Below are 42,662 nucleotides of genomic sequence, written 5' to 3'. Positions count from 1 at the left end.
CCTCTCGGGCTTTCCTCCGGGCGCTTCCCTTCGGTCTTGCGTTTCCGACTCTATCAGATCTTTCCGATCCGATTTCCTCGGTGCTTTCCAGGTTCCCGCTTCCGCGTTTCCCTTTCCGGCGGTTCCGACTCTATCAGATCCTTTCGGGCCTGACTCCCAGTCAGAGGGGATTGTCTTTGCGGCTGTTGGGCCGTTCCGACGAGTGAGACTTTAGCGGATTCCCCGGCTCCCGAGCGAATCGGGGGCCGCGTCCTTTCGAACGAGGATTCCTCATTCCGTAAATACGCATACCAATGAAACGACGACAGCTGTGCTGCGCATCGAAGAGTGGTGGGTACTTCCGGAGTGGCTGCCCGGGGACCGACCGGAGTCGGCGCTCACGTCGGGCAACTCGGAGAACACTACGGATCGGGTCTGGGCGTGTCAACTCAAGGGCGGGCGGCACTCCAGGGGCGTAGTCTCAGGTGCATGACGACGCGTACGTGCACCCAGCTGTGGTGGGCCGCCTGACGGCGGCCGTTCGCACGTATGCACTCAACGGCCGCCGCTTCGGCGGCCGTTCTTGTTTCTCCCTCCGGAACCACCGAGGGACGGCCGCCCGGGGCGGCGGTCCTGGCCAGGAGGTGGAGGAGAGATGACACGGGTCTTCAGCGGGGTCAAGCCGACGGGGCATCTGACGCTGGGGAACTACCTGGGAGCCATGCGGCGGTGGGCCGCCGTCGACCAGTACGAGGCCGATGCCTTGTTCTGCGTCGTCGATCTGCATGCGCTGACCGTGGAGCACGATCCGGCGCGGGTGCGCCGGCTGAGTCGGCAGGCGGCGACGTTGCTGCTGGCGTCCGGGCTGGATCCGGACGCGTGCACGGTGTTCGTGCAGAGCCATGTGGACGAGCACGCTCGGCTGTCGTACGTGCTGGAGTGCGTGGCCACCGACGGTGAGATGCGGCGGATGATCCAGTACAAGGAGAAGGCCGCGCGGGAGCAGCGGCGGGGTGGGAGTGTGCGGCTGTCGTTGCTGACCTACCCCGTGCTGATGGCGGCGGACATCCTGGCCTACGGGGCCGGTGAGGTGCCGGTCGGGGACGATCAGCGCCAGCATGTGGAGCTCGCGCGGGACATCGCCGTGCGGTTCAACCAGCGGTACGGGCACACGTTCGTGGTGCCTCGGGCCACGCGTCCCGAGGTCGCGGCCCGGGTGATGAATCTGCAGGATCCGATGTCGAAGATGGGCAAGAGCGACGACGTCGGGCCGGGGATCGTCTATCTGCTCGACGAGCCGGACGTGATGCGGAAGAAGGTCATGCGGGCGGTGACCGACAGCGGGCGGGAGGTCGTCTACGACCGGGAGGCCCGGCCGGGGCTCGCGAACCTGCTGGAGATTCTCGCCGCCTGCTCGGATGGGAGTCCTGAGGAGCTGGCGGGTGCGTATCAGTCGTACGGGGCGCTGAAGAAGGACACCGCCGAGGCCGTGGTCGAGGAGCTTCGGCCGGTGCGGGAGCGGCACAAGGAGTTGTGCGCGGATCCCAGGTATGTGGAGCGCGTGCTGCGGGACGGGGCGGAGCGGGCTCGGGGGATGGCCCGGCCGACCGTGGATGCCGCCTACAGCGCGATCGGGTTGCTGCCGGCCGTGTCGGAGGTGGCCGTTGCCGGTGCTGGTGCCGGGGTGACCGTGTGAGGTGACGAGGGCGGTGGGGGCGGGTGGATCGGCCCGCCCCCGGTCGCTCAGCTGTTGTTGCCGGAGGCCAGGGCGCGGCTGCGGTCGCGGGCGGCTTCGAGGGCGGCGATGAGGGCGGCTCGTACGCCGTGGCTCTCGAGTTCGCGGATGGCGTTGATCGTCGTCCCGGCGGGGGACGTGACGTTCTCGCGGAGCTTGACCGGGTGCTCGCCGCTGTCGCGGAGCATCGTCGCGGCGCCGATGGCGGACTGGACGATCAGGTCGTGGGCCTTGTCGCGGGGCAGGCCGAGGAGGATGCCGGCGTCGGTCATGGCTTCGACCAGGTAGAAGAAGTAGGCCGGGCCGGAGCCGGAGAGGGCGGTGCAGGCGTCCTGCTGGGACTCGGGGACGCGGAGGGTCTTGCCGACGGCGCCGAAGATCTCCTCGGTGTGGGCGAGGTGGCCTGCGGTGGCGTGGGTGCCGGCGGAGATGACGGACATCGCCTCGTCGACGAGGGCGGGGGTGTTCGTCATGACGCGGACGACCGGGGTGTCGGGAGCGAGGCGCTCCTCGAAGTACGCCGTGGGGATGCCCGCGGCGCCGCTGATGACCAGGCGGTCGGCGGGGACGTGGGGGGCGAGTTCGTCGAGGAGCGTGCCCATGTCCTGCGGTTTGACCGTGAGGATCAGGGTGTCGGCGGTCTTCGCGGCTTCCGGGTTGGTGACCGGGATGACGCCGTAGCGGGTGCGGAGTTCGTCGGCTCGTTCCTGGCGGCGGGAGGTGACCAGGAGGTCGGCCGGGTTCCAGCCGGCGCGGATCATTCCGCTGAGCAGGGCTTCGCCGATCTTGCCGGTGCCGAGGACTGCGACTTTCTGGGTCATGGCGCGGGGTGCCTCCGGGGGTGCGTCGTCCGGTGTCCATCGTCGCATCGGGGAGGGCGGGGTGGCTCGCGTGTCCGGTGGGCGGGATGTCGGGCGGCGGCCCGGCTCACGCCGTCCTGCGTCGTAGCGTCGCCGCGCCCAGGGCCAGGACGAGGAGGGCGCAGCCCGCCACGATCAGGGCGTCGCGTACGAAGGTGGCCGTCATGTCGGTGTGGTGGAGGACCTCGTTCATGCCGTCCACGGCGTAGGACATGGGGAGCACGTCGGAGAGGGTCTCCAGGACCGGGTGCATGGTGTCGCGCGGGGTGAACAGGCCGCAGAGCAGGAGCTGGGGGAAGATCACCGCCGGCATGAACTGGACCGCCTGGAATTCCGAGGCCGCGAAGGCCGAGACGAAGAGGCCCAGGGCCGTGCCGAGGAGGGCGTCGAGGAGGGCCACCAGGAGCAGGAGCCAGGGGCTGCCGGTGACGTCGAGGCCGAGGAACCAGACCGCGAGGCCCGTGGCCAGGGCGGACTGGATGATCGCGAGGGTGCCGAAGGCGAGGGCGTAGCCGGCGATCAGGTCGCCCTTGCCGAGGGGCATGGCGAGGAGGCGTTCGAGGGTGCCGGAGGTGCGTTCGCGCAGGGTGGCGATGGAGGTCACCAGGAACATCGTGATCAGCGGGAAGATCCCGAGGAGGGACGCGCCGATGCTGTCGAAGGTGCGGGGGGTGCCGTCGAAGACGTAGCGGAGCAGGAGCAGCATCACGCAGGGGATGAGGAGCAGGAGCGCGATGGTGCGCGGGTCGTGGGTGAGCTGGCGCAGGACGCGGGTGGTGGTGGCGGTGGTGCGGGCCGCGCTCAGGGCTTTCGGTGGGGTGTTCGGTGAGGTGTTCGATGTGGTGGGGGTGAGCGTGGTCGTCATCGCGTTGTCTCCTTCGGGCGGGCTGCCGCCTTCGCTTCGTCCACCAGGTGCAGGAAGGCCTCCTCGACCGTTTCGGCGCCGGTGGTGGTGCGCAGGGCTTCGGGGGTGTCGTCGGCGAGGAGTTCGCCCTCGCGCATGAGGAGGAGGCGGTGGCAGCGCTCGGCCTCGTCCATGACGTGGGAGGAGACGAGGAGGGTCGCGCCGCGGCTTGCCGCGATGTCGTGGAAGAGGTTCCAGAGGTCGCGGCGCAGGACCGGGTCGAGGCCGACGGTCGGTTCGTCGAGGACCAGGAGTTCGGGGGTACCGAGGAGGGCGACGGCCAGGGAGACGCGGTTGCGCTGGCCGCCGGAGAGGTTGCCGGCCAGGGCGTCGGTGTGGGTGGTGAGGTCGACGTCGGCGATCGCGCGGGTGACGTTCTGCCGGCGGCGGTCGGCTGCGGATCGGCCGGGGTCGAGGATCGCGGCGAAGTAGTCGAGGTTCTGGCGGACGGTCAGGTCGTCGTAGACGGACGGGGCCTGGGTGACGTAGCCGATGCGGGTGCGCAGGGTGGGGTGGCCTGCGGGGCGGCCGAGGACGTCGAGGGTGCCGGTGACCTTGGCCTGGGTGCCGACGATGGAGCGCATGAGGGTCGACTTGCCGCAGCCGGAGGGGCCGAGGAGGCCGGTGATCTGGCCTCGGGGGACGGTGAAGGCGAGGTTGTCGAGGACCTTGCGGGGGCCGCGGGTGACGGTGAGGTTCTCGGCGTGTACGGCCGTGGGGTTCGTGTTCGGGCCGGGGCGTGGTGAGCCGGGAGCATTATTCATCATGTGATGAATAATGCTCCCGGCGGTGGGGTGCGTCAAGCAGGGGGCCGGGGTGGAGTCAGCCTTTGGTCTTGGCGAGCAGGAGGACGACCTCGTAGACCTCCTCGACGAAATCGTCCGGGAAGGCCCTGAGCAGGTGCTCGCGTTCCGCGGCGAGGAAGGACGCGGTGTGTTCCTCGCCGTGGACCAGGAAGACCGAGTGGCTGGCGATGTTGGCCAGGTGGGTGTCGACCGGGACGCGGCGGCTCCAGCGGACCGTGCGGCGGGTGAAGTCGAGGCGGCCGGTGGGGTCGGCGGCCTGGGCGTTGACGTTCCGCTTCTCGGCGGAGATGTCGATGCTGAAGTGGCGTGCGGTGCGGGCGGCGGCCTCGGCGATCCAGGGGACGTCGAGGGCGTCGGTGTTCCACCAGAGGGCGAGTGCGCCGCCGGGGCGCAGGACGCGGAGGGCCTCCGGGACGGCTCGGGCGGGGTCGGTCCAGTGCCAGGCCTGGGCGTAGGTGACGAAGTCGAGGGAGGCGGTGGCGAGGGGGAGGTCGTCGCCGGTGCCGCGGACGAGGGGGATGGCGGGGAGGGTGCGGCGGAATTGCGCTGCCATGCCGTCGCCGGGTTCCACCGCGATGACGTCCGCGCCTCGGGCGTTCAGGAGGGCGGTCGCTATGCCGGTGCCCGCGCCGATGTCTGCGACGCGGGAGCCGGGGAGGGGGTGGCCGGCCAGGTCTTCTATCGCGTCGAAGAGGGCTGGGGGGTAGGAGGGGCGGTTGGCCGCGTATTGGGCTGCGGCGGTGTTGAAGGAGTGGGCTCGGGCGGATCGGGTGGGTTCGGGGGTGGGGGGTTCGGTGAGCTTGGGTTCGGTGGTGGGGCGGGCTCCGGGGGTGGGGTGGTGGGCGGTGGGAGGTGTGGTCATACGGCCATGGTGGCCGGGGGTGGGGTGGGGTGCGGTGAGATTTCGGTGAGAGGGGGCGGGCTATGCGCGGCGGCGTTTCTTGCCCGGGCGGCGGGTGGTCTTCTTCTCGTGTCGCTTGCGGGCTGCCTCGTACTCCTCGCGGTGGAGCTTCTCGCCGGGGGCCTCGGTGAGGGAGCGGAAGAAGTACGCGAGGAGGGAGCCGACGAAGCCGATGGCCAGGAGGCCGCGGAGGGATGCCTGGCGTTCGGGGTCGGGGCGGCGGGTGAAGCCGTCCCAGGTGTGGCGGAAGGCCATCGCGCTGCAGATCGCGAACATCACGATCATGAGGAGTGAGACGAAGCCGCCGATCGCGGCGATCTGGAGGCCCTGGTAGGCGAGGCGGAGGACCAGGCAGGCGGCGGCCGCGGTGGCCAGTGAGCCGATGGCTACGGCTATGCGGCGGGGGGTGTAGCCGTTGTCGTGGTTCAGCCAGGTCGTGCCGAAGAAGCGGAGGGGTTCGGGGGTCGGGCCGGGGGGCGGGGTGCCGGTTTCTGCGCTCACGGGCTGATTATCGCGCGGGGGTGTGGGGTGCCTGCGGCGGCCTGTGCGGGTTTGGTGGGGGTGCGCGTCGCGCCTGCGCGGTGGGGGTGGGTCGGGGCCGTGTCGGGGGGTGTCCGTCCTCGGAACGGCGCGATGGGGTTGCGTACCGACTCGCTGTTCGTTGACGCGCCAACCGCTGCGGGCGGACAGCCCCCGACACGTCCCCTTCTCGCCGTACGCGGGTGCGGGCTCGTCCCGGCTGAGCTGCCGCACGCCGCGGGCGGCCCGCAGTGGGGGCGGGCCGCTCGCGGTGGGGTGGTGCGGGTCAGGAGCAGCGGGGGCGGATGTAGCCGTCGCTGCCGGTGTTCACGTAGGCGTCCGAGATGTACTGGCCGCTCGCGATGTTGTCCCAGATGGTGGTCGTGCCGTACGGGCCCGTGACGCGGGTGCCGGGTGTCTGGCAGTGGATGGCCACCCGGGCGCCTTCCGGCAGGGTCCTGACGACCGGGTAGCCGGTGCCGGGGCCGCTGCGGACGTTGAGGCTGACGCCGGGTGCGATCGAGTAGTACGTGGCCGCGGCGGCCAGTGTGGTGACCACCGGCATGCCGGTACTGGGACTGACCTGTTCTACAGACATGAAAATCCTCCCCCGTTGAACCCCATGGCAGCCATGGGGTCCCGTTGATTCCCCTGAATCACGCCATCAAACGCTTGTGCGTGATTCGCCAGCGGAGGCTAGCAAGCCGCCTCTGTCCCGTACGAGTCATCGACTAGGCTCCGTGCGTCGCGCGCGCGCGTACGAACAGCACGGGGGTGGTTCCATGGCGGCGCAGGGAAACGCCGGAGCGGGCCCGGAAGCGGAACTTCCTGAATTTGCCGGTCACTACCGACTCGAAGAGTGTCTGGGTTCGGGCGGCATGGGGGTCGTGCATCTGGCCCGGAGCACCTCCGGGATGAAGGTGGCCGTGAAGGTCGTGCACGCGCAGTTCGCCGAGGACCCCGAGTTCAGGGGGCGTTTCCGGCAAGAGGTGGCTGCGGCCCGGCGAGTCAGCGGGGCCTTCACCGCGCCCGTTGTGGATGCCGATCCCGAGGCCGGGCGGCCCTGGATGGCCACGCTGTTCATCCCGGGGCCGACGCTGGCCCAGGAGGTGAAGCGGAACGGGCCCTTGGCCCCTGCGCAGTTGCGGCAGGTGATGGCCGGGCTCGCGGAGGCGCTGCGCGACATCCACCGGGTCGGGGTCGTGCACCGGGACCTGAAGCCGAGCAACGTCCTGCTCGCCGAGGACGGGCCGAAGGTCATCGACTTCGGCATATCCCGGCCAAAGGACAGCGAGTTGCGCACCGAGACCGGGAAGCTCATCGGCACGCCGCCCTTCATGGCGCCCGAGCAGTTCCGGCGGCCCAGGGAAGTGGGGCCCGCCGCCGATGTCTTCGCCCTCGGGTCAGTGATGGTGCACGCGGCCACCGGGCGGGGGCCGTTCGACTCCGACAGTCCCTACGTCGTCGCGTACCAGGTGGTGCATGACGAGCCCGAGCTGACCGGCGTACCGGAACAGCTGGCGCCGCTCGTGCTGCGGTGTCTCGCCAAGGAGCCCGAGGACCGGCCCTCGCCCGACGAGTTGATGCGGGAACTGCGGTCGGTGGCGGCCTCGTACGACACGCAGGTGTTCATACCGGCGCAGCGCTTGGACGAGACGCCGGATGCGGGTGAGGCGCCGGGTGCGGGTGAGCCGCCGGCCGTCGCGGGCCCGCGTCGGTCCAGGCTGCGCCTCAGCAGGCGGGCCGCTCTCGGGGCCGGTGCCCTCGGGCTGGCCGTCGTCGGCGCGATCGCGGCGGTGCCCTTGCTCGGGGGCGGTTCCGCACCGGCTCCCGCGGTCAGCGCACCGCGGACCACGGCTGCCGCCTTCACGGCGTGGACGGCGACGCCGTTGTCCCGGACGGGTGGCACTCCTTTGTGCTCCTACGCGGCCGGGAAGTTGCTGTGCGCGCAGAGTGGGCTGATCTTCGCTCTGGATCCGGCCGACGGGCGTCTGCTGTGGAAGTACCCGCTGGAGGGAATCGCCGCCGAGGGGCCGGCGAGTGAGGCCCCGGTCGTGTCGGGTGATCGGGTGCTGGCCGGGCTCGGCCATGGGCAACTGCTGACCCTGCTCGACCCGGACTCGGGTGATGTGGTGCGGCGGCAGGCCATGACCATGAACGGTGGGGTGCAGTCGGTGGGAGGGATGGTGCTCCTCACCGCGGCCGACGGCACGGTGACGGGTGTGGACAGTGCCTCCGGGGACGTGAAGTGGCGTCAGCCGATTCCGGGGCAGGAGGTGCCGTACTTCACGGCGTTCCCCGGGGATCCGCTGGCGTACGCGGCGACCGTGTCCGGTGACGGGGCCACGACGAAGGTGACGGCGGTGGATCCCCGTACGGGCGAGGTGCGGTGGGACGCGCGGCTTGAAGGGGCGTTGGAGCCGATCGGGACGGTGGATGGGCGAGTTGTGTTCGTCTCCGTCGACGCCGTGCGCGGGGAGGCGCGGGCCGTGGTGCGGTACAGCCCGGAGGGGCGTACGACCGAGCGGGTGCCGTTGCGTATCCCGTTGCAGGGAGTTCAGGGCAGTGTGCGTGGGGACGTCGTCCATCTGATGGCGGACGGCGGGGGGCTGGTCGCCGTCGACCTGGAGGCGCGCGAGCAGCTGTGGAGTCTGCAGACCGGGGTGGCCCGGGGGTCCGTGCCCGTCGCCGACGATCGGCACGTGTACGTCACCACGCCGGACGGGCGGCTGCTCGCCGTCGACGGGCGGCGCGGGAAGCTCGTCGGGCAGACGTCTCCCCGGCTGGCGGACCAGTCGGACCGGGTTCCGGCCACGCTGCCCACGCCCGTGGTCGTGGACGACCATGTCTACGTCGGTGCACCGGACGGCACCGTCTTCGCCGTGGACGGACGTGATCCGGCCGGCTGGTAGGGGCCGCCGCCTTGCGGGGCGGCCCCCGGGGGCTCAGCCGAGCTTCGACACGTCCCGGACGGCGCCCTTGTCCGCGCTGGTCGCCATCGCGGCGTAGGCGCGCAGGGCGGCGGAGACCTTGCGGTCGCGGTTCTTCGGGGCGTAGACGCCGTTGAGCGCCTGCTCGCGGCGGGCCAGTTCGGCGTCGTCGACGAGGAGTTCGATGGTGCGGTTGGGGATGTCGATGCGGATGCGGTCGCCGTCCTCGACGAGGGCGATGGTGCCGCCGCCGGCCGCCTCGGGCGAGGCGTGGCCGATGGAGAGGCCGGAGGTGCCGCCGGAGAAGCGGCCGTCGGTGATGAGGGCGCAGGCCTTGCCGAGGCCGCGGCCCTTCAGGTACGAGGTCGGGTAGAGCATCTCCTGCATGCCGGGGCCGCCCTTGGGGCCCTCGTAGCGGATGACGACGACGTCGCCCTCCGTGATCTGTTTCAGCAGGATCTTCTCGACGGCCTCCTCCTGCGACTCGCAGACGACCGCCGGGCCCTCGAAGGTCCAGATCGACTCGTCGACGCCGGCCGTCTTCACCACGCAGCCGTCGACCGCGAGGTTGCCCTTGAGGACCGCGAGGCCGCCGTCCTTGGAGTACGCGTGCTCGACGGAGCGGATGCAGCCGCCCTCGGCGTCCTCGTCGAGGGACGCCCAGCGCTCGGACTGGGAGAAGGCCTCGGCGGAGCGGACGCAGCCGGGGGCCGCGTGCCACAGTTCGAGGGCCTTGGGGGACGGGGAGCCGCCGCGCACGTCCCAGGTCTTCAGCCAGTCGGCGAGGGTGGGGCTGTGGACCGAGTGCACGTCCTCGTTGAGGAGGCCGCCGCGGTGCAGTTCGCCGAGGAGGGCGGGGATGCCGCCGGCGCGGTGCACGTCCTCCATGTAGTACGTGCGGTCCTTGGCGACGTTCGGGGCGACCTTGGCGAGGCAGGGGACGCGGCGGGAGACCGCGTCGATCTCCGTGAGGCCGAAGGGGACGTCCGCCTCCTGGGCCGCGGCCAGCAGGTGCAGGATCGTGTTGGTGGAGCCGCCCATGGCGATGTCGAGGGCCATCGCGTTCTCGAACGCCGCGAAGGTGGCGACGTTGCGCGGCAGGACCGTGTCGTCGTCCTGCTCGTAGTAGCGGCGGGTGATGTCCATGACCGTGTTCGCCGCGTCGACGTAGAGCTGCTTGCGCGCGGTGTGCGTGGCCAGGACCGAGCCGTTGCCGGGGAGGGAGAGGCCGATGGCCTCGGTGAGGCAGTTCATCGAGTTGGCGGTGAACATGCCGGAACACGAGCCGCAGGTCGGACAGGCGTTCTCCTCGATACGGAGGATGTCCTCGTCCGAGATCTTGTCGTTCACGGCGTCGGAGATCGCGTCGACCAGGTCCAGCGTGCGGACCGTGCCGTCGACCAGCGTGGCGCGGCCGGACTCCATCGGGCCGCCGGAGACGAACACCGTCGGGATGTTCAGGCGCAGGGCCGCGTTGAGCATGCCCGGCGTGATCTTGTCGCAGTTGGAGATGCAGATCAGGGCGTCGGCGCAGTGGGCCTCGACCATGTACTCGACCGAGTCCGCGATGAGGTCCCGGGAGGGCAGGCTGTAGAGCATGCCGCCGTGGCCCATGGCGATGCCGTCGTCCACCGCGATGGTGTTGAACTCGCGCGGGATGCCGCCGGCCTCGACGATCGCCTCGCTGACGATCCGGCCGACCGGCTGGAGGTGGGTGTGACCCGGCACGAACTCGGTGAAGCTGTTGGCGACCGCGATGATCGGCTTGCGGCCGATGTCCGCACCCGGTACACCGGAGGCCCGCATAAGGGCGCGGGCGCCCGCCATGTTGCGGCCGTGGGTGACTGTGCGGGACCTCAGCTCGGGCATCGTCGCTCGCTCCTTCAGAGACTGCGTCAGAGGATTCGGAGATTTCTGACTGCTATCGAGCGTACGCCCGTCATCCAGAGGGCGGGACGGCGTGTCCGAAATGCGGGATGAGTATCTCGGCCGACGGCTGCCCTCGGCGGGTCAGGGTCCGGTGAGGTGGCCCTGGACGACCGGGGCCAGGCGCTCGATGATCTGTTCCGGGTCCGCCGAGGCCAGGGGTTCGACCTTGATGACGTAGCGCAGCATGGCCGTGCCCACGAGCTGGGCGGCGGCGAGTTCGGCCCGCAGTTGGGCGTCCGGCAGGTCCAGGCGGCCGGCGATGCGGCTCAGCACCTGGGTGGCGACGATCCGGCGGAAGACTGCGGCGGCGGTCTCGTTGGTGACGGCCGAGCGGACGATGGCGAGCAGGGGCGCGCGGGTCGCTGGGTTCTCCCAGATGCCGAAGAAGAAGCGGACCAGGCGCTCCCCCACGCTGTCGAGCGGGCCCTCCTCGATGGCCTTCGGGGCCTCGATGGCGGGGGCGAAGGACTGGGTGATCGCCGCCTCGAAGACCTGCTCCTTCGTGCCGAAGTAGTGGTGCACGAGCGCCGAGTCGACCTCGGCGGCCTTGGCGATGCCGCGCACGGACGTCTTCTCGAAGCCGCGCTCGGAGAACTCGTCCCGGGCGGCGGTGAGGATGCGGTCGCGGGTGTCGGCGGACTCCGTGCGCGGGGGGCGGCCCCGGCGGCGGGCGGTGGTGCCGGTTCCAGTGCCGGTTCCGGTGCCGCCGGTTCCGGTGCCGCCCGGGGGCTCGTGCGAGGGCCGGTCGCTCATCGTCGCGGCACCTTCACCGCCGAGGCCAGGTGCAGGCGCGTGAAGGCCAGCGCCTCCGCCAGGTCGGCCTCCCGCTCCGCGCTCGACATGGCGCGGCGGGTGTTGACCTCGATGACGACGTGCCCGTCGAAGCCGGTCAGGGCGAGCCGCTCCAGCACCTCGGCGCAGGGCTGGGTGCCGCGGCCCGGCACCAGGTGCTCGTCCTTGGCCGATCCCCTGCCGTCGGCGAGGTGGACGTGGCCGAGGCGGTCTCCCATGCGGTCGACCATGGCGAGCGCGTCGGAGCGAGCCGTGGCCGTGTGGCTGAGGTCGATCGTGAAGTGCCGGTAGTCGTCCTTCGTCACGTCCCAGTCGGGGGCGTACGCGAGCATCTCGCGGTCGCGGTAGCGCCAGGGGTACATGTTCTCGACGGCGAACCGTACGTCCGTCTCGTTGGCCATGCGCCAGATCCCGGTGACGAAGTCCCTGGCGTACTGGCGCTGCCAGCGGAAGGGCGGGTGTACGACGACGGTGCTCGCGCCGAGCTTCTCGGCCGCCGCGCGGGCCCGCTGGAGCTTGGTCCAGGGGTCGGTGGACCAGACGCGCTGCGTGATGAGCAGGCAGGGGGCGTGGACGGCCAGGATCGGGATCTGGTGGTAGTCGCTGAGTCTGCGCAGGGCCTCGACGTCCTGGCTCACGGGATCCGTCCAGACCATGACCTCGACTCCGTCGTAGCCGAGGCGTGCGGCGATCTCGAAGGCCGTGGCCGTCGACTCCGGGTAGACCGAGGCCGTCGACAGGGCGACCTTCGCGTCCGGGATCTTCACGGCTGGCTCTGCCATGCAGGACAGATTACGGGGTGTGGTCGGGGCGGGGCGGGGGGCCTCTTCGCCGTTGTGGTGTTTGCCACGGCGGGGGTGCATGTCCTTCGCAGCTCTCTTACGCGGACTCCCATGCTCTCTTACGCGGACTCCATGTGGTCCAGGCGTCGCAGGATCACGCCCTCCCGCAGCGCCCACGGGCAGATCTCCACGCGCTCGACGCCGAACAGGTCCATCGCGGCCTCGGCGACCAGGGCACCGGCCAGGAGCTGGTTCGCCCTGCCCTCGGAGACGCCCGGCAGCTCGGCCCGTTCCGCCTCCGTCATGCCGGCCAGCCTCGGGACCCAGGCCTCCAGGGACTCCCGCTTCAGCTCGCGCTGGACATAGGGGCCCTCGGCGGAGCGGGCGGCGCCGGCGATGCGGGCCAGCTGCTTGAAGGTCTTGGACGTGGCCACGACATGGTCGGGCGAACCGATACGGCTGAACTCGCCGACCGTGCGGGCGATCTCGGCGCGTACATGGCGGCGCAGGGCGCGGACGGCGTCCGGGCCGGGCGGGTCGCCGGGCAGCCAGCCGGAGGTGAGGCGGCCGGCGCCCAGCGGCAGCGAGACGGCCGCGTCGGGCTCCTCGTCGATGCCGTAGGCGACCTCGAGGGAGCCGCCGCCGATGTCCAGGACCAGCAGTTTCCCGGCCGACCAGCCGAACCAGCGGCGGGCGGCGAGGAAGGTGAGGCGGGCCTCCTCCTCGCCGGTGAGGACCTGGAGCTCGACGCCGGTCTCGGCGCGCACGCGCGCGAGGACGTCATCGGCGTTGCGGGCCTCGCGCACGGCGGAGGTGGCAAAGGGCAGCACATCCTCGACGCCCTTGTCCTCGGCGGCCTGGAGCGCCTCGTGGATGACCGAGACCAGCTGGTCGACGCCGTGCGGGCCGATCGCGCCGTCGTCGTCGAGGAGCTGGGCGAGGCGCAGTTCCGCCTTGTGCGAGTGCGCGGGCAACGGGCACGCGCCGGGATGCGCGTCCACCACGAGCAGATGCACCGTGTTCGATCCCACGTCGAGGACACCGAGTCTCATGTACGGAACGCTACTGCCAGCCGGGCCGTCCGCCGTCCTCGGTAGGGGGATGAGGCCCGTACCCTGGACATGTGCCAAAGACGAAAAAGGCGAAGCGCGACAAATCATCGGGTGCCGCGGTGTCCGACGAGAAGGGCCTCGACTTCGCCCGCGCGTGGGTGGAGTTTCCTGATCCGGCGGACGACGAGCAGGTCTTCCGCTGCGATCTGACATGGCTGACCTCTCGCTGGAACTGCATCTTCGGCAGCGGCTGCCAGGGCATCCAGGCCGGCCGCGCGGACGACGGGTGCTGCACGCTGGGTGCCCACTTCTCCGACGAGGACGACGAGAAGCGGGTCGCCGAGCATGTGGCGAGGCTCACGCCGGACATCTGGCAGAACCACGCCGAGGGCACGAGCAGCGGCTGGATCTCCGAGGACGAGGACGGCGACCGGCAGACGCGCCCCTTCCAGGGCTCGTGCATCTTCCAGAACCGGCCCGGCTTCGAGGGCGGCGCGGGCTGCTCGCTGCACATCCTCGCCCTGAAGGAGGGCCGCGAGCCGCTGGAGACCAAGCCGGACGTGTGCTGGCAGCTGCCGGTGCGGCGGACGTACGAGTGGATCGACCGGCCCGACGACACGCGCGTGCTGCAGGTGTCGATCGGTGAGTACGACCGCCGCGGCTGGGGTCCGGGCGGCCATGACCTGCACTGGTGGTGCACCTCGGCGACCTCGGCGCACGGCGCGGGCGACCCGGTGTACGTGTCCTACCGGCCGGAGCTGATCGAGCTGATGGGCAAGGCCGGCTACGACCGGCTGGTCGAGCTGTGCGAGGAGCGGCTGGCCTCGCAGCTGCCGTTGCTGGCTCCGCATCCGGCGGATCCGGTCGACTGATCTGCACTGACGGCGGCTGACCTGCGTCGATGTCGGCTGAGCCGCGTTGACGTCGGCTGAGCCGCCTCGTTGTCGGCCGACGTGTGTCTATGACGTGGACGGGCCGGGGTCGTCGCCCTCCGGGGGCGGGGGCGTCGGGTCCGTCGGGTCGCTCGGGCCCGGGTCGGTGGGCGTGGGGTCCGGGTCGGGCGACGGGGGCGGAGTCGTCGGCGTCGGGTCGGGGTCCGGTGCCGAGGCCGTGGGCGTCGGGTCGGGCTGGTGCGGTGGCGGGTCGCTGGGGTGAGGGGCCGGGCCGGGGCCGGGATCGGTGGGGGTGGGCGCGGTGCCGAAGCCCTCGATGTGGACGACGGCGCCGACGGGTGCGATCGCCACCCGCGCCTGCCAGGGGCCGGAGGGCTCCCGCAGGTGGTCGACGTACACCTTGATCGTCAACGACTCGCCGGGCCGGAGCGTTCCCGAGGACTGGCTGAGGTAGAGCCAGTCGGCTCCCGTGGAGGCGGACCAGCGGACCGGGGCCGGGCCCGTGGCGGCGAGGGTGATCAGGGTGGTGTCGCCGGTGTTGTCCGCCGTGACGTCCAGGGCGCTCTCACGGTCTGCGACGGCGACGCCGATGACCTCCACGGACACGTCGGCCTTGCCGTTCTTGCCGAAGCGGGGGCCGGGTCTGGTGCTCGCGTTGCCGGTGTTCTCGTAGCCGCCGCCCGCCATCTCGCCGTCCAGGCCGAGCGGGTCGTCCACCTCGAGCGCGGAGGCGGAGCGGCCGTCCTGGCCCTCGCCCACGGGGGTGCCCCGGTAGGCGGCCCACAGGGCGAGCACGGGGGCGGCCACGACGGTGGCGACGACGGTCGTGGTGACGGCACGCGCGCGGAGACGGTCCCTTCGGGCGGCGCGGTCCTTGGGGTCCATCGGATAGCCGCGCCGGTCGAAGCGGGGGGCGGCGCCACGCGCGCGTGGGTGGTGGGCCATGGCGACGTGCAGGGCCGCGAGGGGCGCGGGCAGGACGGGCAGCGCGGCGGGCGTGACGCTGGTGCCGGGCCAGCGGCCGGGCATGGCGCGCTCGGCGGTGCGGCGGCAGCGCGGGCAGTCGTCGACGTGCCGGACGAGCTCGCGGCGCAGGGCCGTGCCGAGCACGAGCCGGTCGTCGCCGACGAGGTGGGCGACGCTCGGACACGCCCCGGTCTCGACCACGGCGAGGGCCGCACGCGTGCGTTCGACCTCGCAGGCGGCGGAGGCGAGCAGGTCGCGGGTGGTGGCCAGGTCCATGCCGAGGACGGCGGCGACCTCGTGGGCGGCGAGGTGATGGCGCACGGCCAGTTCGAGCGCCTCCCGCTGCTCCGGGGTGGTGCCGGCGGCCTCCGGCCAGGCCAGCAGGGCCAGTTCGCCGCGACGCCGCTCCTGGACCTCCTCGGAGAGGGCCGGGGCGGCCGGCCGGTCGACGCGCTGTGCGCGGCCCGCCGCATGGCTGCTCGTACGTTTCTGCTTGGCCTCGGCCAGCCCCCGCAGGCACGCCCAGCGGGCCAGCGCGTACAGCCAGGCCCTGCGGTCCGCGGGTGCCTCGGGGACGTGCCGGCCGCGGCGTTCGGCGAGCGCGAGGACGTCGCCCAGGGCGGCGGTCGCGGCGTCGTGGTCGCACAGCACGGACAGGCAGTAGGTGAACAGGCCGTCCAGGTAGGGCTCGTAGCGCGCGGGCGGCCGCTGCACCAGCGTGCGCGCCGCACCGCGGTCACGCGCTTCCCGGTGCGCCCGGTGGGCGCCGGCCGAGCGGGTCGAGATCTCCGGCGTACTGCTCGTCATTCGGCGACCGTAGGGGGCCGGGAGTGTTACCTTCCGGCGGCTTGAGCACATTTAATCCGTACGGGTGAAACGATCCCTCAATAGGGGACAGGAACCAGTTGTTCCGCCGCCGGCGCGGGGTGGCGGGGTCCTGGCGCGCGGGTGGCCGCGCCCTCCGGTCCCCGCGGTGTCAGTGCCTGCGGCTACGGTTCGTCCATGGCTGCCCGTACGAAGACCACCAAGGACCGCCCGTCCTACCGCTGCACGGAATGCGGGTGGCAGACGGCGAAGTGGCTCGGCCGCTGCCCCGAGTGCCAGGCCTGGGGGACGGTCGAGGAGTACGGCACGCCCGCGGTCCGTACGACGACACCGGGCCGGGTCACCACCTCCGCCCTGCCCATCGGCCAGGTGGACGTCCGCCGGGCGACGGCCCGCTCCACCGGCGTGCCCGAGCTGGACCGCGTGCTCGGCGGCGGCCTGGTCCCCGGCGCGGTGGTGCTGGTCGCGGGCGAACCGGGCGTCGGCAAGTCGACGCTCCTGCTCGACGTGGCGGCCAAGTCGGCGAGCGACGAGCACCGCACGCTGTACGTCACGGGCGAGGAGTCGGCGAGCCAGGTCCGGCTGCGCGCCGACCGCATCAAGGCCATCGACGACCATCTGTACCTGGCCGCCGAGACGGATCTGGCGGCGGTGCTGGGCCACTTGGACGCCGTGAAGCCGTCGCTGCTGATCCTGGACTCGGTGCAGACGGTGGCCTCCCCCGAGATCGACGGCGCGCCCGGCGGCATGGCCCAGGTGCGCGAGGTCGCCGGGGCCCTGATCCGGGCGTCCAAGGAACGCGGCATGTCCACGCTGCTCGTGGGCCATGTCACCAAGGACGGCGCCATCGCGGGCCCGCGCCTGCTGGAACACCTCGTGGACGTGGTGCTGCACTTCGAGGGCGACCGGCACGCCCGCCTCCGCCTCGTACGAGGCGTCAAGAACCGCTACGGCACCACCGACGAGGTCGGCTGCTTCGAACTGCACGACGAGGGCATCACGGGCCTCGCGGACCCGAGCGGACTTTTCCTGACACGTCGGGCCGAACCGGTCCCCGGCACTTGTCTGACCGTCACCCTGGAGGGCCGCCGCCCGCTGGTCGCCGAGGTCCAGGCGCTCACGGTCGACTCGCAGATCCCCTCCCCGCGCCGCACCACCTCGGGTCTGGAGACCTCCCGCGTCTCGATGATGCTGGCGGTGCTGGAACAGCGCGGCCGGATCAGCGCCTTGGGCAAGCGGGACATCTACTCCGCGACGGTCGGCGGTGTGAAGCTCTCGGAGCCCGCGGCGGATCTGGCCGTCGCCCTCGCCCTGGCGAGCGCGGCGAGTGACACACCTCTCCCCAAGAACCTGGTCGCGATCGGGGAAGTCGGCCTCGCGGGTGAGGTGAGGCGGGTCACGGGCGTGCAGCGCAGGCTGGCGGAAGCCCACCGTCTGGGCTTCACACACGCGCTGGTACCGGGCGACCCGGGCAAGATCCCCTCGGGTATGAAGGTTCTGGAAGTCTCGGACATAGGGGACGCGCTACAGGTCCTTCCGCGCTCCCGTCGCCGAGAGGCCCCACGGGACGAGGAGGGTCGCCGGTAGACTTTGCCCAGGTCTCGCCCGTCCGTGCGAACCAAGTGTGCGACACGGGGCGCCCCAGAACCTGCGACCGGAGGAGTGCAGTGGCAGCCAACGACCGGGCAGCAGCTCCCGGAAAATCCGGTGGGAGTGCCGGTACCGATGGCCTGATGCGCGCTTCACTGAGCGCCGTGGCACCCGGAACCGCCCTGCGTGACGGCCTGGAGCGCGTGCTCCGGGGCAACACCGGCGGTCTCATCGTGCTGGGCTCCGACAAGACGGTCGAGGCGCTGTGCAGCGGCGGTTTCGTACTGGACGTCGAGTTCACCGCGACCCGACTGCGTGAACTGTGCAAGCTGGACGGCGGCATCGTGCTGTCCTCGGACCTGTCGAAGATCCTGCGCGCGGGCGTGCAGCTGGTCCCGGACCCGACGATCCCCACCGAGGAGACCGGCACCCGGCACCGCACCGCGGACCGCGTCAGCAGGCAGGTCGGCTTCCCGGTGGTCTCGGTCTCCCAGTCGATGCGGCTGATCGCCCTCTACGTCGACGGCCAGCGCCGTGTCCTGGAGGACTCGGCGGCGATCCTGTCCCGCGCCAACCAGGCCCTCGCCACCCTGGAGCGCTACAAGCTCCGCCTCGACGAGGTCGCGGGCACGCTGTCGGCGCTGGAGATCGAGGACCTGGTGACCGTCCGGGACGTCTCGGCGGTCGCCCAGCGCCTGGAGATGGTGCGCCGCATCGCCACGGAGATCGCCGAGTACGTGGTGGAGCTGGGCACGGACGGGCGCCTGCTCGCCCTCCAGCTCGACGAGCTGATCGCCGGCGTGGAGCCCGAGCGTGAGCTGGTCGTCCGGGACTACGTCCCCGAGCCGACGGCCAAGCGGTCCCGCACGGTCGACGAGGCCTTGGCCGAGCTCGACGCGCTCACCCACGCCGAGCTGCTCGAACTGCCCATCGTGGCCCGGGCGCTGGGCTATACGGGCTCGCCCGAGACACTGGACTCGGCGGTGTCCCCGCGCGGCTTCCGTCTCCTGGCCAAGGTGCCCCGGCTCCCCGGCGCGATCATCGACCGTCTGGTGGAGCACTTCGGCGGCCTGCAGAAGCTGCTCGCCGCGAGCGTCGACGACCTCCAGACGGTGGACGGCGTGGGCGAGGCCCGGGCGCGCAGCGTGCGCGAGGGGCTGTCGCGGCTGGCGGAGTCTTCGATCCTGGAGCGGTACGTCTAGCCTTCGGCGCATGCTTCATGCGTGAGGGGGTGTTCCCGGCCGGGAACACCCCCTCACGCATGAAGGCCACGCGGTCGACTGAACGACAAGCGGCTAATCGTTCTTCAGGACGAACGAGGTCTGCACCTTCGCGTAGCCCGGAGCCTTGGCTTCCACCAGGAACGTGCCCGCCCCGGCCGAGCCGGAGGGGGGCGTGGCGCACTCGGGGGCGCTGGGCTTGCGGTCCCACTTCAGGGCGTAGGTGATGCCGCTGCCCGCGGGAACGCGGTACAGCCGGCTCCCGGCGACCCTGGGGCAGTCCTTGGAGGACCAGTAGTCGTCGTCGGCGCTCGCCTCGCCGATGGTGAACACCGCGTTCTTCGGCCCGAGATCGATCTTGCAGTCGTGGCCGGAGACGTTCCGCGCGGTCAGCAGGAAGGTGGGCGTCTGCTCGGGGTCGTAGCTGTTGTGCTGGCTGCGCAGGCTGAACTTGACCATGCTCGCGGTGCAGTTGGGCAGCATGGAGCCGGCCGGCAGCGTGTCGCCCGCGCCGACGCCGCCCACCGTGGTACCGCCGTCGTAGCCACCGGCACCGCCGGATCCGCCCGAACCGCCCGCCCCCTCGGACCCGCCGGTGCCGGAAGCGCCGCCGGATCCCGAGCCGGTACCGCCCCCGGAGCCGCCGCCCGAGCCGTCACCGGAACCGCCGCCGGACCCTGCCCCGGATCCGGACGACGAGCCGCCCGGGCCCTCGTCGCCCGACTCGTCGCGCCCGCCCGGCGCTTGGCTGATGGCCGGACCCGAACTCGACGGGCCGGGGGTGATGGAGGGCGCGGGATTCTTGCCGTTGGCGCCGTTGTCGCGGTCCTTGCCGCCGGTGCCGCCCATGGTCACGAGCCAGGTGGTCAGCAGCGCCAACAGGGCAGCCACGGACACCAGTACGACCCTCCGTCGCCAGTAGATGGAGGAGGGAAGCGGCCCGACCGGATTGCGCAGAGATCCCACGGCGCAAACCTTACGAGAGATCGGCGCGTTCGCCGGTCCCACCCGCCGCTCAGGCTCACAACTTTTCCGGATCATCATGCCGGAAGGAGCCGTCCCACCCCTGTCTTTCGTCAGGTACGGCACCCGACGATCGCTGGGTGTGACGGGATGGGCCCGCCACCTACCGTCCGTGACCATGGACTTCGAGGACACCGCGCTCTACCGCGACATCACCGACTTCGCCGAGGGCTCCCCGCTGTGGATCCAGCACGGGGCCGAGTTGTGGACGGAGGCCGGACTGCTGGTCTTCGCCCTGCTGTTCGCATCCGCCTGGTGGCGTGCCCGCCGCGACACCCCCCGCGCGTTCGCGATCGCGGCCCTTGCACCTCTGGCCACGGCTGTGGCGTATGTGTGGAGTGAGGTGCTCAAGTCCGCTGTCACACAGGAGCGTCCGTGCCGGGCGGTCGCCGGTGCGGCGGCGTCCCTGGCCGAGTGTCCGCCGCACGGCGACTGGTCCTTCCCGTCCAACCACGCCACGATCGCGGGCGCCGCGGCCGCCGCCCTGGCCCTGGTCCGGCGCACACTGCTGTGGCTGACGGCCCCGCTCGCCCTGCTGATGGCCTTCTCCCGGGTCTACGTCGGCGTGCACTATCCGCACGACGTGGTCGCAGGGCTGGGCCTCGGCACGCTCGTCGCCCTCGTCGCCGTACGGCTGGGCACGGGCCCGATGACGCGGCTGGCCGGGGCGATGCGCGGCTCGCCGGCCCCGGCCGCGCGGTGGGTCACCGGGCCGGGCCCGGCGCCCGTACCGTCGTACGGGACGCACGCACGGCCCTGAGCCGACGGGCCGTCACGGTTCCACCAGTCCCGCCTCGTACGCCACGATCGCCGCCTGCACGCGGTTGCGCACGCCCAGCCGGTCCAGGACCGCGCTCACATACGCCTTCACCGTGCCCTCGACGAGGTGCAGCCGGGCGGCGATCTCCGGGTTGGACAGGCCTGCGCCGACCAGGCCGAGCACCTCGCGCTCGCGGGGGCTCAGGACGGACACGCGGGCGCGTGCCTGTGCCTCGCGGGTGAGCCGGCCGCCGCCGAGGCCCTCGTCGATGACGTACCGGGCCACCTTCGGCGACAGGAACGCGGCGCCCGCGGCCACCGCCCGTACGCCGGCGATCAGTTCGTACGGGTCCCCGGACTTCAGCAGGAACCCGGTGACGCCACCGCCGAGGGCGCGGGTGACATAGGCGCCCTCGGAGAAGGTGGTGAGCATCGCGACGGCCGTGCCGGGCGCGGTCCGTACGATCTCCTCCGCCGCGGTGAGGCCGTCCAGGCGCGGCATGCGGATGTCGAGCAGGGCGACGTCCGGGCGGTGGGCGCGGGCCAGCTCGACCGCCTCGCGGCCGTCGCCCGCCTCGGCGACGACCTCCGTCTCCCCGCTGCTGCCCAGGATGGCGCGCACCCCGGCCCGCACCATCGTCTCGTCGTCGGCCAGCAGCACGCGGATCATCGCGGGAACTCCTCGTATTCTTCCCGGCCTTCGCCGGACAGGCCGGCGCGCGGGACCACGTCCTTGGCGACGAGCCGCCCGGCGTCGAAACACAGTCGGAAGTGGTCGACTGAGACGAACAGCTCACCGCTCGCCCGGTAGTAACGGCAGTCGGCGCCCTGCGGTGCCGGTGTCGGCGCCCGATCGGCGGGCGGGTCGTTCACGTCCCGCTCGGGCAGCACGCGCTCGACGTCGGCGGCCGGGGCGCCCAGGCGCAGTGTCGCGTACGCGGCGGGTGCGAGCACCGAGCGCTTCTCCACGTACGCGTACCAGCCGAAGGCGGCGCCGACGAGGACGATGCCCAAGCCGGCCGCGACGCCGAGGCCGACGGCCACGCGGCGGCGGGCGTGGATGAAGGGTGCGGGGCGGGTCGTGGTCGCCGGCCGCTGTGCGGGGACGTACGCCCTGACGCGGAAGCCCTCCCCCTGCGGGCCCGCCTCGAACTCCCCGCCGACGGCGGTCACGGCGGTCCGCAGCCCGAGCAGGCCCGTGCCGCCTCCGGAGGGCCGGGAACTGCGCTCGGTGGGCGGGCCGTTAGTGAGGGTGACGGACGTCCCCTCGGCCCGGCCGGTCACCGCCACGACCACGGAGGCGCCCGGGGCGTGCCGTGCCGCGTTGGTCAGCGCCTCCCGGGTCACGCGGTACAGCAGCCGTTCGGCGAGCCCGCCGGGCGCCGTGGCCGTGCCCTGCCCGGCGGGCTGCTCCAGGCGCACGGGGAGCCCCGACTCCGCCGCGCGGGCGACGAGTTGCTCCAGGGTCTCGCCGGCGGGAGCCAGCGGCACCGGCTCGTCGTCGTCCTCCCGCAGGACGCCGATGATGCGGTGCAGCCGGTCGGTGGCATCGGCGGCCGCCCCGCGCAGTTCGGCCGCCGCAGTCCGGTGTTCGCCGGTGAGCCCGGGGGCTACCTGGAGGGCGGCCGCGCGCAGGGCGATGAGGCTGAGCTCGTGGCCGAGGGAGTCGTGCATGTCCTGGGCGATCCTCGACCGCTCACGCAGCCGGGCGCGTTCCTCGGCGAGGCGCTGCTCGTCCTCCAGCCGGGCCGCCCGCAGCCAGCCCTCCGCGGCCAGCTCGCGGCTCTGCCGCCAGTAGCGGCCGCCGAGCCAGGGGAAGACGCAGCCGAAGAGCAGCGTGCCCGTCATGACCAGCCACTCGGGGGCCGGGTCGACCCCGACGAGCGCGATCCGCGCGGTGCCCGCGCAGCCGACGGCGGCGAAGCACAGCGCCGCGGGGCGGGCCCGGCCCGCCCTCAGCCCGAGCAGCAGCGCGGACGCGCCGAGGGCCGGGCCGTAGGAGACGGTGAACAGGGCCGGGGCGGCGGTCAGGCTCAGGGCAGCTGTCAGGCCGAAGGCGGCGAGGGGCAGTCGCCGGGACAGGCCGGCGGCAGCGGCCAGCACCGCCGTGCCGGCGGCCTGCTGCCAGACCGGGTGCGGCTCGTTCAGGCCGATCCGGTCCGCCGTGAGCGCGGGCAGGGCGAGGGCGGCCCAGAGGAGGGCGCCCCGGGCCAGCCGGGCCGAACGAGGACGTTCCATTCGGCCGACGCTATCGGCGGACAGCGGGGCGGCACTGCTGCCGATCGTCAGGTACCTCGCCCTCTCGGGTCGCGGTGTGCCCGATTCGCGGCTCTCGCGTGGCAGGATCGAATGGCCATGACTGCTCCCACGAACACCCCGCGCACCAGCCCCGGCCCCATCGACACCGCGTCCGGCCCGCCGCCGGGCGGGGACCTGCACTCCCCCGTCATCGACTGGTTCGACGACAACGCCCGCGACCTGCCGTGGCGGCGCCCCGAGGCCGGGGCGTGGGGCGTGATGGTCAGTGAGTTCATGCTCCAGCAGACGCCGGTGAGCCGCGTCCTGCCCGTCTACGAGCAGTGGGTGGCCCGCTGGCCCCGCCCCGCCGACCTGGCCAAGGAGGCGCCCGGCGAGGCCGTCCGCGCCTGGGGCCGGCTCGGTTACCCGCGCCGCGCGCTGCGGCTGCACGGCGCCGCCGTCGCCATAACGGAACGGCACGGCGGCGACGTACCGGCCGACCACGCCCAGCTGCTGGCGCTGCCCGGCATCGGCGAATACACGGCCGCCGCCGTCGCCTCCTTCGCCTACGGGCAGCGGCACCCGGTGCTGGACACCAATGTGCGCCGGGTCTTCGCCCGCGCGGTCACCGGCGTGCAGTACCCGCCGAACGCCACCACCGCCGCCGAGCGCAAACTGGCCCGCGCGCTCCTCCCCGAGGATGAGCCGACCGCAGCCCGCTGGGCCGCCGCCTCCATGGAGCTGGGCGCGCTCGTGTGCACGGCGAAGAGCGAGTCGTGCCACCGCTGCCCGATCGCCGCGCAGTGCGCGTGGCGGCTGGCGGGCAAGCCGGAGCACGACGGGCCGCCGCGCCGCGGCCAGACCTACGCGGGCACCGACCGACAGGTCCGCGGGCGGCTGCTCGCCGTGCTGCGGGAGGCCCACACCCCGGTTCCGCAGGCGGCGCTCGACCGCGTGTGGCACGAGCCGGTGCAGCGGGCCCGCGCCCTGGACGGCCTGGTCGCCGACGGCTTGGTGGAGCCGCTGGCGGGCGGGATGTACAGGCTGCCGCTGACCTGACGTACAGACAGATCACAGCCATGGGTCTCCCGTAACGGAGACACAGGGTGGACAAATCGCCCCATAGTCACCCCAACACCCCCACCGCTGTTCCCCGTTCCGACGGCCGTTACACAACCGACGGACAGCCGAGTGCTAGCCGAAGGCTGCTTCGGACAGCGCCGTGACAACGCCTCCGTACCTTCAGATGCGTTCCCGGAAGACACGGGACGACCAAGGAACACAGGCAGTGCACGGGCGGCGGGGAGCCGGCCCGAACGGGGAAACGGGAGGCGGTTCACCATGGCGCAGGGCGAGGTGCTCGAGTTCGAGGAGTACGTCCGCACCCGGCAGGACGCACTGCTGCGCAGTGCTCGCCGCCTGGTCCCGGACCCGACGGACGCACAGGACCTGCTGCAGACGGCGCTGGTGCGGACCTACGGCCGCTGGGAGACCATCGAGGACAAGCGGCTGGCGGACGCCTACCTGCGCCGGGTGATGATCAACACGCGGACCGAGTGGTGGCGGGCCCGCAAGCTGGAGGAGGTCCCGACCGAGCAGCTCCCGGACGCCTCGGTCGACGACGCCACCGAGCAGCACGCGGACCGCGCCCTGCTGATGGACATACTGAAGGTCCTCGCCCCGAAGCAGCGCAGTGTCGTGGTGCTGCGACACTGGGAGCAGATGTCCACGGAGGAGACGGCCGCCGCCCTCGGTATGTCGGCCGGAACGGTCAAAAGCACGCTGCACCGGGCGCTCGCCCGGCTCCGTGAGGAGCTGGAGTCCCGCGACCTGGACGCACGCGCGCTGGAGCGTGAGGAGCGGGAGCGGTGCGCGGCCTGACCGGCGAGGGGTCTGCACGGACCCGGGGCAGCATCCAGGCGGTGAGCACGGCATCGGCCGTGGTCACCGCCCTCGCCCTTTTCGTGTCCGGGTGCGGTGCCGGCGGCACCGGCGCCCGTGACGAGGGCCCGGCGCACGCCGACGCGGTGGCGGGCGCCACCGCGGCCACTCCCTCGGCCTCCCCGTCCAGGACGCCCGACACCGTGAACGCGGTCCGGCTCGTCAAGGACGACCCCGAGGTCTCCCCCGAGGTGAAGCGCGAGCTGAAGCCGTGCGTGGCCGACGAGTATCCCGTCGACGTGTCCTACGGCAAGCTGACCGGCGGGACGGCCGACGATGTCGTCGTCAATGTGCTGACCTGCGGTGACGCGGTGGGCGTGGGCAGTTATGTGTACCGCGAGCGGGACGGCTCGTACGAGAATGTGTTCAAGGCCGAGGAACCCCCGATCTACGCGGAGATCGACCGCGGCGACCTGGTGGTGACCAAGCAGGTGTACGACAAGGGCGACCCGGTGTCGAGCCCCTCCGGGGAGAACGTGATCACGTACAGATGGGCTTCCGGCCGGTTCAGCGAGAAGTACCGCACGCACAACGACTACGGCAAGGTCGTCGGCGACAGCCCGTCGCCGGTGCCCGCGAGCTGACGCGGGCACGGCGTGTGTGAACCGATCGGGCCGCTCGGACCGATCTCTGGGTGAACGCGATGCACGGACCGTGCGTCCCCTGAGAGGACGGACCGTGCGTCCGTGAGAAGTACACACCCCACGACCCACACGAGGACTGAGAGCACCGGGATGGCAGACCAGACCCACGTTCTGTTCGTCGAGGACGACGACGTCATCCGCGAGGCCACGCAGCTCGCCCTGGAACGGGACGGCTTCGTGGTCACCGCGATGCCCGACGGCCTGTCGGGCCTGGAGGCGTTCCGCACGGACCGCCCCGACATCGCGCTGCTGGACGTCATGGTTCCCGGCCTCGACGGGGTCAGCCTGTGCCGCCGTATCAGGGACGAGTCGACCGTGCCGGTCATCATGCTGTCGGCGCGGGCCGACTCCATCGACGTGGTGCTGGGCCTGGAGGCGGGTGCCGACGACTATGTGACCAAGCCGTTCGACGGGGCCGTGCTGGTCGCCCGGATCCGCGCGGTGCTGCGCCGCTTCGGGCACGCGGGCGGCGGCCGGGCCGAGGAGCCGGACTCCCCCGCGAGCGGCGGGATGCTGGCCTTCGGGGACCTGGAGGTCGACACCGAGGGCATGGAGGTCCGCCGGGCCGGGCAGCCGGTGGCGCTGACGCCGACCGAGATGCGGCTGCTCCTGGAGTTCTCCTCGGCGCCGGGCACGGTGCTCTCCCGCGACAAGCTGCTGGAGCGGGTGTGGGACTACGGCTGGGGCGGGGACACCCGCGTCGTCGACGTGCATGTGCAGCGGCTGCGACAGAAGATCGGCCAGGACCGTATCGAGACGGTCCGTGGTTTCGGCTACAAGTTGAAGGCCTGAGCTGGGTATGAGGGGGCATTTCCGGCGCCTGGTCGCCTCGGGCGTGGAACACGCGGGGATCCGTACGGGCCTCAGATGGAAGCTGAGCGCGGCCATCGCGCTGGTCGGCGCGCTGGTGGCGATCGCGCTGAGCCTGGTCGTGCACAACGCCGCGCGGGTGTCGATGCTGGACAACGCGCGCGACCTCGCCGACGAACGCATCATGATCGCCCAGCGCAACTTCGAGCTGTCCGGGCGGATGAACTTCCCCAACACCAAGATCGACGACCCGGATCTGCCGGAGGCGCTGCGGGACCGGGTCGAGGTGGGCCAGCGGGCGACCTATGTGGCGGACCGGCCGGGTGGCACGCCGGACATATGGGCCGCCGTGCCGCTGAAGAACGGGCATGTGATGTCCCTGCACTCGGGCTTCACGGACCGCAGCTCGGACATCCTCCAGGACCTCGACCAGGCCCTGCTCATCGGGTCCATCGCGGTCGTCCTGGGCGGCAGCGCGCTCGGCGTGCTCATCGGCGGGCATCTGTCGCGGCGGCTGCGCAAGGCGGCGGTCGCTGCCCATCAGCTCGCGGGCGGCGAGACCGACGTACGGGTGCGGGACGCCATGGGCGGGGTCGTCCGGGACGAGACCGACGACCTGGCGAGCGCGGTGGACGCCATGGCGGACACGCTGCGGCAGCGTATAGAGGCGGAGCGGCGGGTCACCGCCGACATCGCGCACGAGCTGCGCACACCGGTGACCGGGCTACTGACCGCGGCCGAGCTGCTGCCGCCGGGGCGCCCGACCGAGCTGGTGCTGGACCGGGCGAAGGCCATGCGCACGCTCGTGGAGGACGTGCTGGAGGTGGCCCGGCTGGACGGGGCCTCGGAGCGGGCCGAGCTGCAGGACATCATGCTGGGCGAGTTCGTCGCCCGGCGGGTGACGGCCAAGGACCCGGCCATCGAGGTGCGGGTGGTGCACGAGTCGGAGGTCACGACCGACCCGCGGCGCCTGGAGCGGGTCCTGTTCAATCTCCTGGCCAACGCGGCCCGGCACGGCAAGCCGCCCATCGAGGTCACCGTCGAGGGCCGGGTCATCCGGGTCCGCGACCACGGCCCGGGCTTCCCCGAGGATCTGCTCGCCGAGGGGCCGAGCCGCTTCCGCACCGGCAGCACGGACCGCGCGGGCCACGGCCACGGTCTCGGTCTGACCATCGCGTCCGGCCAGTCCCGGGTCCTGGGCGCCCGTCTGACCTTCCGCAACGTCCGCACGCCCGGAACACCGGAGCAGCTGCCGGCCGAGGGCGCGGTGGCGGTCCTGTGGCTGCCGGAGCACGCGCCGACGAACACGGGGAGCTATCCGATGCTGCCGGGGGCGTAGGCGTGACGCGGCCTAAGGGCGTGCGGGGGCGTGCGGGCCCTGTGCGATCGGCATGACGAAGGCCCCCGGGCCGAACCCCAGGGGCCTTCGTGCGGTGCGGTCAGACGGACTCGGACACCGGCGCCTGCGCGGCCGGACCGTCCGCCTTGTCGTCGTCCGATGTCTTCGGTCCCGCTCCCTTCAGCGGCACCTCCTTGACGAAGACGGCCGCCGCGAGTGCGACCACGGCCACCACGGCTCCGAGCAGGAACGCCGAGTGGGTGCCTGCGGAGACCGCGTGCTGGTACGCCTCCCGGACCAGCACCGGAAGCTTCTGCAGGCTCTTCCAGTCGAGCTGCGCCGACTGCTCGGTCACCTTGGAGCCCAGGGCACCCGCGCGCTCGGTCATGACGTCCTGGACCCGGTTGTTGAACAGCGCGCCCATGATCGCGACGCCGAAGGAGGAGCCGAGGGTGCGGAAGAGCGTGGTGGACGAGGACGCGACGCCCATGTCCTTCATCTCGACGCTGTTCTGCGCGACCAGCATGGTGATCTGCATCAGACAGCCCATGCCGAGCCCGACCACGGCCATGAAGACACCGGAGGTGAGGCGGGAGGTGCCCGTGTCCATCGTGGAGAGCAGGTAGAGCCCGACGATCATCAGGGCGCTGCCGAGGACCGGGAAGATCTTGTACTTGCCGGTGTTGGTGGTGACCCGCCCGGCGACCATCGAGGTGACGAGCATCGCGCCGAGCATCGGCAGGAGCAGCAGCCCGGAGTTCGTCGCGGAAGCGCCTTGCACGGACTGCTGGTACAGCGGCAGGAAGAGCGTGGCCCCGAACATCACGAAGCCGGTGATGAAGCCGATGACCGACATCAGCGTGAAGTTGCGGCTGCGGAAGATGTGCAGCGGCACGACCGGTTCGGCGGCCTTCGTCTGCCAGAACACGAACCCGACGAGCGCGGCGACCCCGATGCCGATCAGCTCCATGATCCGCGCGGAGCTCCAGGCGTACTCCGTGCCGCCCCAGGTGGTGACGAGCACGATCGCGGTGATGCCGATGGTCAGCAGGGCGGCGCCCAGGTAGTCGATCCGCGCCTCGGACCGCTTCTTCGGCAGGTGCAGGACGACGCTGACGGCGGCCAGCGCGACGACGCCGAGCGGCAGGTTGATGTAGAAGGCCCAGCGCCAGCCCCAGTTGTCGGTGATGGTGCCGCCGACCAGCGGGCCGCCGATCATCGCCAGCGCCATGACGCCGGCCATCATGCCCTGGTACTTGCCGCGCTCCCGGGGCGGGATCAGATCACCGATGATCGCCATGACGCCGACCATCAGACCTCCGGCCCCGAGGCCCTGGACGGCACGGAAGCCGATCAGCTCGCCCATGTCCCGGGCCATGCCGCTGAGCGCCGAGCCGATCAGGAAGATGACGATGGACGTCATGAACGTGCCCTTGCGGCCGTACATGTCGCCGAGCTTGCCCCACAGCGGGGTGGAGGCCGCGGTGGCGAGGGTGTAGGCGGTGACGACCCAGGAGAGGTGTTCGAGCCCGCCCAGCTCACCGACGATCGTCGGCATCGCCGTACCGATGATCATGTTGTCGAGCATCGCGAGCATCATCGCGATCATCAGCGCGAGCAGCACGACCCGTACGCTCCTCGGCTGTTTCTCCCCGCTGCCGGCGCCGACCGCCGGTGTGTCCGTCGTGTCCGCCATCGCTTCCCACTCCCCCAGCTACCGCTACTCGCTTGCAGCTACCGCTACTTACTTGCCGACCGGCTAGTGACTACACTCGGAAGTTAGCTCCGGAACTAGCCGGGCGTCAAGTAAGTTTTATGGAAAGCGGGGCGGCGTAGGAGGATGGGCGGCACCATGGACGGCACCAGGCAGCGGCGCCGCGGGAACACCCGCCAGCGCATCCAGGACGTGGCCCTCGAACTCTTCGCGGAGCAGGGCTACGAGAAGACGTCCCTGCGCGAGATCGCCGAGCGCCTGGATGTCACCAAGGCGGCGCTCTACTACCACTTCAAGACGAAGGAAGAGATCCTCGTCAGCATCTTCGAGGACCTCACGCAGCCGATCGACGACCTGATCGAGTGGGGCCGGAGCCAGCCGCACACCCTCGACACCAAGCAGGAGATCGTCCGCCGTTACGCCGAGGCGCTGTCCCACGCGGCGCCGCTGTTCCGCTTCATGCACGAGAACCAGGCGACGGTGCGGGAACTGCGGATCGGCGACTCCTTCAAGGAGCGCATCCGCAGCCTGCGGGACACCATCATCGACCCGGACGCGGACCTGGTCGACCAGGTCCGCTGCGCCAGCGCGCTCTTCACGCTGCACGCCGGGATGTTCCTGCTCCAGGAAATGGAAGGCGACCCCGAGGAGAAGGACAAAGCCGTCCTCGAGGTCGCCACCGAGCTGGTGACCCGGGCCCACCGGGGAGCCGAGGGCTCCTAGCGGCACCGCCGGGTCAGGGGGCGGTCGTCAGACCTTCACGCCCTTGGCGCGCAGGAACTTCACCGGGTCGACGGCCGAGCCGTAGTTCGCGGTCGTACGGATCTCGAAGTGCAGGTGCGGACCGCTCGAGTTGCCGGTGCTGCCGGACTTGGCGATCTCCTGGCCGGTCTTGACTATCTGGCCGACGTTCACGGTGACCTTCGACAGGTGGGCGTACTGGGAGTACGTGCCGTTGCCGTGCTTGATCACGACGGCGTTGCCGTAGGCGGGGCCGTCACCGGCACCGTTGCCGCCGGCCTTGACCACGGTGCCGCCGTGGGCGGCGACGACCTGGGTGCCGCTCGGGACGGCGAAGTCCTGGCCGCTGTGCTTGTGCGCCCACATGCCGCCGTTCTGGGCGAAGCTCGCGGAGAGCTTGTACTTCTTCACCGGGTCGACCCAGGACGGCTTGGCCTTCTTGGCGGCGGCCTTCTTGGCAGCGGCCTTCTTCTCGGCCGCCTTCTTCGCGGCGGCGACCTGGGCGGCCTTCTCGGCCTTCACGGCCTCGGCCTTGGCGTGCTTGGCCTGGGCGGCGGCCTGCGCCTGGACGGCACTGGCGGCGCCGGACGCGGACGTGGTGTCGGCGGCGGACGCGACCCCGGCTCCCAGTGCGACCGAGACGCCAAGGCCGGCGGCCAGCACGGTCGCACGGGTGCGGAGCTGGGACGTACGGGAAGAACGGGACGTGACGCGCTGGGACATCGAAACCTCGTGTGGAAGGGGACGGAGAAACCACCCGGCGCACAGACGCTCGCCGAATGGCCATCCCTTGGTAACCCGAAGCCCGACAAACCCCAAAAAGCGTGATCTACGACTGAAGTTAGTAATTTGGTTCAGTGTTCCACGTCTCTTGACACAGCAGTCATAGGGGACGAATCAGCCCACTGCACTGCACTTTCCCCCATCCCGCGCGGCAAAAGTCCCTTTCCTCCCGGCCCGTCAGCAACTATTCCATCTAGTAACGGACATATCGCCTGTGCGCCATGTCACCGGAGGCCCTCTTCAGCCATTCCGGAAATGTGGCGCACGCCTCTAGGCACCTACCGTCCGGTAACCCTACGGTTCCCTTCGCGCCACCCTCGCCCACGAACATGCACACGACATGTTGCAGCGTCACGGACGTGAGAGGACCCCCCACCACATGCAGACCCGACGCCCCTGGTTGCACCGCGCATCAGTGACCGCCGTATCGGCGGCAGCCCTCGTGGCGATGGCCGCGCCGGCCGACGCCACGACCGCCACCCGTGCCTCCACGTCCGCCACCGCCGCCTCGACGTCCGCCGCGGCGAACGTCGACTACACCACCTGGCAAAAGGACTGCCAGGCGGTGATGGCCCAGGCGCTGCCCTATCTCAAGCAGCGGATCGCGGCCACCAAGCCGGGTGAGAAGCAGGCGATCGTCTTCGACATCGACAACACCACGCTGGAGACCGATTTCGGCTTCAGTTACCCGCAGCCGGCCAACAAGCCGGTCCTGGAGGCCGCCAGATACGCCCAGGAGCACGGTGTCGCCCTGTTCTTCGTGACCGCCCGCCCGGACATCGTCTACTCGTTCACCGAGTACAACCTCAAGCAGACCGGTTACCGGGTCTCCGGCCTCTACGTCCGGAACTTCATCGACCTCTTCAAGAACGTCGCCGAGTACAAGACGGCCCAGCGCGTCGACATCGAGAAGAAGGGCTACACGATCATCGCGAACATCGGCAACAGCGCCACCGATCTCTCGGGCGGTCATGCCGAGAAGACGTACAAGCTGCCGGATTACGACGGGCAGCTGTCGTAAAAGGCCGCAGGGCATGCGAAAGGGGCCGGTGCTTTTCAGCACCGGCCCCTCTCACTCAGCCGTGACGCTTACGCGTCCTTGCTCAGGTTCGGCCCGGATCCACCGGCCGCCTGCTCGATCGGCGGGACGTCCGGCAGAGCCGCCTTCTCCTCACCCCGGAAGGTGAAGGTCTTGGCCTCGCCCTCGCCCTCGGTGTCCACGACCACGATGTGACCGGGACGCAGCTCGCCGAAGAGGATCTTCTCCGACAGCGAGTCCTCGATCTCGCGCTGGATGGTGCGACGCAGCGGACGCGCACCCAGCACCGGGTCGTAGCCCCGCTGGGACAGCAGCTCCTTGGCGGACTGGGAGAGCTCGATGCCCATGTCCCGGTCCTTCAGGCGCTCGTCCACCTTGCCGATCATCAGGTCGACGATCTTGAGGATGTCGTCCTGACTGAGCTGCGGGAAGACGACCACGTCGTCGACGCGGTTGAGGAACTCGGGCCGGAAGTGCTGCTTGAGCTCGTCCTGGACCTTGTTCTTCATGCGCTCGTAGTTGGACTTCGTGTCACCCGAGGCCGCGAAGCCCAGGTTGAAGCCCTTGGAGATGTCCCGGGTGCCGAGGTTGGTCGTCATGATGATGACCGTGTTCTTGAAGTCCACGACCCGGCCCTGGGAGTCGGTCAGGCGACCGTCCTCCAGGATCTGCAGCAGCGAGTTGAAGATGTCCGGGTGGGCCTTCTCGACCTCGTCGAAGAGGACGACGGAGAACGGCTTGCGGCGGACCTTCTCGGTCAGCTGGCCGCCCTCCTCGTAGCCCACGTAGCCGGGGGGCGAACCGAAGAGCCGCGACACCGTGTGCTTCTCGCTGAACTCCGACATGTCGAGGGAGATCAGCGCGTCCTCGTCACCGAAGAGGAACTCGGCGAGCGCCTTCGACAGCTCGGTCTTACCGACACCGGACGGGCCGGCGAAGATGAACGAGCCACCGGGGCGCTTCGGGTCCTTCAGACCGGCACGCGTACGGCGGATCGCCTTGGAGAGCGCCTTGACGGCGTCCTTCTGGCCGATGACCCGCTTGTGGAGCTCGTCCTCCATGCGCAGCAGACGCGAGGACTCCTCCTCGGTCAGCTTGAAGACCGGGATGCCGGTCGCGGTCGCGAGGACCTCGGCGATCAGCTCACCGTCGACCTCGGCGACGACGTCCATGTCGCCGGCCTTCCACTCCTTCTCCCGCTTGGCCTTGGCGGCCAGGAGCTGCTTCTCCTTGTCGCGGAGGGAGGCGGCCTTCTCGAAGTCCTGCGAGTCGATCGCGGACTCCTTGTCCCGGCGGACGCCGGCGATCTTCTCGTCGAACTCGCGCAGGTCCGGCGGCGCGGTCATCCGGCGGATGCGCATCCGGGAACCGGCCTCGTCGATCAGGTCGATCGCCTTGTCCGGCAGGAAGCGGTCCGAGATGTACCGGTCGGCCAGCGTGGCGGCCTGGACCAGCGCCTCGTCGGTGATCGAGACGCGGTGGTGGGCCTCGTACCGGTCACGGAGACCCTTGAGGATCTCGATCGTGTGCGGCAGGGACGGCTCCGCGACCTGGATGGGCTGGAAGCGGCGCTCGAGGGCCGCGTCCTTCTCCAGGTGCTTGCGGTACTCGTCCAGCGTGGTGGCACCGATGGTCTGCAGCTCACCGCGGGCCAGCATCGGCTTCAGGATGGAAGCCGCGTCGATGGCGCCCTCGGCGGCACCCGCTCCGACCAGCGTGTGCAGCTCGTCGATGAACAGGATGATGTCGCCGCGGGTGCGGATCTCCTTGAGCACCTTCTTCAGGCGCTCCTCGAAGTCACCGCGGTAGCGGGAGCCGGCGACCAGCGCGCCGAGGTCCAGGGTGTAGAGGTGCTTGTCCTTGAGGGTCTCGGGCACCTCGCCCTTGACGATGGCCTGAGCGAGGCCCTCGACGACGGCGGTCTTGCCGACGCCGGGCTCACCGATCAGGACCGGGTTGTTCTTCGTACGGCGGGACAGCACCTGCATGACCCGCTCGATCTCCTTCTCGCGCCCGATGACCGGGTCGAGCTTGGACTCACGAGCGGCCTGGGTGAGGTTCCGGCCGAACTGGTCGAGGACCAGGGACGTGGAGGGCGTGCCCTCGGCAGGACCGCCGGCGGTGGCGGTCTCCTTGCCCTGGTAACCGGAGAGCAGCTGGATGACCTGCTGCCGCACCCGGTTGAGATCTGCGCCCAGCTTGACGAGGACCTGGGCGGCGACGCCCTCGCCCTCGCGGATCAGGCCGAGCAGGATGTGCTCCGTGCCGATGTAGTTGTGGCCCAGCTGAAGGGCCTCGCGGAGCGACAGCTCCAGGACCTTCTTGGCACGGGGGGTGAAGGGGATGTGCCCGGACGGGGCCTGCTGCCCCTGCCCGATGATCTCCTCCACCTGCTGGCGGACCGCCTCGAGCGAAATCCCGAGGCTCTCAAGGGCCTTGGCGGCGACACCTTCACCCTCGTGGATCAGGCCCAGGAGGATGTGCTCAGTGCCGATGTAGTTGTGGTTGAGCATCCGGGCTTCTTCCTGAGCCAGGACGACAACCCGCCGCGCGCGGTCGGTGAACCTCTCGAACATCGTTAATCGCTCCTCAGAGCGGTCAGGCAGTGGGGGGAACTTCCCCTCCCTGTCCTTCCGCAGCTTAGTCCCGCAAGCGGGGACCGCTCATTCCAACTGCCGACACCGTCGATGGCCTCCTGACCCCGAACGCCGACATCTGCTCCAACCCGATGGTGCGAGACGATGTTCCCGCAGGCCAGGCAGTTACCCCCATCGCCAGTACGCCGATGGCGAACGTGAGACGGCCTTTCCTGCGTGTCGCCCCCTCCCACTAGGGATGTCTTACCCGTAGAGCCCGGATGTCCATGCCGGGTGCCCCGGTTCCCTCCGCTACGGGCGAACAACCTTGCGCCTCCCGGCACCCCCCGCGCGCCCCCGTTTCGCCACTCTGTGCGCCCACGACGAAACCCAGCGTAACTCGCACGTCCTTCCGGCGGTTGCACTTGGCATGTTCGGCGCCCCGCACCCCGTGACCGCGTCCGCGCTCGTCCCGCTCCCCCGCCGGCCGCTCGACGAGAGCGGTCGGGTCCGGCGGTGGTACGAGGGGGAACTGGGCTGGCCGACGGTGCCCGGGGATCCGGTGCGGCTGGCGGCGGGCGTCCGCTTCGACGTCCTGGACGTGCCGACCGAGGCGGGCCACGCGGCGCTGCGGCGCCTGGAGCCGGGCTCTCCCGTGGCCGTACGGGGCGACCGTATGCGGCTGCTGGTGGCCGCGGGCAGCGCGGAGGAGTTGCCCGGGCTGCTGGAGTGGCTGGAGTGGGGGTCGCTGGCGCTCGACCTGGTCGCGATCGGCGCGGGCGGGTCCATGGAGGCGCCGGTGCCGGGCGGAGCGAGCGGGGCGGGTGAGAACGTGCCGCTGCCCGGCCAGAGGGCCTCGCAGGTGCCTCCCGGGGCGGCTGTGGCGCCGGTTCCCGACAGGGCCGGGCCGTTCACCGGCCGGCCGTGCTCCCCGGGCCGGGTCGGTTCCCAGGGGGCCGCCGTGTGGCTGCGGCCCCCCGAGCCGGGATGCGAGGTCGAGGCCTCGCTGCCGACGCTGTCGGCCTTGGGGGGCGGTGGGAAAGCCCCCGATCTCGTACGGCTGGTGGACACGGTGGCCACGCACTGCCACCGGGTCCGGCTGCGACGCGCGTGCGCCCCGCCGCCGGCCTTGCGTACGCAAGGTCAGTAGTGCCGCTGTTCAGCCGTTGGCCTTCTCGTAGGCCTCGCGGATGGTCGCGGGGACACGGCCGCGGTCGTTGACCTCGTAGCCGTTCTCCTTCGCCCAGGCGCGGATGGCCGCGGTGTCCTGGCTGCCGCTCGATGCCGCGCGCGCCTTTCCGCGCCCGCCCGAAGCACGGCCTCCGGTACGACGACCGCCCTTCACGTAAGGCTCGAGAAGGCCACGGAGCTTGTCCGCATTGGCGGTGGTGAGATCGATCTCGTACGTCTTGCCGTCCAGCGCAAACGTCACGGTCTCGTCCGCCTCGCCACCGTCGAGGTCGTCGACAAGAAGGACCTGAACCTTCTGTGCCACCGGATTTCCTTTCATCGATATCTTCAGGGCCGGGGAGAGTGCCGGCGTCCGCCGTATCGCCGTCCCCTGTTATATGCAGTACTGCAGTACGTCGGAAAGCAAACCGCTTTTGCCGGAAAAACACAAACCCTCGGCAGAGACCGGGAGCCCCGGCTCCGTCCGGAAACGTGCGCGTTTCGGACATAGGGCACCGGGGCAGGTGTCGATCCCCGAATCGCCGACGATCACAGATGCAGAAGCATCCGGCTGTTGCCCAAGGTGTTCGGTTTCACTCGTTCGAGACCGAGGAACTCCGCGACACCCTCGTCATAGGAACGCAGCAGCTCCGCGTAGACATCCGTGTCGACCGGCGTCTCACCGATCTCCACGAAGCCGTGCTTGACGAAGAAGTCGACTTCGAAGGTCAGACAGAAAACGCGACGAACGCCGAGCCAGCGGGCGGTGTGCAGCAACTTCTCCAGCAACTGGTGTCCGACGCCCGCGCCCTTCAGGCCGGGCTTCACCGCGAGAGTGCGCACTTCCGCGAGGTCTTCCCACATCACGTGCAGGGCGCCGCAGCCGACGACCTCCGCGTTGTCGTCCCGTTCCGCGACCCAGAACTCCTGGATGTCCTCGTAAAGCGTCACCGTTGCTTTGTCGAGCAGGTTGCCGCCGCGGACGTAGGCGTCAAGGAGACGGCGCACCGCCGGGACATCGCTGGTGCGGGCCCGTCGGACGGTGATGGCTTTTGCGGTGGCTTCTGGGCTCTTCGCGGACATGGGCGGACGCTATCGCCCGCCGCGGTCCTGAGCGGAGGCGGGGTTCTCGGGGACGGGGTTCTCGGGGGCCGGGGTCGAATCAGACGCTTCGGTCGGTTCCTGGGTTTCCGGGACCTGGGCGATGCGTACGGCATCGCGGAGAGCCTGTCGCTGTTCCTCGCTCATCATGCCGAAGAAGGCGACGAGAGCGGCGGCGGGGTTGTCGCTCTGCGACCAGGCGTCGTTCATCAGGGCCGCGGCGTAGGCGGCGCGTGTGGAGACCGCCTCATATCGATAGGCACGGCCTTCCGCCTCGCGGCGCACCCAGCCCTTCTGATGGAGATTGTCCAAAACGGTCATCACGGTGGTGTACGCGATGGACCGCTCCTTCTGAAGATCTTCCAGGACTTCTCGAACGGTCACCGGGCGGTTCCACTTCCACACCCGCGACATGACCGCGTCTTCGAGTTCTCCCAATGGGCGAGGCACAGCTCAGAACAATAGTGGGAGATCTCGGTAATGGCGTGGCGGACGTGCGCTTCAGCGGCGAACGGGAACAAAAAGGGCGTACGACTCGTAGCCGCGGGCCTCGCGGTGGGCGGGCCGCGCCGAGTCGTACGCCGTCGGCGGGGTGGGGCGGGGGTGGGTGCGCTCAGGCCTTCGGGGTGCTCGCGGAGGCCTGGCGGGCGCCCTCCACGCGCGCGAGGGCGGCGTCCACGGCCGCGTCCTCCTTGGCCTTGTTGGCGCCGCCCTGCGTCTTCACGATCACCCGGATCACGCCGATGAAGAAGACGGCCATGACGACCGGGGGCAGCAGCGCGGAGACATAGTCCATGGATCCAGGGTAGCCACGTCAGCCCGCGGCGAGCTGCTGGGGGTTCGCGGGTGGCGGCGGGGTGGGCTTGCGGCGCGGGAAGACCTCGCCCGGGGTGGGGATCGGGCGGCTGGGCTTCGGGGTGCCCGGGGCGGGGGCGGGGGTCGGAGCCGGGGCGGGCTTGGGGGCCGGTTTCGGGGCCGGCGGCTTGCGGGCGGGCTTCTTCTCGGGCGGCTGTCCTGGCGCGTCCTTGGCGGCGTCTCCCGGGGCGGAGAGGCCTCCCGGCAGGGCCAGCAGGCGGGTGCGGGCGGCGGGGACGGTGGGGGTGTCGGGACCGGCGGGAGCGGCGGGGGCCATCCGGGTGACCGGGTGGGCGGTTCGGGAGTGCTGCCGCGCGTGGGTGCGTACGTGCTGCTCGGCGAGCAGGCGGCAGCGGTCCAGGAGGGCGGCGGCGGTGGGGTTGCCGCGCAGCGCGCGGAGGGCGGTGAGGTCGTGGGGGTGGGGGCGGTAGCCGGCACCCAGGGCCTCGTCCAGGAGGGTGAGGTACCCGGCGGCGGTGCCGGGCAGGGCGGCGCGGTACCGGCCGAGGTCGGCCACGAGGAAGGCGCGCAGCCTGGCTCCCTCCCGCGTCGCCTCGTCGAGCGACTCTGCTAGGCGGAGGCAGTCCTGGACGTCGTCGGACGAGGCGGAGGTGGGGTGGAGGGCGAGGGCGAGAGCGCGGCGGAGCACACGCAGCTCCTCCACGCCGAACGCCATGCCGCCGCGGGATCCGTATGGCGTGGGCATGCGGCGACGATACGCGCTAATCAGACAAATTACGCATAGGGGATGGGTGTGGCGTGGGGGACCACTCGGGTGCGCGCGGCGCCTGCGCGGCGGCACCCCGCTCCGCAGGCGTCGCGGACCCACCCGGCTTCGGCGAAGAGACGCCGGGTGCCGGCTCACATACGGGACACGTTCCGCTCGTACACCAGCCGCAAGCCGATCAGCGTCAGCCACGGCTCGTGCTCGTCGATGACCGACGACTCGCCCAGGACCATCGGCGCGAGGCCGCCCGTCGCGATCACGGTGACGTCCTCCGGGTCCTCCGACAGCTCGCGCGCCATGCGGTTGACGACGCCGTCGACCTGGCCGGCGAAGCCGTAGATGACGCCCGACTGCATCGCCTCGACCGTGTTCTTGCCGATGACGCTGCGCGGCCGGGCCACCTCGATCTTGCGGAGCTGGGCGCCGCGGACGCCGAGGGCCTCGACGGAGATCTCGATGCCGGGCGAGATGACCCCGCCGACGTACTCGCCGCGCGCGCTGATCGCGTCGAACGTCGTCGCCGTGCCGAAGTCGACGACGATCGCGGGACCGCCGTAGAGCTCGACCGCGGCGACCGCGTTGATGATGCGGTCGGCGCCGACCTCCTTGGGGTTGTCCATGAGGATCGGGACGCCCGTCTTGACGCCCGGTTCGACGAGGATGGCGGGCACGTCGCCGTAGTAGCGGCGGGTCACCTCGCGCAGTTCGTGCAGGACCGAGGGGACGGTCGCGCAGATGGCGATGCCGTCGATGCCGTCGCCCAGTTCGTCGCCGAGCAGCGGGTGCATGCCCATCAGGCCCTGGAGGAGGACCGCCAGTTCGTCGGCGGTGCGGCGCGCGTCCGTGGAGATGCGCCAGTGTTCGACGATGTCCTCGCCGTCGAACAGGCCCAGGACGGTGTGGGTGTTTCCTACGTCGATCGTCAGCAGCATGACCCGTACCCGCCCTACTCCGCCGGCCGCAGGTCGAGGCCGATGTCCAGGATCGGCGAGGAGTGGGTGAGGGCTCCGACGGCCAGGTAGTCGACGCCGGTGTCCGCGTAGGCCTTGGCGTTGACGAGGGTCAGGCGGCCCGAGGCCTCCAGGGCGGCGCGGCCCTGGACGAGGGCCACCGCCTCCTCGCACTCGCCCGGCGTGAAGTTGTCCAGGAGGATCAGGTCGGCGCCGGCGTCCAGGACCTCGCGGAGCTGGTGCAGGGTGTCGACCTCGACCTCGATGGGGACGTCGGGGAAGCGGTCGCGGACCGCCTGGAATGCCTGGGCGACGCCGCCCGCGGCGACCACGTGGTTGTCCTTGACCAGGGCCGCGTCCGAGAGGGACATGCGGTGGTTGACGCCGCCGCCGCAGCGGACCGCGTACTTCTCGAGGCTGCGCAGGCCGGGGGTCGTCTTGCGGGTGTCGCGGACCTTGGCCTTGGTGCCGTCGAGGGTGTCCGCCCACGCGCGCGTGGCCGTGGCGATGCCCGACAGACGGCACAGGATGTTCAGCGCGCTGCGTTCGGCCGTGAGGAGGTCGCGGGTGCGGGTGGTGACGGAGAGGAGCTTCTGTCCCGCCTCCACGCGGTCGCCGTCCTCCGCGTGGCGTTCGATGGCCAGTTCCTCTTCGCAGACGACCGAGATGACGGCTTCCGCGATCCGGAGGCCGGCCACGACTCCCGCTTCACGCGCGGTGAAGTCGGCGGTGGCCACCGCGTCCTCGGGGATCGTCGCGACCGTCGTCACGTCCACGCCGTGGGCCAGGTCCTCCTGGAGGGCCACGTTGGCGATGTCCTCGATCTCGACGGGGTCGAGGCCCGCGTCGGCCAGGAGCTGGGCGAGTGCGGGGTCCAGGCCGCACTCCAGGTATGCCTCCTCGTCCGCGCCGCAGGCACAGCCGTCGCCGCAGCCTCCGGACGAGGCGAGGGGAAGGTCGGGGGTGGTCACGTCGGTCACTGCTCCTGGGGGGCCTGGGGCGGGAGGGTCGTAGGAAAGTCTGTGCTGTCCGTGGTGTGCACGGCCAGCGAGCGGTCCGGATTCAGGCGTACGACGATGTGGCGCCGCCAGGCGGTGTCGTCGCGCTCGGGGCGGTCCTCGCGCCAGTGGCAGCCCCGGGTCTCCTCCCGGAGCCGGGCGGCGGCGACCAGGACGCGGGCCACGCACAGGAGGTTGGTGGCCTCCCAGGTGTCGACGCCGGGCTCGGCGGTCTTGCCGTGCTCGGCGAGGGCGTCGCGGGCGTCGGTGTGCAGTCGCTGGAGCCGGTCGGCGGCCTTGTCCAGGGACCCGGCCGAGCGGAGCACGCCCGCGCCGTCGGTCATGATCCGCTGGATCGTGAAGCGGGCCTCCGCGGTGAGCAGCGGGTGCTCGGGGGTCTCCGGGTACGGGAGCGGCCGGGGCACGCGCGTGAGGAGGCCGTTCTCCGCGTGGCTCGCCGTGATGTCGGCGGCGATGCGCTCGGCGTAGACCAGGCCTTCGAGGAGGGAGTTGGAGGCCAGGCGGTTGGCGCCGTGCACGCCGGTGCAGGCGACCTCGCCGCACGCGTACAGGCCGGGGACGGTCGTACGGCCCTGTGCGTCGGTGCGGACGCCGCCGGAGGCGTAGTGGGCGGCCGGGGCGACCGGGATGGGCTCGGTGACCGGGTCGATGCCGTGGGCGCGGCAGGCGGCGAGGATCGTCGGGAAGCGGTGTTCCCACATCTCGGCTCCGAAGTGCCGGGCGTCGAGGAACATGTGCTCGGCGTCCCGCTCCTGCATACGGCGCGTGATGCCCTTGGCGACGATGTCGCGCGGGGCGAGTTCGGCCAGTTCGTGCTGCCCGAGCATGAAGCGCACGCCGTCGGCGTCGACCAGGTGCGCGCCCTCGCCGCGCACCGCCTCGGAGACCAGGGGCTGCTGGCCCTCCGCGTCGGCGCCCAGGAAGAGGACGGTCGGGTGGAACTGGACGAACTCCAGGTCGCTCACCTCGGCACCCGCGCGCAGCGCCAGGGCCACGCCGTCGCCCGTCGAGACGGACGGGTTGGTGGTCGCGGAGAAGACCTGGCCCATGCCGCCGGTCGCGAGGACCACGGCGGGTGCGTGGACCGCGCCCACGCCGTCGTGCTGGCCCTCCCCCATGACGTGCAGGGTGACGCCCGCGGTGTGGCCCTCGGCGTCCGTGAGGAGGTCCAGGACGAGCGCGTTCTCGACCGTGCGCACACCCCGCGCGCGTACCGCGTCGACCAGGGCGCGGGAGATCTCGGCGCCGGTGGCGTCACCGCCCGCGTGGGCGATGCGGCGGCGGTGGTGGCCGCCCTCGCGGGTGAGTTCGAGGGCGCCCTCGGAGGACTCGTCGAACCGGGCGCCGGTCTCGATGAGACGGCGTACGGCGTCGGGGCCCTCGGTGACGAGGATGCGGACCGCTTCCTCGTCGCACAGGCCCGCGCCCGCGACCAGGGTGTCGTCGAGGTGCTGTTCGGGGGTGTCGCCCTCGCCGAGGGCCGCGGCGATGCCGCCCTGGGCCCAGCGGGTGGAGCCGTCGTCGAGGCGGGCCTTGGTGACGACGACGGTCTTCAGGCCCGCGGCCTGGCAGCGCAGGGCCGCGGTCAGGCCGGCGACGCCCGAGCCGACGACGACCACGTCAGCGGCGATGGACCAGCCGGGCGCCGGCGCGTGCAGTCGTATGCCTGTGCTGGTCACGAGGCGGCTCCGAAGGTTCCGAAGGTGAGGGGGAGATTGTCGATCAGCCGGGTCGCCCCGACCCGGGCGGCCACGGCGAGGACCGCCTCGCCGGTGAAGTCGTGCCCGATCTCGGTGAAGTCGGACGGGTCGACCAGGGCGAGGTAGTCCAGGGCCAGCGGCGGATCGAGGCGGGCGGCCTCGTCCAGGACCTGACGGGCGGCCGCGCGGACGGCCGCCGGGCCGCCCGGGACGGCCGTCGCCACGGCGTGCGCGTCGGCCGCCGCGCGGGACTCGCCGATGGCGCTGAGCGCCTCGGCACGCGCGCGCGTGGCGGGCACCTCACGGGCCCGGGCCCGCAGCGCCTCCTGCGCGGCATGCCGGTCCTGGCCCGCGAACAGGGCGCTGGACAGCGCGAGGGCGGTGCGCCGCTCGGCGGCCGAGAGGTAGCGGTTGCGGCTGGACAGGGCCAGGCCGTCGTCCTCGCGGACGGTGGGGACGCCGACGATCTCCACGCCGAAGTTCAGGTCCCGGACCATGCGGCGGATCAGGGCGAGCTGCTGGGCGTCCTTCTGGCCGTACAGGGCGACGTCGGGGCGGGTCAGGTGCAGCAGCTTGGCGACGACCGTGAGCATGCCGTCGAAGTGGCCCGGGCGGGAGGAGCCCTCCAGACGCTCGCCCATGGGGCCCGCGGTGATACGGACCTGGGGCTCGCCGCCGGGGTACACCTCGTCCGCCGAGGGGGCGAACACGACGTCCGCGCCGGACTCCTGGGCGAGCTCGATGTCGGCGTCCAGGGTGCGCGGATAGCGGTCGAGGTCCTCGCCCTGGCCGAACTGCAGCGGGTTGACGAAGACGGTGACGACGACCTCGCCGTCCGGTCCCGCGATGC

40 protein-coding genes (1 of these 40 only partly in view) are annotated in these 42,662 nt (G+C 71.3%); 14 read left to right on the top strand and 26 right to left on the bottom strand.

Annotated features, from left to right (window positions below):
• The first annotated feature begins 634 nt into the window (after positions 1-634).
• On the top strand, positions 635-1,675 hold the full coding sequence (gene trpS, locus ACFT4A_RS28345) for a tryptophan--tRNA ligase (protein ID WP_382835216.1): 1,041 nt from the start codon (positions 635-637) through the stop codon (positions 1,673-1,675).
• A gap of 47 nt (positions 1,676-1,722) precedes the next feature.
• Here the strand turns inward: trpS and proC are convergent, their stop codons facing one another.
• The 6 genes from proC to ACFT4A_RS28315 form a co-directional block, all read right to left on the bottom strand.
• Positions 1,723-2,535, bottom strand: a complete 813-nt coding sequence (gene proC, locus ACFT4A_RS28340) for a pyrroline-5-carboxylate reductase (RefSeq protein ID WP_382835213.1) — start codon at positions 2,533-2,535, stop codon at positions 1,723-1,725.
• 106 nt (positions 2,536-2,641) lie between these two features.
• Positions 2,642-3,439: an ABC transporter permease gene (locus tag ACFT4A_RS28335; RefSeq protein WP_382835211.1), complete on the bottom strand. Its 798-nt coding sequence runs from the start codon at positions 3,437-3,439 to the stop codon at positions 2,642-2,644.
• Positions 3,436-4,245: an ABC transporter ATP-binding protein gene (locus ACFT4A_RS28330; RefSeq protein WP_382835209.1), complete on the bottom strand. Its 810-nt coding sequence runs from the start codon at positions 4,243-4,245 to the stop codon at positions 3,436-3,438. Before ACFT4A_RS28330 ends, ACFT4A_RS28335 begins: the two co-directional genes overlap by 4 nt.
• Positions 4,246-4,300: 55 nt before the next feature.
• Positions 4,301-5,146 (bottom strand): class I SAM-dependent methyltransferase, encoded by an 846-nt coding sequence (locus ACFT4A_RS28325; RefSeq protein ID WP_382835206.1) that lies wholly within the window; start codon positions 5,144-5,146, stop codon positions 4,301-4,303.
• 60 nt (positions 5,147-5,206) lie between these two features.
• The gene (locus tag ACFT4A_RS28320; protein ID WP_382835203.1) at positions 5,207-5,686 is read right to left on the bottom strand and encodes an EamA/RhaT family transporter; all 480 of its coding nucleotides are present in this window, start codon (positions 5,684-5,686) and stop codon (positions 5,207-5,209) included.
• Between the two features lie 304 nt (positions 5,687-5,990).
• Positions 5,991-6,302: an SH3 domain-containing protein gene (locus ACFT4A_RS28315; RefSeq protein ID WP_382835200.1), complete on the bottom strand. Its 312-nt coding sequence runs from the start codon at positions 6,300-6,302 to the stop codon at positions 5,991-5,993.
• 184 nt (positions 6,303-6,486) lie between these two features.
• On the opposite strand from ACFT4A_RS28315, the gene ACFT4A_RS28310 reads away from it, so the two are divergent.
• Positions 6,487-8,616: a PQQ-binding-like beta-propeller repeat protein gene (locus ACFT4A_RS28310; RefSeq protein WP_382835198.1), complete on the top strand. Its 2,130-nt coding sequence runs from the start codon at positions 6,487-6,489 to the stop codon at positions 8,614-8,616.
• A gap of 33 nt (positions 8,617-8,649) precedes the next feature.
• Here the strand turns inward: ACFT4A_RS28310 and ilvD are convergent, their stop codons facing one another.
• From ilvD to ACFT4A_RS28290, 4 genes are all read right to left on the bottom strand, one after another.
• On the bottom strand, positions 8,650-10,503 hold the full coding sequence (gene ilvD, locus ACFT4A_RS28305) for a dihydroxy-acid dehydratase (protein ID WP_382835195.1): 1,854 nt from the start codon (positions 10,501-10,503) through the stop codon (positions 8,650-8,652).
• A 141-nt stretch (positions 10,504-10,644) separates the two neighbouring features.
• Positions 10,645-11,316: a TetR family transcriptional regulator gene (locus ACFT4A_RS28300; protein WP_382835193.1), complete on the bottom strand. Its 672-nt coding sequence runs from the start codon at positions 11,314-11,316 to the stop codon at positions 10,645-10,647.
• The gene (locus ACFT4A_RS28295; protein WP_382835190.1) at positions 11,313-12,137 is read right to left on the bottom strand and encodes a sugar phosphate isomerase/epimerase family protein; all 825 of its coding nucleotides are present in this window, start codon (positions 12,135-12,137) and stop codon (positions 11,313-11,315) included. The genes ACFT4A_RS28300 and ACFT4A_RS28295 overlap by 4 nt, the downstream gene beginning before the upstream one ends.
• 119 nt (positions 12,138-12,256) lie before the next feature.
• Complete coding sequence (locus ACFT4A_RS28290) at positions 12,257-13,189, bottom strand: Ppx/GppA family phosphatase (protein ID WP_382835188.1); 933 nt, start codon at positions 13,187-13,189, stop codon at positions 12,257-12,259.
• A 71-nt stretch (positions 13,190-13,260) separates the two neighbouring features.
• Here ACFT4A_RS28290 and ACFT4A_RS28285 point away from each other — a divergent pair, with 71 nt between their 5' ends.
• Positions 13,261-14,061: a hypothetical protein gene (locus ACFT4A_RS28285; RefSeq protein WP_382835185.1), complete on the top strand. Its 801-nt coding sequence runs from the start codon at positions 13,261-13,263 to the stop codon at positions 14,059-14,061.
• Positions 14,062-14,148: 87 nt separating this feature from the next.
• Here ACFT4A_RS28285 and ACFT4A_RS28280 read toward each other — a convergent pair whose 3' ends face one another.
• Complete coding sequence (locus ACFT4A_RS28280; protein WP_382835182.1) at positions 14,149-15,855, bottom strand: hypothetical protein; 1,707 nt, start codon at positions 15,853-15,855, stop codon at positions 14,149-14,151.
• Positions 15,856-16,050: 195 nt separating this feature from the next.
• Between ACFT4A_RS28280 and radA the strand changes: the two genes are divergently transcribed.
• Both radA and disA read left to right on the top strand, forming a co-directional pair.
• Positions 16,051-17,460, top strand: coding sequence for a DNA repair protein RadA (radA, locus tag ACFT4A_RS28275; RefSeq protein ID WP_382835179.1), 1,410 nt, complete (start codon positions 16,051-16,053; stop codon positions 17,458-17,460).
• Positions 17,461-17,540: 80 nt separating this feature from the next.
• Positions 17,541-18,665 (top strand): DNA integrity scanning diadenylate cyclase DisA, encoded by a 1,125-nt coding sequence (gene disA / locus ACFT4A_RS28270; protein ID WP_215119785.1) that lies wholly within the window; start codon positions 17,541-17,543, stop codon positions 18,663-18,665.
• A gap of 93 nt (positions 18,666-18,758) precedes the next feature.
• Here the strand turns inward: disA and ACFT4A_RS28265 are convergent, their stop codons facing one another.
• Positions 18,759-19,649 (bottom strand): hypothetical protein, encoded by an 891-nt coding sequence (locus ACFT4A_RS28265; RefSeq protein ID WP_382835177.1) that lies wholly within the window; start codon positions 19,647-19,649, stop codon positions 18,759-18,761.
• A 175-nt stretch (positions 19,650-19,824) separates the two neighbouring features.
• On the opposite strand from ACFT4A_RS28265, the gene ACFT4A_RS28260 reads away from it, so the two are divergent.
• On the top strand, positions 19,825-20,466 hold the full coding sequence (locus ACFT4A_RS28260; protein WP_382835174.1) for a phosphatase PAP2 family protein: 642 nt from the start codon (positions 19,825-19,827) through the stop codon (positions 20,464-20,466).
• 12 nt (positions 20,467-20,478) lie between these two features.
• Here ACFT4A_RS28260 and ACFT4A_RS28255 read toward each other — a convergent pair whose 3' ends face one another.
• Both ACFT4A_RS28255 and ACFT4A_RS28250 read right to left on the bottom strand, forming a co-directional pair.
• Complete coding sequence (locus tag ACFT4A_RS28255) at positions 20,479-21,135, bottom strand: response regulator (RefSeq protein WP_382835171.1); 657 nt, start codon at positions 21,133-21,135, stop codon at positions 20,479-20,481.
• Positions 21,132-22,703 carry a sensor histidine kinase gene (locus tag ACFT4A_RS28250; RefSeq protein ID WP_382835168.1) on the bottom strand — a complete coding sequence of 524 codons (1,572 nt, stop codon included), beginning with the start codon at positions 22,701-22,703 and terminating at the stop codon, positions 21,132-21,134. The genes ACFT4A_RS28255 and ACFT4A_RS28250 overlap by 4 nt, the downstream gene beginning before the upstream one ends.
• A gap of 117 nt (positions 22,704-22,820) precedes the next feature.
• Here ACFT4A_RS28250 and ACFT4A_RS28245 point away from each other — a divergent pair, with 117 nt between their 5' ends.
• From ACFT4A_RS28245 to cseC, 5 genes are all read left to right on the top strand, one after another.
• Positions 22,821-23,762, top strand: a complete 942-nt coding sequence (locus tag ACFT4A_RS28245; RefSeq protein WP_382835166.1) for an A/G-specific adenine glycosylase — start codon at positions 22,821-22,823, stop codon at positions 23,760-23,762.
• 282 nt (positions 23,763-24,044) lie between these two features.
• Positions 24,045-24,584 (top strand): SigE family RNA polymerase sigma factor, encoded by a 540-nt coding sequence (locus ACFT4A_RS28240; RefSeq protein WP_030251439.1) that lies wholly within the window; start codon positions 24,045-24,047, stop codon positions 24,582-24,584.
• Positions 24,572-25,228 carry a hypothetical protein gene (locus tag ACFT4A_RS28235; RefSeq protein WP_382835163.1) on the top strand — a complete coding sequence of 219 codons (657 nt, stop codon included), beginning with the start codon at positions 24,572-24,574 and terminating at the stop codon, positions 25,226-25,228. The genes ACFT4A_RS28240 and ACFT4A_RS28235 overlap by 13 nt, the downstream gene beginning before the upstream one ends.
• 150 nt (positions 25,229-25,378) lie before the next feature.
• Positions 25,379-26,080, top strand: coding sequence for a two-component system response regulator CseB (cseB, locus tag ACFT4A_RS28230; protein ID WP_382835160.1), 702 nt, complete (start codon positions 25,379-25,381; stop codon positions 26,078-26,080).
• A gap of 7 nt (positions 26,081-26,087) precedes the next feature.
• Positions 26,088-27,437 (top strand): two-component system sensor histidine kinase CseC, encoded by a 1,350-nt coding sequence (gene cseC, locus ACFT4A_RS28225; protein ID WP_382835158.1) that lies wholly within the window; start codon positions 26,088-26,090, stop codon positions 27,435-27,437.
• A gap of 100 nt (positions 27,438-27,537) precedes the next feature.
• On the opposite strand, the gene ACFT4A_RS28220 is transcribed toward cseC, so the two are convergent.
• A complete protein-coding gene (locus tag ACFT4A_RS28220; RefSeq protein ID WP_382835155.1) occupies positions 27,538-29,133 on the bottom strand; it encodes an MDR family MFS transporter in 1,596 nt (531 codons plus the stop codon).
• 144 nt (positions 29,134-29,277) lie between these two features.
• Here ACFT4A_RS28220 and ACFT4A_RS28215 point away from each other — a divergent pair, with 144 nt between their 5' ends.
• Positions 29,278-29,874, top strand: a complete 597-nt coding sequence (locus tag ACFT4A_RS28215) for a TetR/AcrR family transcriptional regulator (protein ID WP_382835153.1) — start codon at positions 29,278-29,280, stop codon at positions 29,872-29,874.
• A 27-nt stretch (positions 29,875-29,901) separates the two neighbouring features.
• Here ACFT4A_RS28215 and ACFT4A_RS28210 read toward each other — a convergent pair whose 3' ends face one another.
• Positions 29,902-30,615 (bottom strand): M23 family metallopeptidase, encoded by a 714-nt coding sequence (locus tag ACFT4A_RS28210; RefSeq protein WP_382835150.1) that lies wholly within the window; start codon positions 30,613-30,615, stop codon positions 29,902-29,904.
• Between the two features lie 439 nt (positions 30,616-31,054).
• On the opposite strand from ACFT4A_RS28210, the gene ACFT4A_RS28205 reads away from it, so the two are divergent.
• Positions 31,055-31,696 carry an HAD family acid phosphatase gene (locus tag ACFT4A_RS28205; protein WP_382835148.1) on the top strand — a complete coding sequence of 214 codons (642 nt, stop codon included), beginning with the start codon at positions 31,055-31,057 and terminating at the stop codon, positions 31,694-31,696.
• Positions 31,697-31,764: 68 nt separating this feature from the next.
• Here ACFT4A_RS28205 and ACFT4A_RS28200 read toward each other — a convergent pair whose 3' ends face one another.
• Entirely contained in the window at positions 31,765-34,290 is a 2,526-nt protein-coding gene (locus ACFT4A_RS28200) for an ATP-dependent Clp protease ATP-binding subunit (RefSeq protein WP_382835145.1), read from the bottom strand.
• 430 nt (positions 34,291-34,720) lie between these two features.
• Here ACFT4A_RS28200 and ACFT4A_RS28195 point away from each other — a divergent pair, with 430 nt between their 5' ends.
• Entirely contained in the window at positions 34,721-35,440 is a 720-nt protein-coding gene (locus ACFT4A_RS28195; protein WP_382835142.1) for an SCO3374 family protein, read from the top strand.
• Between the two features lie 9 nt (positions 35,441-35,449).
• Here the strand turns inward: ACFT4A_RS28195 and ACFT4A_RS28190 are convergent, their stop codons facing one another.
• The 9 genes from ACFT4A_RS28190 to panC form a co-directional block, all read right to left on the bottom strand.
• On the bottom strand, positions 35,450-35,785 hold the full coding sequence (locus ACFT4A_RS28190; protein ID WP_010048839.1) for an Lsr2 family protein: 336 nt from the start codon (positions 35,783-35,785) through the stop codon (positions 35,450-35,452).
• A 224-nt stretch (positions 35,786-36,009) separates the two neighbouring features.
• Positions 36,010-36,543, bottom strand: coding sequence for an amino-acid N-acetyltransferase (locus ACFT4A_RS28185; protein ID WP_189725877.1), 534 nt, complete (start codon positions 36,541-36,543; stop codon positions 36,010-36,012).
• A 9-nt stretch (positions 36,544-36,552) separates the two neighbouring features.
• Positions 36,553-36,975, bottom strand: a complete 423-nt coding sequence (locus tag ACFT4A_RS28180) for a BlaI/MecI/CopY family transcriptional regulator (RefSeq protein WP_382835231.1) — start codon at positions 36,973-36,975, stop codon at positions 36,553-36,555.
• 199 nt (positions 36,976-37,174) lie between these two features.
• Complete coding sequence (locus ACFT4A_RS28175) at positions 37,175-37,357, bottom strand: hypothetical protein (RefSeq protein WP_382835140.1); 183 nt, start codon at positions 37,355-37,357, stop codon at positions 37,175-37,177.
• A gap of 18 nt (positions 37,358-37,375) precedes the next feature.
• Positions 37,376-38,092: a hypothetical protein gene (locus ACFT4A_RS28170; protein WP_382835228.1), complete on the bottom strand. Its 717-nt coding sequence runs from the start codon at positions 38,090-38,092 to the stop codon at positions 37,376-37,378.
• A 185-nt stretch (positions 38,093-38,277) separates the two neighbouring features.
• On the bottom strand, positions 38,278-39,075 hold the full coding sequence (locus ACFT4A_RS28165) for a type III pantothenate kinase (RefSeq protein WP_184594802.1): 798 nt from the start codon (positions 39,073-39,075) through the stop codon (positions 38,278-38,280).
• 14 nt (positions 39,076-39,089) lie between these two features.
• Complete coding sequence (gene nadC / locus ACFT4A_RS28160) at positions 39,090-40,064, bottom strand: carboxylating nicotinate-nucleotide diphosphorylase (RefSeq protein ID WP_382835136.1); 975 nt, start codon at positions 40,062-40,064, stop codon at positions 39,090-39,092.
• A gap of 5 nt (positions 40,065-40,069) precedes the next feature.
• The gene (locus ACFT4A_RS28155) at positions 40,070-41,791 is read right to left on the bottom strand and encodes an L-aspartate oxidase (RefSeq protein ID WP_382835133.1); all 1,722 of its coding nucleotides are present in this window, start codon (positions 41,789-41,791) and stop codon (positions 40,070-40,072) included.
• Positions 41,788-42,662, bottom strand: partial view of a pantoate--beta-alanine ligase gene (panC, locus tag ACFT4A_RS28150; RefSeq protein WP_382835131.1) — the 3' portion only. Its footprint extends 127 nt past the window's final position; 875 of the gene's 1,002 nt are visible here — the last part of the coding sequence; its start codon lies off the right edge, out of view; the stop codon is at positions 41,788-41,790. The genes ACFT4A_RS28155 and panC overlap by 4 nt, the downstream gene beginning before the upstream one ends.

It is taken from the genome of Streptomyces sp. NPDC057099 (genome assembly GCF_042671245.1).
GTDB classification, from domain to species: Bacteria; Actinomycetota; Actinomycetes; order Streptomycetales; family Streptomycetaceae; genus Streptomyces; species Streptomyces purpurascens.
Note: the sequence above shows the minus strand (reverse complement) of the source record. Positions and strands in the feature narration are given on the sequence as shown.

Coding starts and splice junctions, on each gene's coding strand:
- trpS (WP_382835216.1), top strand. CDS start 635: ATGACACGGGTCTTCAGCGGGGTCAAGCCGACGGGGCATCTGACGCTG.
- proC (WP_382835213.1), bottom strand. CDS start 2,535: ATGACCCAGAAAGTCGCAGTCCTCGGCACCGGCAAGATCGGCGAAGCC.
- ACFT4A_RS28335 (WP_382835211.1), bottom strand. CDS start 3,439: ATGACGACCACGCTCACCCCCACCACATCGAACACCTCACCGAACACC.
- ACFT4A_RS28330 (WP_382835209.1), bottom strand. CDS start 4,245: ATGATGAATAATGCTCCCGGCTCACCACGCCCCGGCCCGAACACGAAC.
- ACFT4A_RS28325 (WP_382835206.1), bottom strand. CDS start 5,146: ATGACCACACCTCCCACCGCCCACCACCCCACCCCCGGAGCCCGCCCC.
- ACFT4A_RS28315 (WP_382835200.1), bottom strand. CDS start 6,302: ATGTCTGTAGAACAGGTCAGTCCCAGTACCGGCATGCCGGTGGTCACC.
- ACFT4A_RS28310 (WP_382835198.1), top strand. CDS start 6,487: ATGGCGGCGCAGGGAAACGCCGGAGCGGGCCCGGAAGCGGAACTTCCT.
- ilvD (WP_382835195.1), bottom strand. CDS start 10,503: ATGCCCGAGCTGAGGTCCCGCACAGTCACCCACGGCCGCAACATGGCG.
- ACFT4A_RS28300 (WP_382835193.1), bottom strand. CDS start 11,316: ATGAGCGACCGGCCCTCGCACGAGCCCCCGGGCGGCACCGGAACCGGC.
- ACFT4A_RS28295 (WP_382835190.1), bottom strand. CDS start 12,137: ATGGCAGAGCCAGCCGTGAAGATCCCGGACGCGAAGGTCGCCCTGTCG.
- ACFT4A_RS28290 (WP_382835188.1), bottom strand. CDS start 13,189: ATGAGACTCGGTGTCCTCGACGTGGGATCGAACACGGTGCATCTGCTC.
- ACFT4A_RS28280 (WP_382835182.1), bottom strand. CDS start 15,855: ATGACGAGCAGTACGCCGGAGATCTCGACCCGCTCGGCCGGCGCCCAC.
- radA (WP_382835179.1), top strand. CDS start 16,051: ATGGCTGCCCGTACGAAGACCACCAAGGACCGCCCGTCCTACCGCTGC.
- ACFT4A_RS28260 (WP_382835174.1), top strand. CDS start 19,825: ATGGACTTCGAGGACACCGCGCTCTACCGCGACATCACCGACTTCGCC.
- ACFT4A_RS28255 (WP_382835171.1), bottom strand. CDS start 21,135: ATGATCCGCGTGCTGCTGGCCGACGACGAGACGATGGTGCGGGCCGGG.
- ACFT4A_RS28250 (WP_382835168.1), bottom strand. CDS start 22,703: ATGGAACGTCCTCGTTCGGCCCGGCTGGCCCGGGGCGCCCTCCTCTGG.
- ACFT4A_RS28245 (WP_382835166.1), top strand. CDS start 22,821: ATGACTGCTCCCACGAACACCCCGCGCACCAGCCCCGGCCCCATCGAC.
- ACFT4A_RS28240 (WP_030251439.1), top strand. CDS start 24,045: ATGGCGCAGGGCGAGGTGCTCGAGTTCGAGGAGTACGTCCGCACCCGG.
- cseB (WP_382835160.1), top strand. CDS start 25,379: ATGGCAGACCAGACCCACGTTCTGTTCGTCGAGGACGACGACGTCATC.
- cseC (WP_382835158.1), top strand. CDS start 26,088: ATGAGGGGGCATTTCCGGCGCCTGGTCGCCTCGGGCGTGGAACACGCG.
- ACFT4A_RS28220 (WP_382835155.1), bottom strand. CDS start 29,133: ATGGCGGACACGACGGACACACCGGCGGTCGGCGCCGGCAGCGGGGAG.
- ACFT4A_RS28215 (WP_382835153.1), top strand. CDS start 29,278: ATGGGCGGCACCATGGACGGCACCAGGCAGCGGCGCCGCGGGAACACC.
- ACFT4A_RS28210 (WP_382835150.1), bottom strand. CDS start 30,615: ATGTCCCAGCGCGTCACGTCCCGTTCTTCCCGTACGTCCCAGCTCCGC.
- ACFT4A_RS28205 (WP_382835148.1), top strand. CDS start 31,055: ATGCAGACCCGACGCCCCTGGTTGCACCGCGCATCAGTGACCGCCGTA.
- ACFT4A_RS28200 (WP_382835145.1), bottom strand. CDS start 34,290: ATGTTCGAGAGGTTCACCGACCGCGCGCGGCGGGTTGTCGTCCTGGCT.
- ACFT4A_RS28195 (WP_382835142.1), top strand. CDS start 34,721: ATGTTCGGCGCCCCGCACCCCGTGACCGCGTCCGCGCTCGTCCCGCTC.
- ACFT4A_RS28185 (WP_189725877.1), bottom strand. CDS start 36,543: ATGTCCGCGAAGAGCCCAGAAGCCACCGCAAAAGCCATCACCGTCCGA.
- ACFT4A_RS28180 (WP_382835231.1), bottom strand. CDS start 36,975: ATGTCGCGGGTGTGGAAGTGGAACCGCCCGGTGACCGTTCGAGAAGTC.
- ACFT4A_RS28175 (WP_382835140.1), bottom strand. CDS start 37,357: ATGGACTATGTCTCCGCGCTGCTGCCCCCGGTCGTCATGGCCGTCTTC.
- ACFT4A_RS28170 (WP_382835228.1), bottom strand. CDS start 38,092: ATGGCGTTCGGCGTGGAGGAGCTGCGTGTGCTCCGCCGCGCTCTCGCC.
- ACFT4A_RS28165 (WP_184594802.1), bottom strand. CDS start 39,075: ATGCTGCTGACGATCGACGTAGGAAACACCCACACCGTCCTGGGCCTG.